The organism is Thiohalorhabdus denitrificans (genome assembly GCF_001399755.1).
Taxonomy (GTDB): domain Bacteria; phylum Pseudomonadota; class Gammaproteobacteria; order Thiohalorhabdales; family Thiohalorhabdaceae; genus Thiohalorhabdus; species Thiohalorhabdus denitrificans.
This window is the reverse complement of sequence record NZ_LJCP01000010.1, coordinates 343405-400553: the sequence shown is the minus strand read 5'-3', so window position 1 is coordinate 400553 and position 57149 is coordinate 343405. Positions and strand designations below refer to the sequence as shown.

Below are 57149 nucleotides of genomic sequence, written 5' to 3'. Positions count from 1 at the left end.
AGCCGAGGACGCAACCATCCGGCTGGAATACGACCAGTACGGCAATGTCATCAGGCGTACCGGGCCCGAGGGCGGGGTTCAAAAGTTCAGCCATAACGTGCTGGGACAGGTGACCAAGCGGGTGGATGCCCGGGGCGAGACCTGGACCAAGCGCTACGATGCTGCCGGTAATCTTATTGAGGAGGCCGATCCCCTAGGTAACGCAACCACCTACGAATACGACGCGGTGGGCAACCGAATCGCCTTAACCGATCCTCTAGGTAATTCTTTTTCTTTTGAGTACAACGCAGACGATCGTCGAGTGGCCATGACGGATCCACTGGGCGCCACCATTCGCTTGGCCTATGACCGGAGCGGTCGGCTAACTAATATTACGGATCCTTCCGGGGTGAGCCAGGACTTAAAGTATGATTCTTTGGGTCGGTTGACCAAAGTGATTGATGGTGCGGGAAATGCCACAACTTATGGTTACGATCAAACCCATACGGGCAATCCTCGGCTACGAAGCTCAACGAATTATCCAACCTATGCTGCTAAGTTCTCCTACGATTCCAGAGGACGGAGAACTCAGACTATCAAGGCGGAGGGCTCCACCCTGGAGCAGGTAATAAGGAAGAGCTTTGACGCTGGGGGGCGAGTTGTGGCCGAGACAGATCCCAAAGGCCGGACAACTCGGTTTGAATATGACCCCCTTGGCCGTCTGACCAAGAAGATCGATCCTGCTGGAGGTGTTACCAGGTTCGCTTACGACAGTCATGACAACCTACTTAAAGTAACGAATGCCCGTGGGGTTGCTATCCGCCGTTTTCAGTATGACTTAGCAGGGCGCCGCACTGCCATACTCTGGCCGGATGGGGACACTGTCCAATACCGATACGACAATGCTGGAAATCTGGTGGAGAAGATCAACGCCAGGGGCCAGGCCATTCGCCATACCTATGACGCTGCGGGTCGGCGGGTGAAGAGTACCTACCACACCGATCCATCCGCTAGCCCAGACCGCACCGTCGCCTTCACCTACGACGCCGACGGCCGGATGACTGGCTACAGCGGCAGTGTCACCACAGGAACCTACACCTACGACAGCGCCGGGCGGCGTATCGGCGCCACTGTCGATTACGGCGATTTCACCAAGAGTTACAGCTACACCTACTACGTTAACGGCAAGATAAAGTCCTTCACCGCACCCGACGGCACCACCTACAACTATCGCTATGACGACGCTAACCGCTTAAAAGGGATCATGATTCCCGGCCTCGGTGAGATTACTTACCACGATTACCAGTGGATGCGGCCTACTCGCATAATGCGGCCAGGCGGCGGGGTGGAGGAGCATTTCTTCGACCGCATGATGCGGCTGGGAAAAATCCGAGCTCTGGATCCCGCCGGCAATCCGCTATTGGACTTTGAGTATACCTACGATGCCGCCGGCAATCTTACCGAGAAGATTACGGAGCATGGCGACTACAACTATAGCTACAGTTCGTTAGATCAGCTCATTCAGGCCAAAACTCCCGATCCCTTACCAGACGAGGCCTATACCTATGATGCTGTGGGAAACCGCAAAACCTACAGCCATACAACCGGGGAATGGATATACAACGAGTCCGACCAATTGGTTGACTACGGAGAATTCGAACAGGAATTCGATGCCGACGGCAACTTGGTTCAAACAACTAATACCGAAACCGGGGAGGTGACTAAATACCAGTATAACGTGGCAGGCAGATTGGCAAGTGTGAAGAAAGATGGTGAAAAAATAGCTTCTTATTCCTATGACCCTTTTGGGCGACGTATCAAAAAGAAAACTGTAAATGGTTTGAAATTATATGTTTATTCCAAGAAAGGGCTTATAGCTGAAACTGATGGAGGCGGTGAGGTTCAAAAAAGCTATGGATATCAACCGGAAGGGGAGTGGACAACCAATCCTCAATTTATGAAAAAGTCCGGAAATTACTTTTTCTATATAAACGATCATTCGGGGGTTCCCCAGAAATTGGTGGATGTAAAAGGTGGAATTGTTTGGTCGGCAAAATATGGATCTTTTGGGGAAAGAGTTGCTTCAATAAATGAAATTTCCAACAACCTATCTTTTCCGGGACATTATAAAGATGATGAAACCGGGTTATATTATAACTTTCATCGTTTTTATAATTCTTCAACGGGACGATACTTGACCAGGGACCCTCTTCGGGCAGGAAGGAACTCTTACTCCTATGCAGAGGGTAATCCGGTTACTGGGGTTGATCCGCTTGGATTGGTAACCTGGAAAGGAAGCAGAGTACAGGTTAGCGTCTCTTGGCTTTATGCAGGAGCAACGGGCAGCATTTTCGATTTATGGGCTGCTGTTTGCAAAGACTGTGAAAAGAAAGCCGAGGCCACTGTCTTAGCGATCGGGGCGGGAATTAACTCATCAAGGAAGGTCGTTGAACTTTCTGGTTCAAATGGTGTTACTCTGCAAGACGGCCTTAAATGCCCAGATCCAGACGTCCTTTCTGGGGTCTATGCAGAACTGGCGGCCGGGGTATATGCGGGGAGAGCTAGTGCTGGAGCCTCCTATCTTAGACTTGGGGGGGCCTCAAAGGGAGTTAATTTCAGTATTAGTGATGGCAGTAATACTGAAAGCAAGTCCTATGATGAAAATGACGAATCAGGAAGTGTTGGCGCTTACGCGACCGGGTATATAGGGAAATCAACAATTGTCGATTCAAATATTGAAAGTTTAGATTGCTGTGATTAGGTATGCGTTAATTCCGGACGGGTGAATTGCGGGGGCACTTTACTTAAATCGCAATAGACGGGATTGGAGCTTGGCCCATGGCTAAATTGGCCCGCTTGGTTGCGGCGGGATTTCCGCACTACATAATCTAGCTGGGCAACTGTCGGCAAAAGATCTTTTTTGGCGATCAGGACTATCATGCCTATTTCGAGCTCCTGGTGACCTAGTGTACCTACTATGGGGTGGCGATCTGGACCTGCTGCCTGATGACGAATCACCTACATTTGATTGCCGTGCCGGAGCCGACGGAAGGGCTGGCCCCGGCGATGCATGAAGCGCACCGGCGCTACAGCCGCAACGTCAATTTCCGAGAAGTGTGGCGGGGCTATCTGTAGTAGGGCCGGCTTATCTCCTTTCCGATGAATGAGCCCTATTCGCTAGGCGGGGCCCAATAGGTGTAGCGCAACTGCTGGTTTCGTTTTTGAACGATTTGAATGGTCTGATCGGTTTTTAGCTTTTCGATCAATCTTTCCTGGGTAAGGGGGGATGATGTTTCCCAAAAAGGTGGTCATTTCGCTTGCCTGCTTCCTGGGCCTCCTCACCCAGGTTGGGCAGGCCCTTGCCCAGGAATCCCTTTGCGCCCAGGTCAAGCTCCAGATTGAGCAGGAACTCACTCTGGAGCGGCAGGCCTTTGAAGCGCACATGCGCATCAACAACGGGCTGGACACGGATCCACTGGAGAACGTTGCCGTTTCCGTCCAATTCACCGATAAGGATGGCAACCCCGTTGTAGCGTCCTCCGATCCGGACAGCGAAGACGCCACTTTCTTTATCCGCCAGGATTCCCTGGACGGCATCGACGCGGTGGACGGCACGGGCACGGTCATGCCGTCCACTTCCGCGGACATCCACTGGCAGATCATTCCCTCGCCCGGGGCGGCGGGGCAGGTCTCCGACGGCAAGCTCTTCTTCGTCGGGGCCACCCTGGAATACGACCTTGCCGGCGAGCATCACGAGACCGACGTCGCCCCCGATTCCATCACCGTCAAGCCGCTGCCCCTGCTGACTCTGGATTACTTCCTCAAGGAGCAGGTCTACGCCGACGATCCCTTCACCGAGGAGGAGGAGCCGGCCGAGCCCTTCACCCTGGGGGTGCGCATCCGCAACAACGGCAGCGGCCCCGCGGAGTCGGTTTCCATCGACTCCGCCCAGCCCGAGATCGTGGCCAACGAGCAGGGCCTGGACATCAGCTTCGAGATCCTGGAGAGCTACATCCAGAACGAGCCCGCCGAGCCGACCCTCCTGCTGGACTTCGGCCGCATCCCCGCCGGCGAGGCCATGGTGGGGCGCTGGCGCATGGTGACCGACCTCTCCGGGCGCTTCACCGATTTCGACGCCTCCTTCAGCCACTCTGACGAGCTGGGCGGCTCGCTGACCTCCGTCATCGACGCCGTCAACACCCATTTCCTGGTGCGCGATGTCCTGGTGGATCTGTCCGGGCGGGACGCCGTGCGGGACTTTCTGGCCCGGGACGGCGATTTCCTGACCGTGTACGAGTCCAACGGCACCGACAGCGAGGTGGCGGACCTCTCCGCCGACGCCGCCCTGGAGCGCACCAAGGAGGACGGCGACCGGGTCCATCACCGCTTCACCGTCCCCGAGCAGGACGGCTTCATCCACGCCCGGGTCCGGGACCCCTATCTGGGTCAGAAGGAGATCGAGGCGGTCTACCGCTCCGACGGTAAGGAGATCAACGCGCGCAACGCCTGGCTCGCCCGGGAGCGCAACGACGATCTGACCTGGGACTACGGCCTTCACCTCTTCGACGCCAACACCACCGGCTCCTACACGGTGGTGATGAAGGCCCCGGACATCGGGCCGGTGGCCCCGGAGATCGCCTACATCCCCCCTCAGGTGGTGGTGGAGACCGAAACGCTGGCCTTTGGCGTGGAGGCCGCCGACGCCAACGGCGACCCCATCACCCTGTCCGTGGACAATCTTCCCGAAGGGGCCGGATTCACCGACAACGGCGACGGCACCGGCACCTTCGAGTGGACTCCGGAGCTGGGCCAGCAGGGCACCTACAACGTTACCTTCCGCGCCTCCGACGGCGAGCTGGAAAGCACCCGGTCCGCCCCCATCGAGGTGCGCTGGATTCACGACCGCGACGGCGACGGCATGAAGGACGAGTGGGAGCTGGAGCACTTCGGCACCCTCGACCGGGACGGCACCGGCGACTACGACGGCGACGGCTACACCGACCTGGAGGAGTACGAGGAGGGCATGGATCCCACCCGGCCCCCCGGACCGGGTGAGCCCGAGCCCAAGGCCCCGGAGGCGGGCAGCGAGGTCACCACGCAGACCCCGGAGCTGACCCTGATCAACAGCGAGCACTCCGACCTGTTCGACGTCACCTACGAGTTCGAGGTGTACGCCGACGCCGAGATGTCCGAGCGCGTCGCCCATGTCCTCGACGTCCCCGAGGCCGAGGAAACCACTTCCTGGACGGTGTCCCCCGCGCTTACGGACAACCACTGGTTCCACTGGCGGGCGCGGGCCTTTGGCGCGGACATCCACAGCGAATGGGTGGGCGGCACCTTCTTCGTCAACACGGAGAACGACGCGCCCGGGGAGTTCGCCATCAGCGGCCCGGCGGACGGCACCTTCGTGGACACCTTTACCCCCGTGCTGGAGGTGACCAACAGCACCGACGTGGACGAGGACGCTCTCACCTACGACTTCGCCGTCTACGTCGACGAGGCGCTGACGCAGGAGGTCGCTGCCACCACCGGCGTGTCCGAGGGGGACGAGGGCACCACCGCCTGGACGGTGCCCGACGAGCTGACGGAGAACACCTGGTACCACTGGCGCGCCACCGCCGTGGACGAGCACGGCGCGGAGACCGCCGGCCCCGTGGGGGGTTTCTTCGTCAACACCCGCAACGACGCCCCCACGGCGCCCGCCATCGAGGCGCCTGTCGACGGCGTTGAGGTGACGACCCTGGATGTGGACCTGCTGGCGCGCGACGCTGAGGATCCGGAGATGGAGCCGGTGACGTACCACTTCCAGCTGGACCGGACGGCCACCTTTGACAGCGACGCCAAGCGGACCTCGGGCGGCATCCCCGAAGGGGACCGGGGCACGGCCGCCTGGCCGGTGTCCGGGCTGGCGGACAACACCGAGTATTTCTGGCGGGTCAAGGCCTCCGACGGCGAGGTCGACAGCCCCTGGACCGCCGGCAGCTTCTTCGTCAACCAGTTCAACGATCCGCCCACCGTGCCCACCCCGGCCAACCCGGGGCAGGGCGGCTGGGTGGGCACCCTCCAGCCCACCCTGCAGGTGAACCCCTCCAGGGACGTGGACCGGGACGAGCTGCACTACGAGTTCGAGCTCTACGCCCCGGCCAAGAAGGGCGGCCTGGGCGAGCGGCTGGCCGCCGGGGAATCCGGGGAGGAATCCTGGCGGATCGACAGCCCCGTCCCCGAGAGCGGCTGGTACTACTGGCGGGCCCGGGCCGTGGACGAGCACGGCCTGGCCTCGGACTGGATGGACTTCGTGGTGTTCTACGCCGACGCCGATGGGGTCAACGACGAGCCGGTCATGCGGCTGCACAAGGTGAAGTACGACCTGCCCGGGACCGTGGGCGGTGGCAACAACGGCAACGGCCAGCGTCCCGGGGACGGCCGGGGCAAGCAGCCCATGCCGGAGGAAGAACCCGAGGAGCCGGCCGAGCGGGAGGAGGACGAAGCCCCGACTAAGGAGCCCGGCGCGCCCGACAAGAACCACGCCCTGCTCCACTGGTACGACCGCGACCCGGACAGCAATGCCACCATCGACCACTACTACGATCGGGACGGAAACGGCGGCGGCCGCGGCGTGATCGTGGAGGGCCTGAAGGAGGATCCGGACGGGCGGGGCGACCGCTACCTGTGGGACCTCTCGGGCCTGGAGGACGGCGTCTACTTCCCCTACGCGGTGATCGACGACGGCAACACCCGCAAGGAGGTTCGCGCCCCCAACGAGGTGGTCATCGGCGACGGCGGCGGCCAGCCGTTCATCCGCCTGAAAGGCCCCAACGGCGCCCAGGAGAAGGAGCCCGGCGACCGCGTCCACATCCGCTGGAAGGATCTGGACGCCGACGACAACGCCCGGATCACCCTGAGCTACCGGCCGGTGGGCGGCGAGCCCGGGGAGGAAACGGTGATCGTCGGCGGCCTGGAGGAAGACCCCGACCGCCAGGGCGACAGCTACAAGTGGCGGTTGCCGGATCTCCCCGCCGGTAAGTACCGCATCGTCGCCCGCATCACCGACGGCAAGCGGGAGATGACCGATGCGTCCGACGGCTATGTGGAGGTTCCGGGCGCGGAGGAATAAACGGGCGGGGATGTCCGGTGTTCGGGTACAAGGGCCGGGGTTTCCCGGCCCTTGTCCTTTTCAGGGTCGCGGTCGAGGACCGCTCCCACAGGAAAATGTTCGGCCTTTGCTACGTTTCCGTCAGCAGCCGCTCCAGCACCCCTTCGTAGATCTCCGCCAACCGCTCCAGGTCCTCCATGGCCACCCGCTCGTCCACCTGGTGGATGGTGTCGTTGAGCGGACCGAACTCCGCCACCTGGACGCCGTGCGGGGCGATGAAGCGGCCGTCGCTGGTGCCGCCGGCGGTGGAGAGGTGGGTGTCGACCCCCGTGGCCGCGCGGATGCTCTCGGTGAGGGCGTTGACCAGCGGGCCGGGCTCGGTGAGGAAGGGGTCGCCGTTTTCGTGCCAGTGCAGGTCGTAGCGCAGGCCGTGGCGGTCCAGGATCTCGTGGACCTGGGCCTTGAGGTCGTCCTTGGTGCGCTCGGTGGAGTAGCGGAAGTTGAACTGGACGTCCAGCGTGCCAGGAATGACGTTGTGGGCGCCGGTGCCGGCGCGGACGTTGGGGATCTGGAAGCTGGTGGGCGGGAAGTAGGCGTTGCCCGCGTCCCATTCGGTCTCCACCAGCTCCTGCAGGGCGGGCAGGGCCCGGTGGACCGGGTTGTCCGCCTTGTGGGGGTAGGCCACGTGGCCCTGGGTGCCGAGGACCACCATCTCCCCGGTCAGCGACCCCCGCCGGCCGTTCTTCACCGTGTCCCCCAGCCGCTCGCTGCAGGAGGGCTCGCCCACCAGGCAGTAGTCGGGCATTTCGTCGCGCTCGGCGAGCCGGCGCACCATCACCGGCGTGCCGTGAACGGCGGGGCCCTCCTCGTCGCCGGTGATGAGGAGGGCGATGGAGCCTTGGGGCTCCGGGTGGCGGGCCAGGAACCGCTCCACCGCTACCGTGAAGGCGGCCAGGGAGCCCTTCATGTCCGCCGCGCCGCGCCCGTACAGGTAGGCCCCGGAGGCGGTGGGGGAGAAGGGCGGGTGGGTCCAGTCCTCCTCGGCGCCGGTGGGCACCACGTCCGTGTGGCCGGCGAAGGCCACTACCGGCCCCTGGTTCCCGTAGCGGGCGTAGAGGTTGGCCACGTTGCCCTCGCTCATGTCCTCCAGTTGGAACCCCAACGGGGCCAGCCGGTCGCGCAGGGGCGCCTGGCCGGCCCCGTCGTCCGGGGTCACCGAGGGGATGGCGATGAGTTCGCGGGTGAGCTGGGTAACGGCGTCCGTCAATTCAGGCGTCCCGCAGCAGCTCGTTGACGGAGGTCTTGGCCCGGGTGCCGGCGTCCACCTGCTTGACGATCACCGCGCAGTAGAGGCTGTGGGTGCCGTCGGAGGAGGGCATGGTGCCCGGGACCACCACGGAGTTGGCCGGTACGCGGCCCTTGAGGACCTCGCCGGTCTCGCGGTTGAGGATCCGGGTGGACTGGCCGAGGTAGACGCCCATGGACAGCACCGAGCCTTCCTCGACGATCACGCCCTCGGCCACCTCGGAGCGGGCGCCGATGAACACTTCGTCCTCGATGATCACGGGGTTGGCCTGCAGGGGCTCCAGAACGCCGCCGATGCCGGCGCCGCCGGAGATGTGCACGTTCTTGCCGATCTGCGCGCAGGAGCCGACGGTGGCCCAGGTATCCACCATGGTGCCCTCGTCCACGTAGGCGCCGATGTTGCAGTAGGAGGGCATGAGCACCGCCGAGGGGGCGATGAAGGTTCCGCGCCGCACGGTGGCGGGCGGCACCACGCGGGCGCCCTGGGCCTCGAAGTCGCTCTGGCCGTACTCGCCGTACTTCAGCGGCACCTTGTCGTAGTAGTGGGTCTCGCCGCCGCGCATGACGCGGTTGCCGTGGATGCGGAAGGACACCAGCACGGCCTTCTTCAGCCACTCGTTGACCACCCACTCGCCGCCCGATTTCTCGGCCACCCGGGCCTCGCCGCGGTCGAGCAGGCCGATGGCCTCCTCCACGGCCTTGAAGGTCTCGGGGTCCACGTTATCGGGGGTGATATCAGCACGGCGCTCGAAGGCCGCCTCGATGGTCTGCTTCAGATTGTCCATGTCCGGCTCCTAAATCCTGGAAAAATTGGGAAAATCTTTAGTGGGTCCGGTTGGCCCCAAAAAATGGATGAATGGTTTGCACAATTTTACAAATCGCTTGTGGGAGCGGTCCGTGACCGTGATGAAGGGCGATTGAACCGGTCGCGGTCACGGACCGCTCCCGCACAAGCCCCCATCCCATACCACACCAAGCCTACTGCGGGATGAACGGTTCTTACGGATTTGCCTGTGGCGTCATTGCAGGTCTTCGGCCACCCGTCGGATCCGCCAGGCGGCGTCCTCGCACCGCTCCACGTCGTCCACCAGGGCGATGCGTACATGCTCCGCCCCGGGGTTGCGGCCGTCCACCGCCCGGCCCAGGTAGGCACCGGGCAGGACCGTGATCCCCTCCCGGGCGTAGAGCTCCTTGGCGAAGCGCTCGCCGCCGCCGGGCACCCGGGGCCACAGGTAGAAGCCGCCGGCGGGGGCCTCCACGTCCAGCACCGGCCGCAGCACCTCCAGCACTCGGGCGAAGCGCTCGCGGTAGGCGTCCCGGTTCGCCCGCACGTGCTCCTCGTCGCCCCAGGCGGCGATGGCCGCCTCCTGGAGCGGCGGGGGCGTGGCGTTGCCGAGGTAGGTGCGCAGCTTGAGGAAGCCCTCCAGCACCTCGGCGTCCCCGGCCACGAAGCCCGAGCGTAGCCCCGGGAGGTTGGAGCGCTTGGACAGGCTGTGGAAGGCCAGGCAGCGCCGGTAGTCGGTGCGTCCCTCGGCGGCGGCCACCTCCAGCAGCCCCACCGGGGGGTTGTCCTCGTCGGGGTAGATCTCGGAGTAGCACTCGTCGGCTGCGATCACGAAGTCATGCCGGTCGGCCAGATCGAGCAGCTCCCGGTACTGCTCCCGGCCCACAACCGCGCCCGTGGGATTGGCGGGGGAGCAGACGTAGAGCAGCTCGGTGCGGGCCAGCACCTCTTCCGGCAGGGCGGCGAAGTCGGGCAGGCCCCCGGTCTCCCCGGCGGCCACGTAGACCGGCTCCGCGCCGGCGAACAGGGTTGCGCCCTCGTAGATCTGGTACAGGGGGTTGGGCATGGCCACCGCCGGGCGCTCCTTGGCGCCCACCACCGCCTGGGCGATGCCGAACAGGGCCTCCCGGGTACCGTTCACCGGGATCACGTTCCGGCCCGGCTCCAGGGAGCCCTGGGGCAGCCGGAAGCGCTCCGTGGCCCAGCGGGCGCAGGCCTGCTGCAGCGCCTGCGTGCCGCCGGTGGTGGGGTAGCGGGCGAAGCCCGCCTGCTCCCGCTCCACCACGTCCAGCACGAACTGCGGCGGGGCCTGCTTGGGCTCACCGATGCCGAGATTGATGGGCTCCCGGTCCGCGGGCGGCTGCACGTCCCGGAACAGCTCGCGCAGGCGCTCGAAGGGATAGGGGTTCAGGGCTTGCAGACGGGGATTCATGGGCTCAGGCGTCCCCGGGCTTGGTGGTGTGGCCCAGGTAGTTCACCGCCACGTCGCTGCCCAGGCGGAAGGAGTTGTCCAGGGGGTTGAAGATCATGCCCCGGATCTCCCGCGGCAGCAGGCCGGCGGCCCGCAGGTGGGCCTCCATCTCGGCGGGGCGGATGAACTTCTCCCAGTCGTGGGTGCCCTTGGGCAGCCAGCGCAGGATGTACTCGGCGCCGACGATGGCCATGAGGTAGGAGCGCACGGTGCGGTTCAGGGTGGCGAAGAACAGGGTACCGCCGGGCTTGAGCAGGCGGGCGCACTCGTCCACCAGCCGGGCCGGATCCGGGACGTGCTCCAGCACCTCCATGCAGGTGATCACGTCGAAGGATTCTGCCTCCTCCGGAAGCAGATCCGCCGCCTCGCCCTGGCGGTAGTCCACCGACAGCCCGCTCACCTTCAGATGGGCCCGGGCCGCGCCGACGGCGGCCTCGCCCGGCTCCACCCCGGTGACCTCGGCCCCCGCCGCGGCCATGCCCTCGGCCAGCAGGCCGCCCCCGCACCCCACGTCCAGGACGCGCTTACCGTCCAGGTCCACCACGCTGCGGATATAGTCCAGGCGCAGGGGCTGGATGCGGTGCAGGGGCTTGAACTCGCCCTCCGGGTCCCACCAGCGCTCGGCGAGCTGCTCGAATTTGTTGATTTCCGCCTCGTCGACGGCAGCCATCGCGTTCCTCCTGCAGGGGGGCGTGGAAAACCGGGGGCCTCGGGAGCGGCGCGGGCCCTAACATAGCCCGACGGCCCCCGATAGAAAAGCCCGGCCGGTCCTGGCGGGCCGGCCGGGCAGGGCGTCCGGAAGCGGGGGATTCAGGCCTGTTTCTTGGTGCCGCAGGTGTCGGTGCCCAGCAGGGCGTAGGCCGGGCAGCGGCGAAAGGCGCCGGTGGCCAGGGGGATCAGGCCGATCCAGCCCCACCAGTTGGCCACCGGTTCGGTTACGGCAAAGGCAAGCAAAACCGCCCCGACGACGATGCGCAGGACCATGTCGATTGTTCCCACGTTCTCCTTCATGGCCGCGTCTCCCATTGGGCTGCCAGTTCAGGATGGGATTTTACGCCCGATTCAACGGGTAGCAAAATATGGAGCGGCGGGGGGAAAGGTACCGGGCGGATGCCGGGGAAATTGGGAAAATGCCCCGCTGTTGGCCGGGGAACCGGGCGGAGGCGGAAAATCCCATAGCCCGGGTGCCGGTTTGACCCCGGGTTTTCCGGGGGTTATGCTTCATTCTTTCTTCATTCAGGAACGGGAGCTTGGGACCTCATGGCCGAATTCGCCAAGGAAATGATGCCCGTTAATCTCGAGGAGGAGATGCGCACGTCCTACCTCGATTATGCCATGAGCGTGATCGTGGGACGGGCGCTCCCCGACGTCCGGGACGGTCTCAAGCCGGTGCATCGGCGCGTGCTCTACGCCATGCACACCCTGAACAACGACTGGAACAAGCCCTACAAGAAGTCCGCCCGCGTGGTGGGCGACGTCATCGGTAAATACCATCCCCACGGCGACGCCGCCGTCTACGACACCATCGTGCGCCTGGCCCAGGACTTCACCATGCGCTACCCGCTGGTGGACGGGCAGGGCAACTTCGGCTCCATCGATGGCGACAACGCCGCGGCCATGCGCTACACCGAGGTGCGCATGGCCCGCTTGGCCCACGAGCTGCTCACGGACATCGACCGGGAGACGGTGGACTTCGTCCCCAACTACGACGGCGCGGAGACGGAGCCCGCCGTGCTGCCGTCGCGGGTGCCCAACCTGCTGGTGAATGGCGCCGCCGGCATCGCCGTGGGCATGGCCACCAACATCCCGCCGCACAACCTGCGCGAGGTGATCGACGGCTGCGTAGCGCTCATCGACGACCCCGAGCGCACCGTCGACGACCTGCTGGGCTTCATCACCGGCCCCGATTTCCCCACCGCCGGCATCATCAACGGCCGCGACGGCATCCTCTCCGCCTACCGCACCGGGCGCGGCTCCATCCGGGTCCGCGGCCGGGTGCGCACCGAGGAGGACAAGAAGGGGCGCCAGCGGCTGGTCATCCACGAGCTGCCCTATATGGTCAACAAGGCGCGGCTGGTGGAGAAGGTCGCCGACCTCGTCAAGGACAAGAAGATCGAGGGCATCAGCGACCTGCGCGATGAGTCCGACAAGGACGGCATCCGCGTGGTTATCGAGCTGAAGCGTGGCGAAGAGCCGGAGATCGTCCTCAACAACCTGTACAAGCAGACCCAGCTGGAGTCGGTGTTCGGCATCACCCTGCTGGCGCTCGACCAGGGCCAGCCGCGGACCCTCAACCTCAAGGAGGTGCTGGAGGCCTTTGTCCAGCACCGCCGCGAGGTGGTCACCCGGCGCACCCTCTACGACCTGCGCCAGGCCCGCAAGCGGGCCCACACCCTGGAAGGCCTGGCCGTGGCCCTGGCCAACCTGGACCCGGTGATCAACCTGATCCGCCAGTCGCCGGACCCGGCCACCGCCAAGCAGCGGCTCACCGCCGAGGTGTGGGAGCCCGGCGGCGTGGAGCACCTGGTGCAGCGGGCCGCCCAGTCGGGCGGCATCCGCAACGAGGAGGGCATCGGCCTGGTGGAGGGGGGCTACAAGCTCTCCCCCGAGCAGGCCCAGGCCATTCTCGACATGCGCCTGCACCGCCTCACCGGCCTGGAGCGCGACAAGGTGATCGGCGAGTTCGAGGAGATCCTCGACAAGATCGACGACCTCCTCGACATCCTGCGCTCCGAGGAGCGGCTGATGGGCGTGATCCGCGACGAGCTGGTGGACATCAAGGAGCGCTTCGGCGACGAGCGGCGTACCGAGATCCAGGAGGCCGCCTCCGAGCTGACCCTGGAGGACCTGGTGGCCGAGGAGGACATGGTGGTCACCATGACCCGGGCCGGCTACATCAAGCGCCAGCCCCTGTCGGGCTACCGCGCCCAGCGGCGCGGCGGCAAGGGCAAGGCCGCCGCCGCGACCCGCGACGCCGAGGACTTCGTGGAGCGGCTGTTCGTCGCCTCCACCCACCAGTACATCCTGTGCTTCTCCAACGCCGGCAAGGTCTACTGGCTGAAGGTGTACGAGCTGCCCGAGGCGGGCCGCACCGCCCGCGGCAAGGCCATCGTCAACCTCCTGCCGCTGGAGAAGGACGAGCGCATCACCACGGTGCTGCCCGTGGACGCCTTCGAGGAGGGCCGCTACGTGGTGATGGCCACCTCCAAGGGGGTGGTCAAGCGGGTGGACCTCATGGACTTCTCCCGCCCCCGCAAAGCCGGGATCATCGCCATCAAACTGGACCAGGGCGAGTCTTTGGTGGGGGCGCGGATCACCGGTGGCAACGACGAGATGCTCATGGCCACCAACCGGGGCAAGGCCATCCGCTTCCCCGAGCAGGAGGTGCGGATCATGGGCCGCAACGCCCACGGCGTGCGCGGCATCGAGATGGCCGAGGGCGACCGCCTGATCGGCCTGCAGGTGGTCCGGCCCGGCTGGGAAGTCCTGACGGTCACCGAGAACGGCTTCGGCAAGCGCACCCCCTTGGACGAATATCGCCTCCAGGGCCGGGGCGGGCAGGGGATCCTCACCATCAAGGTCTCCGAGCGCAACGGCGAGGTGGTGAGCGTGCGGCTGGTGCATCCCGACAACGAGGTGATGCTGGTGACCTCTCAGGGCACCCTCATCCGCACCCCGCTGGAGGGCATATCCCGCATGGGGCGGAATACCCAGGGCGTACGCCTCATCGATCTCGCCAAGGGCGAGCGCGTGGTGGGCGCGGAGCGGGTGGAGGAATCCGCCGAGCAGGTGAATGGCACGGAAGAACAAGGGGATGAGGAGTAGGCGGGGAGCCCCGATTTAAGGAATGGCGCCATTTGCGTTAAAATACGGGGCTTCATTCATTCCTTGGAGATGTCGATGAGCCGAGTATTCAATTTCAGCGCCGGACCCGCCGCCCTGCCCGAAGCGGTCCTGCGCAAAGCCGGCGAGGAGATTCTGGACTGGCACGGGTCGGGCATGTCGGTGATGGAGATGAGCCATCGCGGCAAGGAGTTCACCGCCATCATCGAGAAGGCGGAGGCCGACCTCCGCGAGCTCATGCAGATCCCCGACGACTACTCGGTTCTCTTTCTCCAGGGCGGCGCGAGCAGCCAGTTCGCCATGATCCCGCTCAACCTGCTGCGCGGCAAGGGTAAGGCGGACTACATCAACACCGGCAGCTGGTCCAAGAAGGCCATCTCCGAGGGCAAGCGCTACTGCGAGGCGAACGTGCCCGCCACCGCCGAGGCCGAGAACTTCACCTGGATCCCCAAGCAGGACCAGCTGGAGCTCGACCCCGCGGCCGCCTACTGCCACATGACAAGCAACAACACCATCTTCGGGACCGAGTTCCACTACACCCCCGATACCGGTGACGTGCCGCTGGTGGCCGACATGTCCTCGGACATCCTTTCCCGGCCCATCGATGTCAGCAAGTTCGGCATGATCTACGCCGGCGCCCAGAAGAACATCGGGCCCAGCGGGCTGACCATCGTTATCGTGCGCAACGACCTGGTGGGGCACGCCGTGGACTGGTGCCCGACCATGTTCGACTACAAGACCCACGTGGACGCCAAGTCCCTGTACAACACCCCGCCCACCTACGGCATCTACATCGCCGGCCTGGTGTTCGAGTGGCTCAAGGAGCAGGGCGGCCTGGAGGCCATGGCGGAGCTGAACCAGCGCAAGGCCAACAAGCTCTACGAGGCCATCGACGGCAGCGATTTCTACCATTCCCCCGTGGTCCCCGAGGACCGCAGCTACATGAACGTGCCCTTCACCCTGTCCAATCCGGATCTGGATGCCACCTTCCTGGAGGAGGCGGGCGAGAAGGGTCTGGTGGCGCTGAAGGGGCACCGTTCCGTGGGCGGTATGCGCGCCTCCATCTACAACGCCATGCCCGAGGCCGGAGTGGACGCGCTGATCGATTTCATGCGCGATTTCGAGAAGCGGAACGCGTAGCCGCCTCCTGAGGGGGTCGGTCAGGGACGCCGCTCCCGGAGCGGGAAGAACGGCGGCGTCCGCGGCCCCGTGGACGGCGCCATCGGGCGCGGGACCGGGCGCCACCAAGGCCCGTCCGCCAGGGGGAGGCCCTGCTGCAGGGGCCTCCCCGTCCCGTGGGGCGCCGCGTCGTCGGGGCTTCTTTCCGGCCTCCCCGCCGGCGGGCGCTCTCCCGATCCCCCGAACCAACCCGGATACGAGGTCTTATTTCAGATGCCGAAGGTACTGATCAGCGACAAGATGTCGCCGAAGGCGGAGGCCGTGTTCCAGGAGCACGGCATCGAGGTGGACGTGAAGACCGGGCTGTCGCCCGATGAGCTCAAGGAGATCATCAGCGAGTATGACGGCCTGGCCATCCGCTCCGCCTCCAAGGTGACCGAGGACATCATCAACGCCGCCACCAACCTGAAGGTGGTGGGGCGCGCCGGGATCGGCGTGGACAACGTCGACATCCCCACGGCGTCCCAGAAGGGCATCATCGTGATGAACACGCCCTTCGGCAACACGGTGACCACCGCCGAGCACGCCGTCTCCCTGATGGTCTCCGCGGCCCGCAACATCCCGCAGGCCTCCGCCGCCCTGAAACAGGGCCGGTGGGAGAAGACCAAGTGGGGGGGCGTCGAGCTCTACCAGAAGACCCTCGGCGTGATCGGTACCGGCAACATCGGCTCGCTGGTGATCGAGCGGGCCCACGGCCTGAAGATGCGGGTCATCGCCTACGACCCCTTCATCTCCCAGGAGCGCGCCGACGACCTGGGCGTGGAGCTGGTGGAGCTGGACGAGCTGTTCCGGCGCGCCGACTTCATGACCATCCATACCCCGCTCACCAACGCCACCAAGCACCTGGTGAACGATGACGCCTTCGACCAGATGAAGGATAACGCCATCCTCATTAACGCCGCGCGCGGCGGGGTGGTGGACGAGGCGGCCCTCGACCGGGCCCTGGAAGCCGGCAAGATCCGCGGCGCCGCCCTCGACGTGTTCGAGGAGGAGCCGGTGGGGGAGGACCATCCCCTGCTGCGCCACGACAATTTCATCTGCACGCCGCACCTCGGCGCCTCCACCGAGGAGGCCCAGGTGAACGTGGCCGTGCAGGTGGCCGAGCAGATCGCCGACTACCTGAATAAGGGCACCATCCAGAACGCGGTGAACATCCCCTCGGTGGCCGAGGAGGAGATGCCGCTGCTGCAGCCCTACCTGAACCTGGGCGAGCGGCTGGGCTCCATCCTCGGCCAGCTCGCCGCGGGCGGGCTGAAGAAGGTGGACATCGAGTACGCCGGCGAGGTCTCCGGGCTCAACCAGAAGCCCATCACCACCACCATCCTGAAGGGTGTGCTGGACCCCATCCTGCCGGACTCGGTGAACCTGGTGAACGCGCCCCTGCTCGCCGAGCAGCGTGACATCAAGGTGAGCGAGACCACCAGGAAGCAGGCCGAGGAGTTCACCAGCATGGTGCGGGTGACCCTGACCACCGAGAAGCGCGCCTGGACCATCGACGGCACCCTGGTGCACGGCACCCCGCGGGTGGTGGAGCTCAACGGCGTGGAGCTGGAGCTGGTGCCGGACGGGCGCCTGCTGTACATGGCCAACCGCGACGAGCCCGGCCTCATCGGCCGCATCGGCACCACCCTGGGCAACGCCGGCATCAACATCGCGGGCTTCATGCTGGGCCGGGAGGCCCCGCATCAGCAGGCGGTTTCCTTCATCAGCGTGGATCAGTCGGTGCCTGCGGACGTGCTCAAGCAGATCGCCTCCGAGGAGAACGTCCTGGAGGTCAAGGAGGTGAACCTGTAGCTACGGGTACCTCCGCCCCGACGTAACGGGTAGGATTGGCGGGCCGGACCGGTTGACGGGTCCGGCCCCGTTTTTGCCAGGCCGCGGAGCCCAACCTTCCAACAGGTGGAGAACGGAATCAGCCGTGAGCCAAGACGGTCCATCCCATAACGGCGAAAGCGATGGCCGCCAGGAGGAGCTGCGCCAGGAAATCGACCGCCTGGACGCGGAGGTCCAGCGGCTCATCAACCAGCGCGCCGCACGGGTCCTGGAGATCGCCCGCATCAAGGAGTCCAACGGCGGGCCTTTCTACCGGCCCGAGCGGGAGGCCCAGATCCTCGCCCGCGTCGCCGAGCGCAACGAGGGTCCGTTCCCCGACGAGGACATGGTCCGGATCTTCCGCGAGGTCATGTCCTCCTGCCTGGCCCTGGAGCGCCGGCTGCGCATCGCGTTCCTCGGGCCCGAGGCCTCCTTCACCCACACCGCCGTGCAGGTGCATTTCGGCCACGCGGTGGAGGAGCATCCGGTGGCCGCCATCGCCGAGGTGTTCCGCGAGGTGGAGGCGGGTACCGCCGATTACGGGGTGGTGCCGGTGGAGAACTCCACCGAGGGGGTTGTGAACGCCACCCTCGACCAGCTCATGCGCACCAGCCTTCAGATCTGCGGGGAGGTGGCGCTGCGGGTGGAGCACCACCTGATGAGCCACGCCGGAAGCATCGGGGCCATCCAGCGGCTCTACGTGCACCCGCAGACCCGGGCCCAATGCCGGGAATGGCTGCACGCCCATCTGGACGGGGTGGAGTGGGTGGAGGTGCCCAGCAACGCCGAAGCGGCGCGGCGGGCCAGCCAGGAGCCGGAAAGCGCGGCGGTGGCCGGCGCCGCGGCGGCGGAGCTGTACGAGCTCCCCATCCTGGCGGCCGGTATCGAGGACGAGCCGGACAACACCACGCGCTTCGTGGTGGTCGGCGAGGAGGGCGCCGGGGTCTCCGGCAACGACAAGACCTCCATCGTGATCTCGGCGCCCAATCGGCCCGGGAGCCTGTTTCAGGTGCTGCAGCCCTTCTCCCGGGCCGGGGTCAACCTGACCAAGATCGTCTCCCGCCCGGCGCGGTCCTCCCTGTGGGAATACGTCTTCTTCCTGGACCTGGAGGGTCACCGGGAGGAGCCCACCGTCCAGAAGGCCCTGGAAGGGGTGACCGAGGGCGGGGCCGCGGTCAAGGTCCTGGGCTCCTACCCCCGGGCCCGCTGACGGTTGGCCGGGGCCATGAGCGGGCAGGATGCTTTTCACCGCGTCACCGTCGTCGGCCTCGGGCTGATCGGCGGCTCCCTGGGGCTGGCCCTGCGCCGGTGCGGGGAGGTGGACGAGGTGGTGGGGGTGGACGCCTCCGCCGCCGTCGGCGAGCGCGCCCTCCAACGGGGGCTGGTGGACCGCGTCGAGGGGGATCCAGCCACAGGGGCCCAGGGGGCGGACGTGGTGGTGGTGGCGGTGCCGGTGGGCAGCTTCGGCGCGGTGCTGGAGGCCATCGCGCCGGGGCTCGGGGAGGACACGCTGGTCACCGACGTGGGCAGCGTGAAGGGCCGCGTGGCGGCGGAGGCGGAGGCCCGCCTCCAGGGCCGAGGCCGCTTCCTCGGGGGGCATCCGCTGGCCGGGACCGAGGACTCCGGGGTGGAGGCCGCCCTGGAGGACCTGTTCCAGGGGGCGCTGTGCATTCTGACCCCCACGGAGGAGACCCCCGCGCCGGCCCTGGAGCGGCTTTCGGCCCTGTGGCGCCTGGTGGGCAGCGAGGTGGTGACCATGGGGCCGGAGGAGCACGACCACGTCCTGGCCGCCACCAGCCACCTGCCCCACATGCTCGCCTTCAGCCTGATCCGGACCTTCGGGGGGCTCGACGAGCCCGAGCGCCTGGGGCGGTTCGCCGCCGGGGGCTTCCGCGATCTGACCCGGATCGCCGGCAGCGACCCGGTGATGTGGCGGGATATCGCCCTGGCCAACGCCGGGCCCCTGCTGGAGATGATCGACCGGTTCGAGGCCCGGCTGGACGACCTGCGCCGCGCCATCGCCGCCGGGGACGGCGACGCCCTGGAGGCCTTTTTCCGGGAGGCCCGCGCCCTGCGGCGCGGCCTGCCGCCCCGGGTCCATGCCGACGAGGAGCAAGATGACCAGCAGTGATCAGGAGGATCGGCTCGTCGCCCGGGGCGGGCGCATCGGCGGCACCGTGGCGGTGGCGGGCGACAAGTCCATCTCCCATCGCGCCGTAATGTTCGGGGCCCTGGCCGAGGGAGTGAGCCACGTGGAGGGCTTCCTGGCCGGGGAGGACTGCTTGGCCACGCTGGCCGCCTTCCGGGCCATGGGGGTGCGCATCGAGGGCCCCGAGGACGGGCGGCTGGTGATCCACGGCGTGGGTATGGACGGCCTGCGGGCCCCGGAGGCGCCGTTGGACATGGGCAACTCGGGGACCTCCATGCGCCTGCTGGCCGGGCTGCTCGCCGCCCAGCCCTTCGCCGCGGAGCTTACCGGCGACGCCAGCCTGTGCAACCGGCCCATGGGGCGGGTGGCGGAGCCGCTGGGAAGCATGGGCGCCCGGATCACCGCCCTGGAAGAGGGCGGCCGCCCGCCGCTGCGCGTCGCCCCCGCCGAAGGGCTGCGAGGCATTCGCTACGACCTTCCGGTGGCCTCCGCGCAGGTGAAATCGGCGGTGCTGCTGGCGGGGCTATACGCGGAGGGCGAGACCTGCGTCACCGAGCCCGCCCCCACCCGGGACCATACGGAGCGCATGCTCGCGGCCTTCGGCTACCCCCTGCGTCAGGAGGGGGCGACGGTCTGCCTGGAGGGGGGCGGGCGCCTGCGGGCCGCCGACCTCACCATTCCAGGGGATCTGTCGTCGGCGGCCTTCTTCCTGGTGGCCGCGGCCCTGCAGCCCGGCTCCGATCTTACCCTGGAGGGGGTGGGGATAAACCCCACCCGGCGGGGTGCGCTGGACATCCTGCTGGCCATGGGCGCGGGGATCGAGGTCCGCAACGAGCGCACCTACGGCGGGGAACCGGTGGCGGACCTGCGGGTCCGAGGTGGGGAGCTGGAGGGGATCGAGATCCCCGAGCACCTCGTGCCCCTCGCCATCGACGAATTTCCGGTTCTGTTCGTGGCCGCCGCCGCCGCGCGCGGGCGCACCGTCCTGCGGGGTGCCGCCGAGCTCCGGATCAAGGAGAGCGACCGCATCCAGGTCATGGCCGACGGGCTGCGGGCCCTGGGCATTGCCGCCGAGCCCCTGGAGGACGGCATCGTCATCGACGGCGGGCCCATCGGGGGCGGAACCGTGGACGCCCATGGCGACCACCGCGTGGCCATGGCCTTCGCCGTGGCCTCCGTGGCGGCCTCCGCACCCATAACCGTGACGGGGGCCGCGGCCATCCGGACCTCCTTCCCGGATTTCCTCGCGGTGGCCCGGTCGGCCGGCCTTGAGATCGAAGCGGACAAGGACTGAGGGGAGCATGGCAGGCAACGGGGAAGATTCCGCACCGGTAGTAACCATCGATGGCCCCAGCGGTACGGGCAAGGGGACCCTGGCGAACCTGCTGGCCCGGGAGCTGGGCTGGCATTATCTGGATAGCGGCGCCCTGTACCGCGCCGTGGGCTGGGCCGCGATCCAGGCCGGCATCCCCCTGGAAGCCGCGCACGCCGAGGAGCTCGGAACGTTGGCGCGGAACCTGGAGATCCGTTTCCAGCCGGAGGCCGAGGGACCGGTGCGGACCTTCATCGGCAAGCAGGAGGTGACCCAGGAGCTGCGCAGCGGGCCGGTAAGCGAGGCCGCCTCCATCGTTGCCTCCATGAAGCCGGTCCGGGACGGCCTGCTGGACCTGCAGCGGCGCTTCCGCGAGCCGCCCGGCCTGGTGGCCGACGGCCGGGACATGGGGACGGTGGTGTTCCCGGAGGCGCCGGCCAAGGTGTTCCTGACCGCGACCCCGGAGGAACGGGCCCGAAGGCGTTATGAACAGTTGAGGGGCCAGGGTTGTGATGTTAGTCTGGAACGAATAACGCAGGAGCTCCGTCAAAGGGACGAGCGGGATACCCATCGGAATGTGGCGCCCCTGCGCCCCTCCGAAGGGGCATATGTTATTGATACCACGGACATTTCCATAGAGGAGGTGGTGGCCGAGACCCTGCGCCGGGTACGCCAGAGCCTCCCCGAGAAGTTCGCGGACGGTTGAGGAGCCGGGACCCACGGGTCCCAGAAATTTTCACCAGGAGTGGCAACCTTTTATGCCTGAGACCAACACCCAAACCCCCACCCAAGCCCCCGGCGAGCCCGATTTCGCCACCCTTCTCGAGGAGAGCCTCAACGAGGAGGAGATCCAGTCCGGCGAGATCATCACCGGAGAAGTTGTGGGCATGGACGAAAAGGAAGTGATCGTCCATGCCGGCCTCAAGTCCGAAGGCCTCGTTTCTCTCCAGGAGTTCATGGACGAGAACGGCGAGATCGCCGTGGATGTGGGGGACCAGGTGGAGGTCTGCGTCGAGGCCGTGGACGACGGCTTCGGCGAGACCCGGCTCTCCCGGGCCAAGGCCCTGCGGGCCCGTGCCTGGAACGAGCTGGAGCAGGCCTACAACAACGACGAAGTGGTTCAGGGTGTGCTCACCGGCAAGGTCAAGGGCGGTTTCGTCGTCGACATCAACGGCATCCGCACCTTCCTGCCGGGCTCTCTGGTGGATGTGCGGCCCGTCCGCGACGCCACCTACCTCGAAGGCAAAAAGCTCGACTTCAAGGTCATCAAGCTGGACCGCCGGCGCAACAACGCCGTGGTGTCCCGCCGGGCCGTGGTGGAGGAGGAGCGCAGCGCCGAGCGCAAGGCGCTCATGGACCGCCTGGAAGAGGGTCAGACGGTCAAGGGCATCGTCAAGAACCTCACCGACTACGGCGCGTTCATCGACCTCGGCGGCCTCGACGGCCTGCTGCACATCACCGACATGGCCTGGAAGCGGGTCAACCATCCCTCCGAGATGGTCAACGTCGGCGACGAGATCGAGGTGAAGATCCTCAAGTTCGACAAGGAACGCGAGCGCATCAGTCTCGGCCTCAAGCAGCTCACCGAGGATCCCTGGGCCGACCTGCCGCGGCGCTACCCCGAGGGCAGCCGGGTCTGGGGCAAGGTCACCAACATCACGGACTACGGCGCCTTCGTGGAGCTGGAGGAGGGCGTCGAGGGTCTGGTGCACGTCTCCGAGATGGACTGGACCAACAAGAACGTCCATCCCTCCAAGGTGGTGCAGCCCGGCGACGAGGTGGAGGTGATGATCCTCGACATCGACGAGGAGCGCCGCCGCATCTCCCTGGGCATGAAGCAGTGCCAGTCCAACCCCTGGGAGGAGTTCGCCCAGACCCACGCCAAGGGCGACCGGGTGCAGGGTGTGGTCAAGAGCATCACCGATTTCGGCATCTTCGTGGGCCTTCCCGGCGGCATCGACGGCCTGGTGCACCTCTCCGACCTCTCCTGGAGCGAGGCCGGCGAAGAGGCCGTCCGCCAGTACCAGAAGGGCGAGGAGGTGGAGGCCGTGGTGCTCTCCGTGGATCCCGAGCGGGAGCGCATCAGCCTCGGCGTCAAGCAGCTCTCCGATGATCCCTTCAGCAACTGGGTGGCCGAGCACGACAAGGGCACCGTCATCGAGGGCGAGGTGATCGAGGTGGAGCCCAAGGGGGCCCGCGTCCACCTGGCCGACGATGTGGAGGGCTTCGTCCGGGTTGCGGATATCTCCCAGGACCACGTGGAGGACGCCCGCTCCGCCCTGGTCGCCGGCCAGAAGGTGGAGGCCCAGGTCACCGGCGTGGACCGGCGCAACCGCATGATCAACCTGTCCATCAAGGATAAGGATAAGGTTGAGGAGAAGGAGGCCGTGAAGGATTACCAATCCAAGGCGGCCGCCTCCGGGACCACCAGCCTGGGTGACCTCCTCAAAGAACAGATGATGAAGAAAGATGGAGAGGATGACGGCTGAACCGCGTTCCCGTCACCCTTCTCGCGACAGCAAGGCCGCCTGGTTGACAGGCGGCCTTCTGTTTCTTGTCGCCAGCGGCCTCCTGGGGATCTTCTCCGGGGGAGGGTCGGTCGCCACCCAGTCCCACATGGCCGAGGTGGAGATCCAGGGGCCGATCCTGAGCGCCGAGCCCACCCTCAGCCTGATCGAGGACGCCCGGGAGCGTCCCGAGGTGAAGGGGGTACTGCTCCGGGTCAACAGCCCCGGGGGTGGAGTGGGGGCCTCCGAGTCCCTGTACAAGGCCGTGGCCCGGCTGTCGGAGGAGAAGCCGGTGGCGGTCTCCCTGGGCGATATGGCCGCCTCCGGAGGATATATGGTGGCCCTGGGCGGCGACCGGATCTTTGCTCTGGATTCCACGCTCACGGGATCCATCGGCGTCATCATGATGAGCACCGGGGTCTATCCCCTGCTGGACAAGATTGGTGTGGTGCCGCGTATCATTAAATCAGGGAGATTCAAGGATGCCGGGTCTCCCCTGCGCGAGATGAGCGAGGAGGATCGCGATTACCTCCAGTCCATGGTGGACGAGCTGCACGGCCAGTTCGTGGCCATGGTGGCCGAGGAGCGCGGCATGGAGCCGGGGGAGGTTCGCCCCCTGGCCGATGGTCGGGTGTTCTCCGGAAGCCAGGCCCGGTCCTCCGGGTTGGTGGATGCGGTCGGGGGCCGGGAAACGGCCCTCCAATGGCTGCGCGAGGAGGCCCAGCTGGGTCCCGAAGCGCCCATCCGCACCCTGGAGGCCCCCGAGGGCTGGCTGCGGCAGGTCCTTCCTGCCGGACTTTTCAATTGGCTGCAGCTACGCTTTGCCCCCGAGCCCCGGTACCTGTACCAGGGGGGGTGAATCGCCAAAGCGTAACGGCGCATAGCAAGGTGGCGACCATGACCAAATCCGATTTGATCGACCGTGTGTGTGAGCGGCTGGATTACCTCACCCGCAAGGACGCCGAGGTAGCCGTTAATACCCTTTTTGACTATCTTAGTGAGCAGATCGCTGCCGATCGCCGGATCGAGCTGCGGGGCTTCGGCAGCTTCGGGACCAAGAGCCGGGCCGCCCGGCGGGGCCGGAACCCCAAGACCGGGGAGACCGTGGATGTGCCACCCAAGCGGGTTCCCTTCTTCCGAGCCGGGAAGAGCCTCCGGGAGGAGGTGGACCAGGGCTGAATCCCGCCTGGCCCGGGCGGTGGACGCCTCGGTAGTCGGTGGGTACCCTCTCGAACGGGGCTACGACCCCCGGTTGCCCGCCCATCCATGACCGGATCCCCCTTACTGGGTGAGGCCGGGGCGCCGGGTCTTGCCCCCGTATCCGGCGCCCCCGAGCGTCCCGCCTCTACTTGCCCTTGGATTGTCCTGGCTGCGGCCCGCGTTGGAACAGGAGGATTCGTGAAACGCACCCTGAGCGCCTTGCTTTTCCTGGTTGTCTTCCTGATCGGGGTGAGCTTTGCCCTGAAGAACCCGCAAGGGGTGGAGATCCATTACTACTTCGGGATCCACCTGGGGCCGTTTCCCGTCAGCCTGGTGATGATCGTTGTACTGCTGGTTGGGGTCCTTCTCGGGGGCCTGGTGGCGAGCTTCCCCTTGCTCAGTCGCCACCGCGAGGTCCGGCGGATCCGGCGCCGTATGGAAGACATGGAACAGGAGCTGGGGCGGCTGCGTAAGCTGCCGCTCAAGGACGAGCCCTGACATGCCGGAGCTCTGGACCGGCGGGCTGCTCCTGGCTCTGGCCGCCGGGGTCGGTTACTTCTGGGGCCGGTGGCGCTCGGTGGAGCCTCCCGCCGCGGCTCGCCAGGACGGAAGCTCCCCCTCCTATTTCCAGGGTCTGTACCACCTGCTCAACGAGCAGCCCGAGCAGGCCATCGAGGCCTTTCTCAACGTTGCCCGGGTGGAGCCCGAGACGGTGGATGCGCACCTGGCGCTGGGGAACCTGTTCCGGCGGCGGGGAGAGGTGGATCGGGCCCTGCGCATCCACCAGAACCTGATCGCGCGCCCCAATCTCGCCCGGGACCAGCGCGACCACGCCATGTACCAGCTGGGGCTGGACTACCAGAAGGCCGGGCTGCTTGACCGCGCCCGGCAGGTGTTCTCCGAGCTGGTGGAGCGGAACCGCCATTACACCCCGGCGGTGCAGGCACTGGTGGAGATCACCGAGCAGGAGCGCGAATGGCCGGAGGCCCTGGAGTGGCGCAAGCAACTGGCCCGTATCCGGGGCCACGGGGATCCGGTAGCCGAAAGCCTCATTCATTGCGAGATGGCGTCCGAGGCCCTGGCCCGGAACGATCTCTCCCGCGCCCAGCAGGCCATCCGCCGCGCCCATGCCGTTGATGCCGCCTGCGTTCGGGCGAGCATCCTGGCGGGACAGCTGCACAGCCTGAAGGGCAACGACCGCAAGGCCGTCCGCGAGTGGGAGCGCATCGTGCGGCAGCAGCCGCAGCACTTGGTGCTTGTCCTCGACGACCTGGTGGCGGCCTATCACCGGATGGGCGAGACCGAGGCGCTCCGGAAATTCCTGTCCGACACTCTGGAGTCCGCCGAGCACCCCTCGCTGTTTGCGGCCCTGACCGTCCACCTCGCCCGCGAGGTGGGGGCGGAGGAGGCCCTGCGGTACGTGGCCGAGGGCCTGGCCCGGCACCCGAACAGCGCGGAGCTGGTCAGCTCTTACGTGGGGATGTGGAAGGACCTGCAGGAGCGGGGCGAGGAATGCCGGGCGGTCCTGGAGGTTGTTGAACCCTACCTGGAGCGTGCCCGAGCCCGGCAATCGCGCTTCGTCTGCACCAATTGCGGCTTCAAGAGCGCCTACATGCAGTGGAAGTGCCCCCAGTGCCGCAACTGGGGCACCCTGGAGCTGCAGGCCGCCTGACCGCGCCTTCCGTTTTCCATTTCCGGACGGGCATTTGGGCCCCGGGAATCCGGGGCTCTGGAACCATTTCTTGGGGCAGGGGAGAGGACCGCCATGTGGAGCGACCGCGTCATCACGGCCCTGGATGCGCCGGATTGGGCTCAGGCCCGGGAGATGCTGGACCGCCTGCCGGAGGAGAACCGCCGGGTGAAGGTGGGCAAGCAGCTTTTCACCCGGTCCGGGCCCCGGGTGGTGGAGGAGCTGCGGGACCGCGGCCGTGAGGTCTTCCTCGACCTCAAATACCACGATATCCCCAATACGGTGGCAGGGGCCCTTCGGGCCGCGGCCGATATCGGCGCATGGATGGTCAATGTGCACGCCAGTGGCGGGCCGCGCATGCTGGAGGCCGCCCGTGAGGCCCTGGAGGGATCGGAGGCCCGGCCCTGGCTAATCGGGGTCACGGTCCTGACCAGCATGGATGCCAGAGAGCTGCGGGCCGTCGGGGTGGAAGGTGATCCCGAGAACCAGGTGCTCCGCCTGGCCCGCTTGGCCCGGGAGGCCGGACTGGACGGGGTGGTGGCCAGCCCCATGGAGGTCCCGATGCTGAGGGAGGAGCTCGGGCCGGACTTCCTCCTGGTCACCCCCGGGGTGCGTCCGGCCGGGGCGGGGGCGGACGACCAGCGCCGGGCCGCCACGCCGGGTCGGACGGTGGCCGACGGGGCCGATTACCTGGTGGTGGGCCGGCCGCTCACCCGGGCCGAGGACCCCGCCCGGGCCTGGAGCTCCCTGATCGCCGAGATGGACGCCGCCGCCGGCGGCACCTGATCCGACCAACCCAAAGGAGAACCTCGCACGCCATGGAAGCCCAATCCCCGGAAGCGCTCCTCGACCTCTACCGCGAGAGCGGAGCCCTGCTGGAGGGCCATTTCCAGCTCTCCTCCGGCCTCCACAGCAACCGTTACCTGCAGTCGGCCTTGGTGCTGCAGGATCCCCGCAAGGCGGAGACCTTGTGCCGGGCGCTGGCGGAGCGCCTGCCGGAGGGAATCCAGTACGTAGTGGGACCGGCCCTGGGCGGAGTGGTGGTGGCCTACGAGCTGGCCCGCGCCCTGGGTGCCTACGGCCAGTTCACGGAGCGCAAGGAGGGGGCCATGCAGCTCCGGCGTGGCTTCCAGCTACCGGCGGGGGCCCGGGTCTTCATCATGGACGACATCCTCACCACGGGTACCTCCATCCGGGAGTGCCACGAGGCGCTGAAGGAGAAGGACATCGAGATCGCCGGCTGCGGCTGCCTCGTGGACCGCTCCGACGGGCAGGCCGACCTGAACGGGCTGCCCCTGTACGCCCTGGTAGGGCTGGAGGTCCAGGCCTGGGAGCCCGCCGACTGCCCCCTGTGCGCCGAAGGCCTGCCCCTGGAGAAGCCGGGCAGCCGCGGGGCCTAGGCTCGGCTCAGGAGACGCGGGCCAGGGCGGCGACCACCTCCGTCCAGGCTTCGGCGAGGTTCTCGCGGTTGTATCCCCCTCCCCCCAGGGCCAGCAGGCCGCCGCGGCAGGAGGCGGTCCGTTCCTGCAGGCGGGCGGCGGCCCGGGCATGGGTGGCCGGCGAGAAGGCCAGGTCGGTGAGGGGATCCCCGGCCAGGCTGTCGGCCCCGCACTGAAGGATGATGAATTCGGGACGCGCCCGGTCCAGATGGGCCTCCACTTCCTCCCAGGCGGTACGGAAGTCCCCTTCGTCCGCTCCCGGTTGCTGGGGCAGGTTCAGCTTAGTGCCCTCCGCCGCCCCTTTCCCCCGCTCCTCCGCGTCCCCCGTGCCGGGAAACAGGGTGCGGCCGTCTTGGTGGATATCCGCGATCCACACGGCCGGATCCGCTTCGAATTCGTAGAACACCCCGTCGCCGTGGTGGGCGTCGATGTCCACGTAGGCGATCCGCTGCAGCCCGTGGTCCCGCTTCAGGGTTTCGATCACGACCCCGCAATCGTTGAACACGCAGAACCCTGAGGCGCGGTCCCGGCGGGCGTGGTGCAGTCCGGCGATGGGCACGAAGACCGCGGTGCAATCCCCACGTAACAGGCGTTCCGCGCCGTCCACCGCACTCCCCACCACGGTTGACCCCGCCTCGAAGATGCCCGGTTCCGCCGGGGTATCCCCCAGGTCCAGGTAACCTCCACCACGCTCCGCAAGGGTCCGGACCCGCTCCACGTATTCCGGGGCGTGGAAGCGCTCCAGAAGGTCCCGACCGGCGGTGACCGGGGAGCAGACCCGAACCAGCTCCTCCAGGCCTTTCTCCGCCGCGCGGCGCTGGAAGGCCTCCATCCGGTCCCGGCCGAAGGGATGGCCCCCGCCGAAGCCATAGGCCCCCAGGGTGGCTCCGAGGTACATGCAGGCTTGTCCGTTTTGGACCTCGCTCACTGTCCTGCCTCCGTCTTCTCTGGTGTTTCCGGCCTTTCATCCCACTGGATCCAGAAGCCCTGCCTACGCCGGCCATGGGGGAAAGTCCCAATACCCGGCAATAAAAATGTATGACAACCTTTTAATATTGGCGTCCCTTTAAATAATAAAAGGTTTTTTTGGTTTGACAGGATAAAGTATTGGTGGCGAACTGAAATTAAGAAAGGGCCTTGATTTGGATCAAGGCGCATTGGAAGGAGGGTGCTTTGAAGATCAAAGAGGTTCTCAGTGTTCCGGGGGTCCTGGGGGTGGTTATATTTTCCCCCAAGGGGGAGCTTAATGACTACAAGGGGGATATCTCAGAGGATCAGGCACGGATGGCCGCCCATATGTGCTACTCGAACTCCTCTCTCATGCAGATGCAGGGGCGGCTCTTTGCCGACTATTCGCGGCAGCCGGAATGGAAGAACTTCGAGGGCTGGGCCATGTTAGGGCCGGAGCTCGGGGTCTACGTCAAGGGCGACACCGCCTGCTTCCTGAACCGGGAGGAGGCGTCCCTCAATCAGGTCTCGGAGGCCGTGGACAGCGTCGCCCGGCCGTTGAAGCCCTGAGGGCCTCTTCCGAGAAATAAACCAGAAAGGGGAATCGCAATGACCAAACTGGACGAGTTGATGGAGCTTCCTGGGGCGGTTGCCGCCATCCAGTTCGACAGCCAGGGCGAGATCAAGGACTTCCGCGGCGACCTGACGGATGATCTGGCCTCCATGGCGGCCCAGATGTGCGCGGCCAATATGGGGATCTTCCGGATGCAGGCCGACGGCTGGGGGCGTCTCACCGGGCAAAAGGGCTTCTACCCCGAACGGGGCTTCGCCTTCATGGGCCTGGATTTCGCCGTGGCCTCCTACGGGGACCAGGCGGTTTTTCTGCGGAAAAGGGACGCCGATTATGACCGGGCCTTCCAGGTCATGGGTGGCTGACCCCCGAACGTACCGATCCGGAAGGAGGCCAGGCAATGGCGAACCTTGACGAGCTCATGCAGGTAAAGGGGACGATTGCGGCGGTCCGCTTCCGGGAGGATGGATCCCTGGCCCAGCAGGTTGGGGACATTTCCTCCGCGAATGCGGATCTCGCTTCGGACATGTGTAGCGCCACCAACCAACTTATGCAGCAGGAAGCGGATCTGTTCGCCGCGTATTCGGGGATGCGGGGATGGACGCCGCCGGAAGGCTGGGCCATGCACGGAGATGAATACAGCATCTGGGCCCTGGGCGAGTTCGCCTGCATCGTGCGGAATGCCGAGGTATCCTACAACGAGCTTTACCGGGTCCTGAACCACTTGGCCCACTACTGATCCGGAAGCCGCTTCCCCTGCCGGGGGGTTCGGGGCCAGCCCGACCCCCTGGCCGTTTCCTTCCCGACCACTTCGTTGCCCCATTCCCCCGACCAGCTTTTGGACGCCGTTCCCGGGACCGGCTCGGGAAGACCCCGCTAGGGCGAGGGCAGGGCGGCGGGGTCCGTTTGGCTCTTCCGGTAGCGCCCCTCGGAGAACAGGTCGGCCACCCAGCGCGCCGGCGGGTAGTTGTTCAGCTCGTACAGCGGGGTAGGGGTGTCGGTGTGGGCCTGTTCCACCGTTTCCGCCATACGCTCCAGCAAGACCTCCCCCTCGGGATCCAGCAAGCGGACATGGAGGCTCAGGGTCAGGTAGAAGCTTATGTCCGGTTCGGCCGAGCCCACGTCCCACTGATGGCTTTCCAGGCGGCAGCGGAGGATGGAAACCTCCAGGGTACCGCTGCCGGGGGCGCCCCCGGCCTCCGGAGGCACCAGCTCCACCGGACCCAGGCGATTACGGAGCAGGCCCACCAGGTGGTCCTGGAGCTGATCCGGGGCGCGGCCGCAGGTTTCCCGGGCGTGGTCCGCGGGAGGCGGGCCCTGGAGGGTCACCGGTTCGAGCTTTAGCCGCTCTATGGGCAGGGGCGCCCAGGTCTCTCCTTCCCGAAGGGGGCTGCAGGCCGACAGGACCAGGCATATTGCGGCTCCGAGAAGGACGGTCAGGCGCATGGGGGACCCTCCCGGTATAGGGCTCCTTTCCATCCACCCTAGCAAAGGAGCCCTTCCATGGGGGTGGGCCCGGGTCTGCCGCTCGTTGCGGTTACTGGGTCGGGCTCCCCGAGGCCACCAGGGCGGGATCCAGGCTGCAACCGTGCAGGTTGATGCGCCAGTCCAGGTGGGCCCCGGTGGCCCGGCCGGTGGCCCCCACCCGGGCGATGGGATCCCCCTTTCCGACCCGCTCGCCCTCCTTCACGAGGATCTCTCCGAGGTGCAGGTAGGAGGAGCTCAGCCCGTGGCCGTGGTCGAGGATCAGGGTTCCCCCGGAGAAAAACAGGCCCTTCTCGGCCAGACGCACCCGGCCCGGGGCCGGGGCACGGACCAGGGTGCCGGTGGGGGCGGCGATATCCACCCCCGTGTGCGGCTTGCGGGGCTTTCCATTGAGGATCCGCTGCGATCCGTAGACCGAGGAGATGGGCCCGTGCACGGGCCAGCGGAAGTCGGCATGGAAATGGGGATAGGGGGATTCCAGGCTCCGGGCCTTCTGGACCATGGCCCGGTCCAGAAGGATCCAGGGCAGGTGCTCGGCCAGAGGGGTGACCTTGTGCTCGGGAAGGCCTTCCAGGCGCTGGGTGGCGTATGCGCGCTGCCGTACGGGGATGGCCGCGGAATCCCGAGTGCCATCTGGGCTGATCAGGGTGAGCTGTGCCTTTCTGGGGGCGTCCCGGCCGAACCCCAGGAGGAAAGCCCCCTTCTCCGAGACCCGGATAGGCCGGCCGCGGAAACGGACCTCCGTCCCGGGCGTCGTCTTTCCCACGACCAAACCCCCTTGCTGAAAGGAGCCCTTGAGCTGCACGGGGGACGGGCTGCCGGCGGCCTGGGGAAACACCAGAAGGGCCGCCAGGCCGAATAGCCAGGATCGGGTTTGTGGGACCACCTTGCTCCTCCAACCGGATGTTTGCAGGGTGCCCGCGCCCGTCCGGGGGACGGGAGGCACCCTGGAATGATTTAGACCCCCGGAACGGGGGATCCGGTTCGGGGAGCGTGCTTCCCCAAATCCTGGTTCCCCCCCTTTTCCTTCCCCCCCGGGCCGATCCTTCCTCTGGTGCGGCGGCGTGCATCGGCCGATTGCGAGGGTAGCGGCAATATAAACCAAAAACGGTAGGTCCTGCCAAAAAGCCGCGCAAACCCTGCGGCGAATGCTCTTTCCCCCCGCTTCGTGCTTACTATGGTGGGAAGCGAAACCTCTTGCACCACGCAGGGAAGGGCCCCATGAAGACCGTCCACGACTTTCCCCGCCATGTTCAGGAGCTGGAGAACGTATGGATCCCTCTGTCCGACGGGACCCGGCTGGCCGCCCGGATCTGGCTCCCGGAGGACGCGGAGGAGCACCCGGTGCCGGCCATCCTGGAATACATCCCGTACCGGAAGCGCGATATGACCCGGGATCGGGACGACCAGAACCATCCCTATTTCGCCGGGCACGGGTACGCCGCGGTACGGGTGGACCTGCGGGGATCCGGGGATTCGGATGGGGTCCTGGAGGACGAGTACCTGCGGCAGGAGCTGGACGACGGCGTGGAGGTGATCCGGTGGCTGGCGGAGCAGCCCTGGTGCGACGGCAACGTGGGCATGATCGGGATCTCCTGGGGCGGCTTCAACGGGCTGCAGGTGGCCGCGCTCCAGCCCCCGGAGCTGAAGGCGATCATAACGGTCTGCTCCACCGATGACCGGTATGCGGACGATGTCCACCACATGGGCGGGTGCCTGCTCGGTGACAACCTATCCTGGGCCTCCGTGATGTTCGCCTACAACTCCTGTCCCCCCGATCCAGCCATCGTGGGGGAGCGTTGGCGGGACATGTGGTTTCAGCGCCTGGAAGGCTCCGGGCTGTGGCTCGAAAAATGGCTCCGGCACCAGAACCGGGACGCGTACTGGCTCCATGGGTCCATCTGCGAGGATTACACGAGGGTGCAATGCCCGGTCTACGCCGTGAGCGGCTGGGCGGACGGCTACACCAATGCGGTGTTCCGCATGCTGGCCAACCTCGGGGTGCCCCGAAAGGGCCTGATCGGGCCCTGGAGCCACAAATATCCCCACTTGGGCAAGCCCGGGCCGGCCATCGGGTTCCTCCAGGAGGCCCTGCGCTGGTGGGATTACTGGCTCAAGGGGGAGGACACGGGGATCATGGACGAGCCCATGCTACGGGTCTGGATGCAGGATTCCGTCCCCCCCACCACCATGTACAAGTTCCGTCCCGGCCGGTGGGTGGGGGAGGAGGCCTGGCCTTCCTCCAACATCGAGATGCGGCGGATGCCCCTTGCCCCCAGAAAGCTCGAGGAGCCGGGGACCTCCGTGGCGGATCAGCCCATGAGCATCCGATCGCCCCTTTCCGTGGGGCTTTTTGCCGGAAAATGGTGCTCCTACACCGCCCCGCCGGATCTGCCCCACGACCAGCGGGAAGAGGACGGGGGAGCCCTGGTCTTCGACTCCGACCCCCTCCCGGAGGACCTGGAGATCCTGGGGGCGCCGGTTGTCGAGCTGGACCTGGAGGCGGACCGGGCCGTGGGGATGGTTGCCGTCCGGCTGTCGGATGTTGCCCCGGACGGCAAGGCCACCCGCAACACCTACGGCCTGCTCAACCTCACCCATCGCGACAGCCACGAGCAGCCCACGCCGCTGGAACCGGGGAAGCGGTACCGGGCCCGCATCCAGCTCAACGACATCGCCCAATCCTACCCCGCAGGCCACAGACTGCGGGTCTCCATTTCCACCTCCTACTGGCCCCTGGCCTGGCCGCCGCCGGAGCCGGTGCAGCTGACCATCCGTTCGGGGACCTCCTTTTTCGAGGCTCCCGTGCGCCTGCCGCAGGAACTGGACGGGCGCCTGCGGGGGTTCGAGGAACCGGAGGCGGCCCCCTCCACCGAGATGACCCTCCTCGAGCCGGAAGAGCACCGCTGGACGGTGGTCCGAGACCTTGCCGGGGATGTCTCCACTCTGGAGGTCATCAACGACGAGGGCACCTACCGCCTGGAGCCCACCGGGACCGAGATCCAGAGGCGGACCAACGAGTGGTACACCTACGAGGACGACGATTTCGGCTCCCCTCGCGGCGAGACCTATTGCATACGGGGGTTCAGGCGGGGGGATTGGGCGGTCAAGACCCTTACCCGCACTGTCCTGACCTGTGACGAGGAGAACTTCTATATCCGCGCCGAGCTGGACGCCTACGAAGGGGACACCCGGGTCTTTTCGAAGAACTGGAATACTTCCATTCCCAGGAATCTTGTCTAACCCATTTACAGGAAGGAATAAGTATGTCCACTGTAAATAAAGACGACGTGGCCGGGACATCCGGGCCCCTGGGGGACAAAGTTATGAAGTATTTATTCGATAAGGAATCCGGTATGCGTAGGGAAACCGAGAACGAGTCCACCGGCGGAAGCGCTACCACCCAAGGCGGCGGACGAGGGCGTGGAAGGCGGGTCCAGCGGTGCACCTTCACCTTGCCCAACAGCGACGAGGCCCTCATCGCCGACATCCAGCAGCTGGCCGATCGCATGGGCCTGCGGACACCCACCCGCAGCGAGGTGGTGCGGGCCGCGCTCAAGAACCTGGGTTGGTCCAACGAGCGGAAATTCCGCGAGGCCTTCGAGAGCCTGGAGCGCGTGAAGACGGGTCGCCCGCCCCGGGAGCGGCAGAACTGAGGCGGCACGCTCGGTTCCGGCAAACCGTTTCCTGGTTCGAGCCTCTGTCCTCCCAGGCTAGGGGGCGCCGGGTTTTGTCCTTGGATCGATTCCCGGGGAGGGGGCCGGCTCCGCAAGGTTCGGTTTCGGAACGGCCGCGGCCGTTTTGACCTGTCTCCGGAGACCGAGCGGGAACCTCCCGGCCGCTAGAGGCACTAAGAGGGGATCGCGGATTCCGGCCGGATGGCGAAATGCCCCGCGGGCGGGCAGCCTCCCCGTTTGACACAGGGAGGGGGATTCGCTACATTTACGCATCTCGCTTCCCCGGTAGCTCAGTTGGTAGAGCAGGTGACTGTTAATCACCCTGTCGCTGGTTCGAGTCCGGCCCGGGGAGCCAGAGATTGAAAAAGGCCCCAGCGGAGCACTCCGCTGGGGCCTTTTTGCGTTCCGGGCGTGCCGGTCCGTGCAACACAAAAAAGCCCGGGCTTGGCCCGGGCTGGTTAGCGGATCCGGTCATGGCCGGTTAACGGGAATCCTCTCCACCGCCTTGGGACTCGGGCTCCCGCTGGCCGCCGCCCTGGGCGGATTCGGTCTCCTCGAAGAAGTCGGCCGTGTGCGCCGGGACCCGGATGCCCTCCGTTGAGGGCTTGGGCGGCGTGACCCGCTCGGAGGCCGGCCCCCCCCCGCCTTTGGGCTTCGGGGCCGTCTCGCCGCCGCCTTTCTTCCCTTGCTGGGCAGGCTTGCGCTGGGAGCCGCCCCGGCTTCCGCGGCCACCCCTGCCCTTGGCGGGCTCGCCGCCTTGCTTGCCGCCCTTTTCCGGGGCTTCCGCCTTGGGGGACTCGGCCTTGGCGGCCTCCTGCTTGGCAGCCTCCTGGGCCGGCTTCTTGCCGCCGTTACCGCCGGAAGGCTTGCGGTTCCGCTTGCGGCCGTTCCCGCCGGAGGCGGGCTTGCCGCCGGTGCCGCCCTGCTTGCCTCCTTCCTCGGCCTTGGCGGCCTCCGCGGGGGCCTTCTGGCCGTTGCCTCCCTTGCGGCCGCCGCCTTTCTGGCCGGAAGAGGCGGCTTTCCCTTCCTGGGCGCCTCCCTGGTCGCCACCCCGCGCCTTGGCGCCCGCGGCGCCTTTCTTGCCCTCGCTGGGAGCGGGCTTTTCCGTCGGCTCGGCCGGGGCCTTCTCCGCCTCGGGCTGCAGCCCCGAGGCCTCCTCACCGGCCTGCTCGCCGAACAGCGCCTGGATGATCCGCTTCAAGAAGCCCGGTTTGGCCTCGGTGGCCTGCGAGGCTTCCTCCGGCCCGGCCTCCGTCGGTTGCTTGCCTTCCTCGGCCGCGGGGGCGTGGGCCACCGCGGTGGGGGAGAGGGGCGCCTGCTCCTGGGGCGCGGCCGGCTCGGGCTCGCTGCGGGGGCTCTCCGCCGGCTCGGGCTGGGGGATGCGCTGGTAGCTTAGGGCCCGGCCGCCCTTGCCTTCGGCGTCCTTGGCCCGGCCCCGCTCCATGGAGTAATCGGGAGTCACCATGTTGGGGTCGGGGATGATGGTGATCCGGACCTGGTAGCGGTCCTCCAGCTGGGCCAGGATGCCCCGCTTCTCGTTGAGCAGGTAGGAGCCGACCTCCACCGGGACCCGGGTGTCGATGTAGGCCGTGTTCTCCTTCAGGGTCTCCTCTTCCAGCACCCGCAGGATGTGGAGGGCGGAGGACTCGGTGGTCCGGATACGGCCCTGTCCGCTGCAGCGAGGGCAGGCGGTGTGTGTGGCCTCTCCGAGGGACGGCCGCAGGCGCTGCCGGGACATCTCCAGCAGCCCGAAGCGGGAGATCTTGCCCACCTTGATGCGCGCGCGGTCCACCTTCACCGACTGGCGCAGCTTGTCCTCCACGGCCTGGATGTTGCGCTTGCGCTTCATGTCGATGAAGTCGATGACGATCAGCCCGCCCACGTCGCGCAGGCGCAGCTGGCGGGGGATCTCCTCGGCGGCCTCCAGGTTGGTCTGGAGGGCCGTCTCCTCCAGGTCCGCACCCTTCGTGGCCCGGGCCGAGTTGATGTCGATGGACACCAGGGCCTCGGTGGGGTCGATGACCAGCGAGCCGCCGCCGTCAAGCGGGACCTCGCGGCTGTAGGCGGTGTCGATCTGGTGCTCGATCTGGAACCGGGAGAACAGGGGGATGGAGTCCTTGTACGGCTTAACCCGGTTCACGCACTCGGGCATGATGGCCTGCATGAAGTCCCGGGCGGTCTGCACCACCTCCGGGTCGTCCACCAGGATCTCGCCGATGTCCTCCTCGAAGTTGTCCCGCAGGGCCCGGATGACGGTGTTGCCTTCCTGGTAGATCAGGACCGGGGCGGGGTGCTGCTCCGTCTGCTCCACGATGGATTGCCACAGCTGCAGCAGGTGGTTCAGGTCCCGCTGGAGCTGATCGGAGCTCTTGCCGATGCCCGCCGTACGGATTATGACCCCCATCCCGTCCGGGATCTCCAGCGTGTTGAGGGCCTCGCGCATCTCCTTGCGGTCCTCGCCCTCGATCCGCCGGCTGACCCCGCCGGCGCGGGGGTTGTTGGGCATGAGCACCAGGAAGCGTCCGGCCAGGCTGGGCAGGGTGGTGAGCGCGGCGCCCTTGGTGCCGCGCTCCTCCTTGTCCACCTGGACGATCAGCTCCTGACCCTCGGAGAGGACGTCCTGGATCCGGATCTTGCGGGGGGAGGGGGTTTTTCCCTGCTCGTCACGGGGATAATATTCCCGGGCCACCTCCTTGATGGGCAGGAAGCCCTGGCGGTCGCCGCCGTACTCCACAAAGGCGGCCTGCAGGCTGGCCTCGATCCGAGTGATGCGGCCCTTGTAGATATTCCCCTTTTTCTGCTGCTGGGCGGCGTTCTCGATATCCAGGTTGAGAAGCTTCTGGCCGTCCACCACCGCCACCCGGAGCTCCTCCGGGTTGGTGGCATTGATCAGCATCCGTTTCATTTTGGGTATTCGGCTCCTACACCCGTTGGGGTATATGGGATCGCGGCCGCCGAATGCGTCGGCGGCGCTGGAATTTGGTGAAGCGGACGGGGTGGTATTCCCTGCCCGCCGTCTTGCTGTTCGGCACGGGTTTCATCCTGCGCGGGGCCGGAGGGGGACTTGCTAAGATACTGGCAAGAGAAGATTTTCTGGGGGCTCCCCGGGCCTTAAAGGCCGATTCAATTCGGTATGCGCAGCGGGGCTAACACCCCGAAAAACCCGCAAAAATACTCCACGACTAGCGTAACCGAACGCTTGGTTTTTTTCAATTGGCGAGGATCCGGCCCGTCAGGGCGGGACAAAGGGACATTCCTCATTCCATGAGCAAGGACGCAGAAGGCGCCAAACGAAAAGAGGGCGCGGGAAACGGAGGGCCGCGCTGGGTCGATGTCGCGGAGGGCCAGGACGGGCAGCGGGTGGACAACTTCCTGCTGGGACGGCTGAAGGGTGTCCCCAAGACCCGCATCTACCGGATGCTTCGCAAGGGGGAAGTGCGGGTCAACGGCAAGCGCTGCCGCCCCTCGGCCCGGCTCCGGGTGGGCGATCGCGTGCGCATCCCGCCGGTGACGGAGCGCGAGGCTCCGCCGGCCGCCAGGGTCCCGGAGGGGGTCCGAAAGGCGGTGATCGAGGCCATCCTGTTCGAGGACGCCGAGCTCGCCGTGCTGAACAAGCCCCCGGGGCTGGCGGTCCACGCCGGAAGCGGCACCCCGTTCGGGATCGTCGAGGCTCTGGTTGCCGCCCGACCGGAGGTGGAATGGGGGTTGGCGCACCGGCTGGATCGGGGAACTTCCGGTGTTCTGGTGGTCGGAAAGAACGGCAAGGCCACGCGCCGTCTCCAGGCCGCCTTCCGCGAGAACCGGGCCAAAAAGGCCTACTTGGCCCTTTTGGTCGGGGGGGTGGTCGAGGGCGAGCACGTGGAGGAGGCGCCCCTGCGCAGGGGGCCGGAACGAGGCGGCCAGCGGCCCATGATCGTCGATACGGAGACCGGCCGCAGGGCGGCCACCCGGTTTCTGGTGCTCCGCGCCTTCCCGGGGTACACCCTGGTGCGGGCGGAGCCGGAGACGGGGCGTACCCACCAGATCCGGGCCCACGCCCGCCATTGGGGGCACCCCATTGCCGGCGACCCCCTCTACGGCGACCGCGAGGCCAACCGGGCATTGAAGGAGCTGGGGCTGGAGTCCATATTCCTGCACAGTGCGGAACTGGAGCTGCCTCATCCGGTGACCGGAGAAACCCAGCATTTCCGGGCCCCGCTGCCCGCCCCCCTGAAGGCGCTCCTGGACCGCCTTTCGGGCTGAGGCGCGAGCCCTGCCGATCATTCAAACCTGGCACAGGACATGACCCCAGAGCATCGCCTTGAAACCGTGTCCCTCCGCGACGCGGAGCTGATCATTTTCGACTGGGACGGGACCCTCGTGGACAGCCGCGGGGTGATCGTGGACACCCTGCGTGCCAGCCTGCGAGAGGTGGGCCTGCCGGAGCTGCCCGGCCGGGAGCTGCAGCAGGTGATCGGCCTGGGCCTGCAGGAGGCCATCGAGGCCCTTGTTCCCCACGCCGACACCCCAACCCGGGACCGCCTGCGGGAGGCCTATGGCCGACGCTTCCAGGCCTATCGGGCCACGGACATGCCTTTCTTCCCGGGGGCGGCGGAGGGGCTGGAGGCGCTGGCCGCGGAGGGCCGGACCCTGGCGGTGGCCACTGGCAAGTCCCGCCGCGGTCTGGACCGCATGCTCATGGAATGGGGCCTAGAGGAGCGCTTCCTGGCCACGCGCTGCGCCGATGAGACCTGCTCCAAGCCCGATCCCCGCATGGTCCGCGAGCTGCTGGAGGAGACCGAGGTGGCGCCGGAACGGGCCGTGTTGGTGGGGGACACCGCCTTCGACATGGAGATGGCCCACCGGGCCGGTCTCAACCGGATCGCGGTTACCTACGGGGTCCACGAACGGGAGCGTCTGGCGCCCTGGGAGCCCCACGCCTGGGCGGACAGCTTCCCCGGAGTGCTGGGGCACCTGGGTTGTGAGGGTTTGGAATCCGAACCGGCACAAGGATATAATTAGTCGCTTATGCGTGAACTTCGTGAATCCGTGATCCGGCTGGCGCAGGTGCCGCCCGAGGGGCTGCTCTTCCAGGGGCTCGTCCCCGTGAGTGCCCTGCCCAGGCTGGAAGAGGCCGTGGCCGGGATGGTGGGCGAGGGCGTGGAGGTGGACCTGCGCCTGGAGCCGAACAACGACGTGTACATCCTGCACGGCCGGGTGCAGGGGGCGGTGGAGCTGGAGTGCGAGTCCTGCCGGGCCCGATTCCGGTTCCCTCTGCAGGAGGCCCTGCAGCTGACCATCGACCCCAATCCCGAGAACGATCTGTACCGGGATCCGACCCAGAAGGGCGAGGTCTGGGTCATCGATCATTCCGATGAACAGATCGAGGCCCCGGAGGGGCGGTTCGAGCTCGTGGAGTCCCTGGAGGACGAATGGCTGCTCGAGCTTCCCATCAGCCCGCGGTGCGCCGAGGGCTGCAAGGGGATATGTCCGGTTTGCGGAACGGATCGGAACGAGGCAGAATGCGGCTGCTCTTCGTCCCCGCGCGAGAGCCCGTTCGATGTCCTGGCGCAGTTGAAGAGAGACGAATAACCGCCCACGCCGCCGTTCGGCGGTCCCTGTCCGCGGCCGGAAACGGACCGGGAACCAACGTTTGGGAGAGCAGAAATGGCCGTACCGAAGAAGAAGACCTCCAAGGCCCGCCGCGATCAACGGCGCGCCCATCACGCCGTCCGCCCCGCTAATATGAGCACCTGCCCGGAGTGCGGGGAGCGCAAGCGGCCGCACCACGTGTGCCAGAGCTGCGGTTCCTACCGCGACCGCCAGGTCATGGCCGTCGCGGAAGAGGACTGAAGCGGGCGTAACCGGCCCCTGAGAAGCCGATTCCAACGGAATCCGCCACGCCGACCTCGACCTGGGACGTCAATGCGCATAGCTCTGGATGCAATGGGGGGGGACTACGGCCCAGCCGTGGTGGTCCCGGCGGCGTCCGCCGCCCTGGGCCGCCATCCGGACCTGGAGCTGGTCCTGGTGGGTCTGGAGGACGCCATCCGGGAGTCGCTCGCCGACCATGGCCTGGAGGCCGAGGAACGCATCACGGTGCGTGCCGCCAGCCAGGTGGTGTCCTCCGAGGACGATGTCTCCCAGGCCCTGCGCAGCAAGCGGGACTCCTCCATTCACGTGGGGGCCACCCTGGTCAAGGAGGGCGAGGTGGACGGCTTCGTGAGCGCCGGGAACACCGGCGCCCTCATGGCCATCCCCCGTCTGATCCTCAAGACCCTGCCCGGCATCGATCGACCCGCCATCGCCACCTTCCTGCCCACCCGCGACAGCCGGGTGCTCATGCTGGACCTGGGCGCCAACGTGGATTGCAACTCGGACCACCTGTTCCAGTTCGCCGTCATGGGGGAGGTGGCCTCGCGGGCCGTGTACGGGGTGGAGGACCCCTCCATCGGGCTCCTCAACATCGGCGAGGAGAACATCAAGGGCAACGACGTGGTGAAGGTGGCCGGCCAGCTCCTGCGCGAGAGCGACATGAACTACGTCGGCAACGTGGAGGGGCGGGACATCTTCTCCGGGAAGGCGGACGTGGTGGTGGCGGACGGCTTCGTGGGCAATGTGGCGCTCAAGACCTCCGAGGGAACGGCGGAGCTCCTCGCCCATTTCCTGCGGCAGGCCTTCTCCGCCTCGTGGAGCTCCAAGCTGGCGGCCTTCCTCGCCCGCAAGGTGCTGAAGGACTTCAAGCGCCGCGCCGACCATCGGGAATACAACGGGGCCATGCTCCTGGGGCTCAACGGGATCGTGGTCAAGAGCCACGGGAGCGCGGACAGCTACGCCTTCTCCCGCGCCATCGAGGTGGCGGCCTCGGAGGCCCGGAACAACGTCAACCGGCGGATTACCCACGAGATCCAGCAGATGCTGGAAGTGGCCGAATAACAGGGGCGGGGGAGCGGACGCATGACGCGCGGGCGGATAACCGGCACGGGGAGCTACCTCCCCGAGAAGGTCCTGACCAACCAGGAACTGGAATCCCTGGTGGACACGAGCGACGAGTGGATCACCGCCCGTACGGGCATCAAGGAGCGGCGTATCGCCGCCCCCGACGAGTCCACCGTGGACCTGGCGGAACAGGCCGCCCGCCGCGCCCTGGAGGCCGCCGGCCGCGAGCCCGCCGAGGTGGACCTCATCATCGTCGCCACCACCACCCCCGATCAGGTCTTCCCCAGCACCGCCTGCCTGCTGCAGGGCCGCCTCGGCGTCGTCGGGCCCCCGGCCTTCGACGTCCAGGCCGTCTGCACCGGCTTCGTCTACGCCCTCGCCACCGCGGACAAGTTCCTGCGCTCCGGCGCGGCGCGCTGCGCCCTCGTGGTGGGGGCGGAGACCCTGTCCAGGATCGTGAACTGGGAGGACCGGGGCACGTGCGTGCTGTTCGGCGACGGCGCCGGGGCGGTGGTGCTGGAGGCGGACGACACCGATCAGCAGGGGATCCTCTCCACCCACCTCCACGCCGACGGCAGCCAGGAGGCCCTCCTGAATGTCCCCAAGGGCGTGGCCACCGGCTGGGACAGCGAGGACCCCGAGAGCACCATCCACATGAAGGGCAACGAGGTGTTCCGCGTGGCCGTGAACACCCTGGGCCAGGTGGTGGAGGAGACCCTGGCGGCCAACGGGCTGGACCAGGGGGAGGTGGACTGGCTGGTGCCGCATCAGGCCAACATCCGCATCATCCAGGCCACTGCCAAGAAACTGGCCCTGCCCATGGACCGGGTGGTCGTCACCGTGGACCGCCACGGCAATACCTCTGCGGCCTCCGTCCCGCTCGCCCTGGACGAAGGGGTGCGCCAGGACCGCATCCGCCCGGGGGACCTGGTCCTCCTCGAGGCCTTTGGCGGCGGGTTCACCTGGGGCTCCGCGCTGCTGCGCTGGTAGATCCGACCGCACACCAAGAGGGGGAACAGCCGAACCATGAGCGATTTCGCATTCGTCTTCCCGGGCCAGGGCTCGCAGAGCGTGGGCATGCTCGACGCCTATCCCGACCCGGATGGGGTGGTCAGCCGGACCCTGGAGGAGGCCTCCGAGGCCCTGGGTCTGGATCTGGGCGCGCTGGTGCGCGAAGGCCCGGAAGCGGAGCTGAACCGGACGGAGGTCACCCAGCCCGCCATGCTTACGGTCGGGGTGGCCGCGCACCGGCTGTGGTCGGCTCGGGGCGGCGCCGCGCCCCGTTTCATGGCCGGCCACAGCCTCGGCGAGTACACCGCCCTGGTGGCCGCCGGCAGCCTCGAATTCGCCGACGCGGTGCGGCTGGTGGCCGACCGGGCCCGGTTCATGCAGGAGGCCGTGCCCGCGGGCGAGGGCAAGATGGCCGCGCTCCTCGGCCTGGACGATCCCACGGTGGAGGAGCTGTGCACCGCCGAGGAGCGCCAGTCCGGCGAGATCGTCCGCGCCGTGAACTTCAACGCCCCCGGACAGGTTGTGGTGGCCGGGGCGGCCGGTGCGGTGGACCGCCTCATGGAGGAGGCGGGAAAAGCCGGCGCCAAGCGTGCCGTGGAACTGCCCGTCTCCATCCCTTCCCATTGCCCCCTGATGCAGCCCGCCGCGGAGCGGCTGGCCCAGCGTCTCCAAGAGGTGGAGCTGCGCGCCCCCGCGGTACCCGTGGTCAACAACGTGGACGTGGCCGCGCCCGAGGACCCGGAGGCCATCCGGGACGCTCTGGTCCGGCAGCTGGCCAACCCCGTGCGCTGGACCGCCACCATCGGCCACATGCGGGACAGCGGCGTGGCGCGGGTGATGGAGATGGGACCGGGCAAGGTGCTGTGCGGGCTCAACAAGCGCATCGACCGGCGCATGCCCTGCCTGCCCGTGACCGATGAGGAAAGCCTGAACCAGGCCCTGGAACAGGCCCAACAAGGGGACGCGTGATGCTGGACGGCCAGACCGCAATCGTGACCGGCGCCAGCCGGGGGATCGGCCGGGCCATTGCCCAACGGCTGGGCGAGCTCGGCGCCACCGTGGCTGCCACCGCCACCTCCGAGTCCGGCGCGCAGAAGGCGGAGCAGGCCCTCCGGGAGTCCGGGATCGAGGCCAAGGGCTACGCCCTGGACGTGACGGAGACCGAGTCCATCGAGCCCTTCATCAAGTCCGTGCAGGACGACCTGGGCAACCCGGGGATCCTGGTGAACAACGCCGGGATCACCCGCGACGGCCTGCTGATGCGCATGAAGGACGAGGACTGGGAGGACGTCATCGACACCAACCTGTCCTCGGTCTTCCGCCTGACCCGGGCGGTGGCCCGGCCCATGATGAAGGCCAAGGGCGGGCGGATCATCAACATCGCCTCCGTGGTGGCCGCCATGGGGAACGCCGGCCAGGTGAACTACTCCGCCGCCAAGGCCGGCATCCTGGGACTCACCAAGTCCTCGGCCCGGGAGCTCGGGCCGCGGGGCATCACCGTCAACGCGGTCGCCCCCGGCTTCATCGAGACCGACATGACCCGGGAGCTGCCCGAGGAGCAGCGCGAGGCCCTGCTGCAGCAGATCCCGCTGGCGCGCCTCGGCGATCCCGCCGAGGTGGCGGAGTGCGTGGCCTTCCTGGCGGGGCCGGGGGGCGGCTACGTCACCGGCTCCACGCTCCATGTGAACGGCGGCATGTACATGGGGTAACTCCCTCTGGGAGGGCGCTTTTTTCAACCGTTTGAGCCGCCCCGGCAAATGTGGTACCTAGTCGGGGCTTCGCGAAACCCTTGAAGGAGGAAAAGCTAACAATGAGCGATACCGACGCTCGCGTGAAGAAGATTGTTTCCGAGCAGCTGGGTCTCAGCGAGGAAGAGGTCTCCACCGAGGCATCCTTCGTCGACGATCTGGGCGCGGACTCCCTGGACACCGTGGAGCTGGTGATGGCCCTCGAGGAGGAGTTCGGCTGCGAGATTCCGGACGACGAGGCGGAGAAAATCACCACGGTCCAGGAAGCGATCAACTACATTAACAACAACGTCGGCTAGCGGCCGTCGGGGTTGCTGGACCTGGGCGGTGCCTCGATCAAAGGGGGTGCCGCTTTCTTATTCAGGGATAGGGGCGAATCTTGAAACGTCGCGTGGTCATAACCGGAGTGGGCATGGTGACCCCCGTAGGCGCCACCACCACGGAAAGCTGGGAGGCGATCGTCGCCGGGCGCAGCGGCATCGATGCCATCACTCGGTTCGATGCGTCGGACTTCCCCGTCCGCATCGCCGGAGAGGTGAACGGCTTCGAGCCCGGGGATTACATCCCCAAGAAGGAAGCCCGGAAGATGGACACCTTCATCCATTACGGGCTGGGAGCCGCCTCCATGGCCATGGATGACTCCGGCCTGGAGATCACCGAGGACAACGCCGAGCGCGTCGGCGTGGCCATCGGCTCCGGGATCGGCGGTCTGCCCTTCATCGAGAAGGCCCATGAGTCCTATATGAACGGCGGGCCGCGCAAGATCTCGCCCTTCTTCATCCCCGCTTCGATCATCAACATGGTATCGGGGCATTTCTCCATCATACATGGGACCAAGGGTCCCAACGTGGCGGCGGTGACCGCCTGCGCCACCGGCACCCACGCCATCGGCGACGCGGCCCGGCTGATTCAGTACGGTGACGCCGACGCCATGGTCGCCGGCGGCACGGAATCCTGCATCTCGCCGCTTGCGGTGGGCGGGTTCGCCGCAGCCAAGGCGCTGTCCACCAACAACGACGACCCCCGGGGCGCCAGCCGGCCCTTCGACGCCGAGCGCGACGGCTTCATCCTCGGCGAGGGCGCCGGGGTGGTGGTCCTCGAGGAGCGCGAAGCGGCCATCGCACGCGGGGCGCGGATCTACGCCGAGGTGGGGGGCTACGGCATGAGCGCCGATGCCTACCACATGACCGCCCCCAGCGAGGACGGCGAGGGCGCCTCCCGCTGCATGGAGCTGGCCCTGCGGGACGCCGAGCTCGCTCCGGAGGAGGTGGACTACGTCAACGCCCACGGGACCTCCACGCCCACCGGCGACCGGGTGGAGACCATGGCGGTCAAGCGCGTGTTCGGCGACCACGCAAGCAAGCTGGCCGTCAGCTCCACCAAGTCCATGGTGGGGCATATGTTGGGCGCCGCCGGCGGCGTGGAAAGCATCGTTGCCGCGCTGGCCGTCTACCACGGGGTCGCGCCGCCCACCATCAACCTCGAGAATCCGGACCCGGAATGCGACCTCGACTACGTTCCGGGGGAGGCCCGGGAGATGCCGGTGCGGGCGGCGGTCAACAACTCCTTCGGCTTCGGGGGCACCAACGCCACCCTGGTCCTCAAGCGGGCCTGACCGTCTGCCTGTCGCGGAAGGGGCCCTGGGGGCCCCGCGCGGCCTGCCTGGGAACGGGCCCGCCGGAGGGGCGCCGGAATCCGGGCGGCGGGGCCGCCGCTTCGGCGGCGGCCCTTGTGCTACCATGGGCCAGCCGGCACGGCGCCTTTCCCGGGAGCCCCTGACGATCTTGCACAGCCTTCCCCGAAGCTCCGCATGAGTCATCCCCCTGCCGCTCTGGTTAACGGGTATCCGTGCGAAATCGGGGACCCCGTCATCCCGGTTTCGGACCGGGGGTTCCAGTATGGCGACGGGGTCTTCGAGACGGTGGCCGCGCGGGACGGGCGCCTGCTCGACGGCGCCGCCCACCTGGAGCGCCTGCGGCAGGGGGCGGAGCTCCTGGGGATCCCGGCTCCTGATCCCGCGCGCCTGGCCGCTGAAGCGGAGGGCCTCGTGGCCCACCAGGGGGGCGGGGAGCGGAACGTGATCAAGATCCTGGTCTCGCGAGGGCCGGGCGGACGCGGCCTCGCGCCCCCGGCCCATCCGGAGCCCACCCGCGTGGTCATGCGCCTGCCGTGGCCGGAACATCCCCCGGAGTGGCAGCGTTCCGGTGTACGCACCGTCCTCTGCCGGACCCGCCAGGTGAGCGGGGACGCCCTGGACGGCCGGATCAAGAGCATGAACCAGCTCAATCACATCGTCGCCCGCATGGAATGGGCGGACCCCGACATCGCCGAAGGGCTCCTCCGGGACCACGAGGAGCGCTTGGTGGAAGGGACCGTGACCAACCTCTTCCTGGTCCGGGACGGCGTCCTGAAGACCCCCGACCTGAGTGGGGCGGGCCTGCCCGGAGTAACCCGGCGCCGGATCCTGGAGCACGCCCGGGCTGCCGGCCTGCCCACCGAAGAAGGAGAAGTCCGGGAAGTGGACCTAGAGCGCGCCGAGGAGGCATTCCTGACCAACTCCATCATCGGGATCTGGCCGATCCGGGAGCACGGCGGTCGGGGCCTGCCTTCGGCTCCCGGTCCCCAGACCGTCCGGCTTCGGCGGTCCCTGGAGGCGGCCTATGCGTAATCCGTTGCGCGGCTGGCGCCGCTGGCTTCTGGTATTGGTTCTGACGGGCGTCCTCGGTGCCGCCTGGGGCGCTTGGCATCTCCACCAGTTCGCCACCCGCCCGCTGGGTGCGGCGGCCGCACCCCTCCTGCAGGTGCCTCAGGGCTCCCCGTTCCGTGCGGTGGTCCAGCGCATGACGGATAAGGGATGGGTGGATCGGCCCCTGGAGATGCGTCTGCTCGGGCGGCTGTTCAATGTCGCCCCCCGGATCCATGCCGGCGAATACCGCCTCGCTCCCGACATGACCCCCCTGGACGTGCTGGAAGCCCTGATCAGCGGCGACGTGGTGCTCCATTCCGTGTCCTTCCCGGAAGGGCGGACGGTGCGGCAGTTCCTGGAGCGCCTGCGGGCCAAGGATCCCCTCGATGCCGCCGACCTGCCGGAGGGGCCGGAGGATTCGGAGCTGGTGGGGATGCTGAATCTCGACGAGCGCGGTTACGAGAGCGCCGAGGGCTGGCTGTTTCCGGAAACCTACCGCTTCGCGCGCGGCACGAGCGCGGCCAAGATCCTTCGCCGGAGCCACCAGCGCATGCGCCGGATCCTGGAGGAGGAGTGGGCGAACCGGGAGGAGGGCCTGCCCTACGAGGAGCCCTATGAGGCCCTGGTGCTCGCCTCCATCGTGGAGAAGGAGACCGCCGTTCCGGAGGAGCGCCCGGAGATCGCGGGGGTGTTCATCAATCGGCTCCGGAAGGGGATGCGCCTGCAGACCGACCCCACGGTGATCTACGGGTTGGGGGAGGAGTTCGACGGTAACCTGCGGTCCAGTCACCTGCGGGAGCGCACCCCCTACAACACCTACCGCATCGACGGCCTGCCGCCGACGCCCATCGCCAACCCCGGGCGCTCGGCCATCCGGGCGGTCTGCCAGCCCGAGGAAACCGACGCCCTGTACTTCGTTTCCCGCGGGGACGGTACCCACGTGTTCTCGGAAACCCTCCAGGAGCACAACCGGGCCGTGCGGCGCTACCAACTGGGGGGGCGGTAGGTTGCCGGCCCGTTCCGGACGGTTCATCACCCTGGAAGGGATCGACGGCGCGGGCAAGACCACAGCGGCGTCCTACCTGGCGGAGCGCCTGGGGGAGGAAGGGGTGGAGGTGGTCGCCACCCGTGAGCCCGGGGGGACCCCCCTGGCGGAATCCATCCGCAGCCTGCTCAAGGGCACGGAGGGGGAGGGGCCCACGACCGATACCGAGACCCTGCTCATGTTCGCCGCCCGCGCCCAGCACCTCGAACAAGTCATCCGGCCTGCGCTCCAGGCCGGCCAATGGGTGCTTTGCGACCGGTTCACCGACGCCACCTACGCCTACCAGGGCGGTGGCCGGGGCCTATCCGCCGAGCGCATCCGCGTTCTGGAGCACTGGGTCCATGGCGGCTTTCAGCCGGACCGGACCCTGCTCTTCGAGCTTTCGCCCCGGGAGGGGCTCCGCCGTCGTGCCGGGGAAGGAGGGCAGTCCGACCGCTTCGAGGAGGAGGGGACGGACTTCCTGCGGAGGGTCCAGGCCACTTACCGGCAGCGGGCCGAGGCGGAGCCGGAGCGCTTCCAGCCCATTGACGCCGGTGGGTCCTGGTCGGAAGTGGCCGGGGCCCTGGACGCGTGGCTGGCACGGGAGCTTGCGCAATGGCGCGCTGGGGCCTGATCGGCCAGGAAGCCCCCGTCGCCCGCCTGGAGGCCACCCTGCAGAGCGGCCAGGTTCCCCAAGGTCTCCTGCTGGCCGGTCCCCGGGGGACGGGGAAGGCCACCGCTGCGCGGTGGATGGCGGCCCGTCTGCTGTGTCGCCGGGGACCGGGACAGCCGCCCTGCGGCGAGTGTCCCCCCTGCCGCCATCGGTTGGCCGGTACGGCCCCCGACCTCATCGCCCTGCCGACGGAAGGGGAGGAGGAGATCCGGGTGGATCCCCTCCGGGAGATGGTGGCCCAGGTGCAGCTGACTCCCCAGGAAAGCCGCCTGCGGGTGGTGATCCTGGATCCCGCCGAGGCCATGGGGGCCCACGCGGCCAACGCACTCCTCAAGGTTCTGGAGGAGCCCCCCGGCGAGGTGGTATTCCTGCTGGTAAGCCATCGGTCCGACCAGCTGCTCCCCACCATCCGGAGCCGGTGCCAGCTGCTCCGGTTCGGGGCCGTGCCCGCGGAAGAGGTGGAGCAGTGGCTCGCCGAGACCCATGGCCTGAGCGGGGAGGACCCCCGGCTGGCCGCGCGCATGTCCGGGGGCGCCCCCGGTCGCGCCCTGGAGTGGGCCCGGCGGTCCCTGGTGGCGGAGCGGGACGCCGTTCTGGAGGGGCTTGAAGCGGCGCGCGCCCGGGGAGGAGAATCCCTCCTGGAGGTGGCAGAGCGCTGGGCCAAGGGGGAATCGGCCGCTTGGCTCCCCCACCTGCAAGCCTGGCTGCGGGATCTGACCCGTGTTACGGTCACCGCCGGCCAGGCCCCCCCGGAGCATCTGGTCAACGCCGACCGCCGGGAGCGGCTCGCCCAGGAGGCCCGGCGGTTGGGGCCGGCGGCCGCGGAGCGGCTCCTCCGCGCCGGGGAGGGGCTGGCGGAGGCCGAGGCCGGTCGGGCCAGCACGCGGCTGGCCCTCGAGGAGTTTCTTTTCTGGTGGCGGGATCCGGAGGCCATGCCGCGGATCCCGCCGTCAACGTCCTAGCAGGCCGGGTTTTCCCATGGCTAAGCAGATCGGCATCAAGAGTCAGTTCTCCGACGGGGTCTTCGTTCTCCCCGTGGACGACGAATCCATCTCACCCCGGGACCGGGTCCTGGTGGAGACCGACGACGGCACCGAGGTGGCCGATGTGGTTATCGGCCAGGTGGAGAATAGCCAACTGCCCTTTCCCGGGCGCCTCAAACGGGTCCTCCGGCGCTTGTCCAGCCGCGACGAGAGCTGGCTGGCCACCCTGGAGGAGCGCGAGCGGGAGGCCCTGCGCTACGCCCGCCGCAAGGCCCGGGCCCTGGAGCTGGAGATGAAGGTCTCCAAGGTGCGCATGGATTTCGACGGCGACCGGGGCACCTTCTATTTCACCGCCCCCCACCGCGTGGATTTCCGGGAACTGGTGCGAATCCTGGCCCGGAAGTTCCACATCCGCGTGGAGATGCGCCAGATCGGCGTGCGGGACGAGGCCGCCCTGGTGGGCGGGCTGGGACCCTGCGGCAAGACCCTCTGCTGCGCGGGGCACATGGACGGCTTCCCGCCCATCAACGTGAAAATGGCCCGGGAACAGGGCATCGAGCCCAATTCCAACAGCTCCACCGGGATGTGCGGCCGCCTCAAATGCTGCCTGCGCTTCGAGCACGAAGGCTACAGCGCGGAAGAGGGCAGTGGCGGTGGCTGCGGCGGTTGCGGCGCCAAGAAGGCCAAGAAGGAGGCGCGCGGCGACGAGCCGGACGGCCGGATCGTGCTTCGCGGCCCCGAGCGCCAGCCCGAATACCACCTCAACCCGGAATAAGGGCGCGACCCCATACCGCGCCGATTCCAACCCACCCTCTACAGCGGATCGTCCATGGCCGGAAGTGAAGCCGATTCAAGGTTTTATATCACCACGCCGATCTACTACGTGAACGATGTCCCCCACATCGGACACGCCTACACCACCGTGGCGGCGGACGTGGTGGCCCGGTACCAGCGCCTGCGGGGCCGGGACGTCTATTTCCTGACCGGGACCGACGAGCACGGCCTGAAGGTGGAGCGCTCCGCCCAGCGCCAGGGCATCGCACCGCAGGAGCTGGCGGATCAGGTGGTGGGCCGCTACCGCGAACTGTGGGAGCGCCTGGAGATCAGCCACGACGACTTCATCCGGACCACCGAGGACCGACACGCCGCCGGGGTCCGCAAGCTGTGGGGCCTGCTGGAGCAAAGCGGGGCCATCTACAAGGGGGTCTACGAGGGCTGGTACAACGTCTCCGACGAGGCCTACGTCCCCGACAGCCAGGTGGTGGACGGCTGCGACGCCGAGTCGGGCCAGCCCCTCGAGCGGGTGCAGGAGGAGAGCTATTTCTTCCGCCTGTCCGAGTACGGGGACGCCCTGGTGGAGCACATCCGGGCCCACCCCGAGTTCATCCAGCCGGACAACTTCCGCAACGAGATCCTCAGCTTCCTCGACCAGGGCCTGAAGGACCTGTCCATTAGCCGCACCACCTTCACCTGGGGGGTCTCGGTCCCCGACGATCCCGACCATGTCATCTACGTCTGGATCGACGCGCTCACGAACTACATCAGCGCACTCGGATACGGATCTGAAAATGAAGATCTTTACCAGCGCTTCTGGCCCGCGGACCTGCACCTGATCGGCAAGGACATCCTCCGCTTCCACGCGGTGTACTGGCCGGCCCTGCTCATGGCCGCGGGCCTGCCGCTACCCCGCCAGATCTTCGCCCACGGCTGGTGGACGAAGGAGGGGCAGAAGATGTCCAAGTCCAAGGGCAACGTCCTCGACCCCTTCGGGCTGACCGACTACTACGGCACCGACCAGGTGCGCTATTTCCTCCTTCGGGAGGTGCCCTTCGGCCAGGACGGCGACTTCTCCGACGCGGCCATGGTGCGCCGGGCCAACGAGGAGCTGGCCAACGACCTGGGCAACCTGCTGAACCGCACCCTATCCATGCAGCGCAAATACCTCGGGGAAGAGGTGGGCCTGCCCGCGGTGGAGACCGACGAGGACGCCGACCTCAAGGCCCACCTGGACGGGCTTCCCGCCGCCTTCGAGGAGCACATGGACCAGCTGCGCTTCCACCGGGCCCTGGAAGCGGTGTTCGAGGTGGTGCGCCGCGGCAACCTGTACGTGGACGAGACGGCCCCCTGGGTCCTGAACAAGGAGGGCAACCGGGAGCGCCTGGCCACGGTGCTGGCCAACCTGTTGGAAACCGTGCGGATCGTCGACCTGCACCTGTGGCCGGTGATGCCGGAGGCCTGTAACCGGATGTTCATGCAGATGGGCTACAGTCTGGAGGGGGTGGAGCTGGATCGGGACGCCCAATGGGGCGCCCGGCCCGCCACCCTGACCATCACCAAGCCCAAGCCCGTGTTCCAGAAGGTGCAGGAACCGGAAACGTAGGAACGAGCGTTCAAGCCATGATCGAGCTGGCCGACAGCCATTGCCATATGGACTTCCCCGACTACGAGGCCTCCCCGGCGGAGCTCATGGGCCACGCCCGGGAGCTGGGGGTCCGCTACCTGCTGAACATTTCCGTATGCCTGGAGGACTTCCCCCGGGTCCTGGAGGTGGCCGAGTCCGACCCGGAGGTGTACGCCACCGTGGGGGTCCATCCCAACTACGACGGGGTGGAGGAGCCCACCGCCAACCGCCTGGCAGAGCTGGCGGCGCACGAGAAGGTGGTGGGTATCGGCGAGACGGGGCTGGACTATTTCCGCCACCACGTGGAGCCGGCCGACCAGCAGGCGCGCTTCCGCGCCCACATCGAGGCCGGGCGCCGGATGGGGCTGCCCCTGATCATCCATTCCCGCGAGGCGCGGGAGGATACGGTTGCCATGGTGCGCGAAGCCGCCGACCAGGGGGTTAACGGGGTCATGCATTGCTTCGCCGAGGACTGGGACACCGCCCGTGCGGCCCTGGATGCCGGCTTCTACATCAGCTTTTCGGGCATCGTCACCTTCAAGAACGCCGCCGACCTGCGGGAGGTGGCCAAGAAGGTGCCGGCGGACCGGATCCTGGTGGAGACCGACGCCCCGTACCTGGCTCCCGAGCCCTACCGCGGCAAGACCAACCAGCCCGCCTACGTCCGCTACACCGCCGAGCGGGTTGCCGAGGAGCGGGGCGAGTCGCTGGAGGAGCTGGCGGCGGCCACCACCGAGAACTTCCTCCGCCTGTTCCGGCTCGGCTGAGGAGCTGGGCGTGGAGGCGGTAATCCTCGGCTCGGGATCCAGCGCCGGCACCCCGGTGATCGGCTGCCGTTGCCCGGTCTGCCGGTCGGAGGATCCCCGCAACCACCGCACCCGGGCCTCGATCTGGGTCCGCGGCGTTGACGGCGAATCCCTCCTGGTGGACACCTCCACGGACATGCGCCACCAGGCGCTGCGGGAGGGGATCGACCGGGTGGACGGGGTGTTCCTGACCCATACCCACGCCGACCACATCAACGGCATCGACGACATGCGGGCCTTCAACGGGCTCCAGGAGCAGGTAATCCCGATGTACGGGCGGCCGGCGACCCTGGAGGAGGCCCGGCAGCGGTTCCACTACTGCTTCGGCGACCCGCCACCACCCGAGCGGGGCTGGTACATCCCCGTTCTGGAGGCCCGGCCCCTGACCGAGTCCCTCCAGTGGGGTTCGGTGACCGTCACCCCCGTGCCGGTGGAGCACGGGCGCTGGCCCATCTACGGGTACCGGTTCAACGGGCTCGCCTACCTAACCGACGTCAAACGCATCCCCGAAGAGGGCCTAGCCCTGCTGGAGGGCCTGGAGGTCCTGATCCTGGACTGCCTGCGCTATCGGGAGCACCCCACCCACCTGCGCGTGGACGAGGCGGTGGCCCTGGCCGAGCGGATCGGCGCGAAGCGCACCGTGTTCACCCATTTCACCCACGACATCGACTTCGAACAGCTCGCCGGCGAGCTCCCGGAGGGCATGGAGCCCGCCTACGACGGGCTGCGCATCCCCATTTCCGGCGCGAGGGCGTAGGGAAGGGGGAGACCGGGCCGCCGTCTCAGGCGGCGCGGATGATCTCCAGCACCCGGTCCAGCTCGCTAAGGCGGTTGTAGAAGTGCGGGGCGAAGCGGACCCCGCCGGCCCGGGGGAGCACTTGGACCCCGGCGTCCCGCAAGGCCTGGTAGACGGTGTCGGTGCGGTCGCCGAAGCGGGCCGTGACGATGCCGGCGCGTCGGTCGGGGTCCACCGGGGAGATGAGCTCCACGCCGGGGAGGTCCTCCAGGCCGGCGATCAGGTGGTCCACCCGCTCCCGGATCCGCTCCCCGACCCGGTCGACGCCCACCTCCTGGAGCAGCGACAGGCTGGCCTCCAGGGCGTGGTTGGAGGGCGTGTTCGGGGTGCCCGGCTCGAAGCGCCGCGCGGTGGGGGCTGGTTCCCACTGCCGGGCGTCGAAGTCCCCGAAGGGCTCCGCCATGTGCCAGCCCCATTGGTGCAGCCGCAGACCCTCCAGCCATTCCGGCGCGCAGTAAAACACCCCCAGCCCCTCCGGCCCCAGCAGCCATTTGTGGCCGTCGGCTGCCACGAAGTCCGCGTGCACCGCGCGGGCATCGAAGGGGAAGGCGCCCAGGCTCTGGATGGCGTCCACGCAGAAGGCGGTGGGTGTCCCCGCCAGTTCCCGGCCGATGCGCTCCAGATCCAGGGCCCGCCCGGTGCCGAACTGCACGCTGCTTATGCTCACCACCCGGGTGCGTTCGTCCACCAGCCTCAGCACGTTGGCCTCGCAGTCCGCCTCGCCGGCGGGCGTGCATGCCGCCTCGCGCACCTCAACGCCCTGGTCGGCGAGGGCCTCCCAGGGCATGCGATTGCTGGGAAACTCGGAGTCGGTGATGACCACGTTGTCGCCGGGGCGCCAGTCCAGACCCGTGGCCACCAGGGACAGGCCGGCGGAGGTGTTGGGTACCAGGGCGACTGACTCCGGCCCGGGGGCATTGACCAAGTGGGCGAGGCGCTGCCGCAGCTGCCGCTCCTTGTCCTGCCATTCGGGGAAATGCAGGGAGCCGTCCCGCGTGATGCCGTCGGCGAAGTCCTGCAGCGCCCGCCGGGTGCGCTCCGGCCACGGGCTGATGGCCGCGTGGTTCAGGTAGATGTGCCGTTCGGCCACCGGGAATTCGGCGGCCACCAGCGGCTCGAGGGGGTCGTCGTGGTGGTTTTCGGTTGCCATGTCCGGAGTGTAACGCAGAGGGCCTCCGTCCGGGAGCCCGCGGAAGCCTGCCGGCAGCGCCAATGGCCGCTAGGCCTCAAGGTGGCGCCTTCTCCGGCCCACTGGATTGCGCATAATGTATATTATGTTAAATAGAATTCGGGGGCGCGTAAGCGGCCCCTTTCGCATGGGTCCCGGTTTGGTGCTCTTTCACTGCCGAGGCTGGGCGGTAGGCGCCTATGGGTTATTCGTGCCCGCCGGTCTTTGCCTTCCCGTGCCAAACCCTGCATTACGGCCCGGTGCGCTTGGCTGCAAGATGGAAAACTGGACCGCTAGAGACCTGGGCCGCTAACTTGGCCTGAGGAAGCCCGGATGTCCGGGCGAACTTCGCCGATTCCGAAGGCCAAAGGAAGCCCGATCATGGCGGTATCCTTGGAAGACGCTGCCCAGGCCATGCGTGAAGCCCTCCGGGAAACCGTCAGGCGGCATTGGCTCTGGCACTTGATTCAGGGCGGGTGCATGGGGGTTGCAGGACTCCTGGCCCTGGCCTATCCGCTGCTCTCTTCGGTGGCCATGGTGGCGATCCTCGGCTGGATCCTGATCATCAGCGGGCTGGTTCAGGCGATCAGCCTGATCGGGGCCAGGCATGTCCCCCACTTCTGGATCCAGCTCATTTCCGTGGTTCTTTCGGTACTGATTGGCTGGCTCTTCCTGCTGCAGCCGCGGGAGGGTCTGGCCACAATGAGCCTGTTGCTCGTGGTCTACCTAATGGTGGAAGGCATCTCCAAGGTGGTCTTCTCCCTGACCATTCGGCCGATCCCGAACTGGCAATGGGTGCTGGGCAGCGGGATCCTTGGGCTGGTCCTGGCCGCCTTCCTGTTGGGCAATTTGCCGGTTTCCGCTGGCTGGGTCCTCGGGGTTCTGCTCGGCCTCCACCTGCTTGCTGAAGGGTCGGCCATCGGTTATTTGGCCTGGAATAGCCGCGTCAGTGGCGCCTCCACCGAGCCCTCCCAATAACCGCGCCGTAGCAACCCTTTGGCGCGCTCTGCCGGTCGCTGCTCCGGGTCGGAACTGGTAAAGTATTCCCGCCCTTAGGGTCCGAAAGGTCCTTGGGCGCCATACTCCGGCCGGGTGGCGGAATTGGTAGACGCCGCGGACTTAAAATCCGCTGGAGGGTAACCTCCGTGAGGGTTCGAGTCCCTCCCCGGCCACCAGGCTACCCTGGGACCAGACACCGTCGGTCCCATGAAAAAAGGCCGCCCCTTCCGGGGCGGCCTTCCTCTTTGGTACCCGCAGCGGTTTCCGGCTAATGCGGGTGCGCCGTCATATACATAATCGTGGCCAGGATCAGCAGGGAAAGCACGGCCAGCACGTTGACGGCAAGTTCCATGGTTTTCCTCCCTTTGGAATCGCGCCCCATGGCGGGGCCCTGCTACCAGTGTTCCCATCGCTTCGGCCTTCCGGCAACCCCTTACAGCCCGTACCCTTTATGGCACCTTGTGGGAGGCCAACCGGTGGCATGCCGCCACCCCGGCGGTACGGCGTAGAGCCAATCCAATCATTCCAGCTAAGGAGGTCCCGTGGACGCCCCCATCATCGCTATCGCCGCACTGATCTTCGGCCTCATCCTCGAGGTCAGCGCCTATAACCTCCACCGCCAGCAGCGGCCTCGCGGCGAGATCCTGCCCCTGGCCCTGATCGGCGGGATCTTCCTGCTCGTAGGTCTGTTCCGGCTCCTCCTCTAGCCTGTCCCGCCAACGAGAACAAAATGAGAACGTAAAGACCCACCAACCCGGGAACCCCCGCGAGCCTGGGCTTCCGGGGGTCCCCTGTCCCGCGGATGGGACTTGCTCCCCGCTCGGCACGGGTTCGGGGTCCACGCGGGAAGCCGGTCTTTGGTAAGGGGCGAGGCCTCCCCCGGGGAGCAAAAAGGCGCGTCCCGGAGCTTTGCCATTCGGGCGCGGCCTTGGGGGGAAGCAGGGTATGCGATGCAAGGGGGATAGAAACGGAAAAGGCCGCCCTCGAGGGGCGGCCTTTTCCGGGAGGTGCGCTATATGGAGGCTGGGGCCGGAATCGAACCGACGTAGAACGGATTTGCAGTCCGTCGCATCGCCACTCTGCCACCCAGCCGGGAAACAAAAAGGGAAAGCCAAACAGCTTTCCCCTTCCAGGTGCGGAACCTGCTTGGTGTTTGGAGCGGAAGACGAGATTCGAACTCGCGACCCCAACCTTGGCAAGGTTGTGCTCTACCAGCTGAGCTACTTCCGCTCGGCAAGGCTTAATCTCGCAAAACGGCCCTTTCGTGTCAAGGCGCCGCCCCGTCCGTCGGCGGGTCAGGACCCCTCCGCGGGGCTCTCCTCCCCGGAGAGCAGGATGGGCAGCGCCGCCTTGAGATAGAGGATCATGGACCAGAGGGTCAGGATGGCCGCCAGGGTCAGCAGCCCCAAGCCCCAGAGATGGACGTTCACCCCCTGGATGGGCACGTGCAGGAGCAGCAGAACGATGGCCACCATCTGGGCGGCGGTCTTGA

At 67.2% G+C, this 57149-nt stretch carries 52 protein-coding genes and 4 tRNA genes (2 of these 56 only partly in view); 43 read left to right on the top strand and 13 right to left on the bottom strand.

What is annotated here, in order from left to right:
• Together AN478_RS13600 and AN478_RS08525 are read left to right on the top strand one after the other, a co-directional pair.
• On the top strand, positions 1-2740 hold the 3' portion of the coding sequence (locus AN478_RS13600) for an RHS repeat-associated core domain-containing protein (protein WP_074471327.1). Its footprint begins 1289 nt before the window's first position; the window shows 2740 of its 4029 coding nt (coding positions 1290-4029); its start codon lies beyond the left edge, outside the window; its stop codon occupies positions 2738-2740.
• A 528-nt stretch (positions 2741-3268) separates the two neighbouring features.
• Entirely contained in the window at positions 3269-7093 is a 3825-nt protein-coding gene (locus AN478_RS08525) for an Ig-like domain-containing protein (RefSeq protein WP_054966187.1), read from the top strand.
• Between the two features lie 109 nt (positions 7094-7202).
• On the opposite strand, the gene dapE is transcribed toward AN478_RS08525, so the two are convergent.
• From dapE to AN478_RS08500, 5 genes are all read right to left on the bottom strand, one after another.
• Positions 7203-8339 carry a succinyl-diaminopimelate desuccinylase gene (gene dapE / locus AN478_RS08520; protein WP_054966186.1) on the bottom strand — a complete coding sequence of 379 codons (1137 nt, stop codon included), beginning with the start codon at positions 8337-8339 and terminating at the stop codon, positions 7203-7205.
• A 1-nt stretch (position 8340) separates the two neighbouring features.
• Positions 8341-9162, bottom strand: coding sequence for a 2,3,4,5-tetrahydropyridine-2,6-dicarboxylate N-succinyltransferase (gene dapD / locus AN478_RS08515; RefSeq protein ID WP_054966185.1), 822 nt, complete (start codon positions 9160-9162; stop codon positions 8341-8343).
• 234 nt (positions 9163-9396) lie between these two features.
• Entirely contained in the window at positions 9397-10593 is a 1197-nt protein-coding gene (gene dapC, locus AN478_RS08510; protein ID WP_054966184.1) for a succinyldiaminopimelate transaminase, read from the bottom strand.
• A 4-nt stretch (positions 10594-10597) separates the two neighbouring features.
• Complete coding sequence (ubiG, locus tag AN478_RS08505) at positions 10598-11302, bottom strand: bifunctional 2-polyprenyl-6-hydroxyphenol methylase/3-demethylubiquinol 3-O-methyltransferase UbiG (RefSeq protein WP_054966183.1); 705 nt, start codon at positions 11300-11302, stop codon at positions 10598-10600.
• Positions 11303-11442: 140 nt separating this feature from the next.
• Positions 11443-11643: a YgaP family membrane protein gene (locus tag AN478_RS08500; protein ID WP_054966182.1), complete on the bottom strand. Its 201-nt coding sequence runs from the start codon at positions 11641-11643 to the stop codon at positions 11443-11445.
• 249 nt (positions 11644-11892) lie between these two features.
• Here AN478_RS08500 and gyrA point away from each other — a divergent pair, with 249 nt between their 5' ends.
• The 14 genes from gyrA to pyrE all read left to right on the top strand — a co-directional run bounded on the left by gyrA (position 11893) and on the right by pyrE (position 27724).
• The gene (gene gyrA / locus AN478_RS08495) at positions 11893-14457 is read left to right on the top strand and encodes a DNA gyrase subunit A (protein WP_054966181.1); all 2565 of its coding nucleotides are present in this window, start codon (positions 11893-11895) and stop codon (positions 14455-14457) included.
• A gap of 75 nt (positions 14458-14532) precedes the next feature.
• A complete protein-coding gene (gene serC, locus AN478_RS08490) occupies positions 14533-15615 on the top strand; it encodes a 3-phosphoserine/phosphohydroxythreonine transaminase (RefSeq protein WP_054966180.1) in 1083 nt (360 codons plus the stop codon).
• Positions 15616-15867: 252 nt separating this feature from the next.
• Complete coding sequence (serA, locus tag AN478_RS08485; RefSeq protein ID WP_054966179.1) at positions 15868-17448, top strand: phosphoglycerate dehydrogenase; 1581 nt, start codon at positions 15868-15870, stop codon at positions 17446-17448.
• Between the two features lie 124 nt (positions 17449-17572).
• A complete protein-coding gene (gene pheA, locus AN478_RS08480; RefSeq protein ID WP_054966178.1) occupies positions 17573-18676 on the top strand; it encodes a prephenate dehydratase in 1104 nt (367 codons plus the stop codon).
• Positions 18677-18691: 15 nt separating this feature from the next.
• Positions 18692-19597, top strand: coding sequence for a prephenate dehydrogenase (locus AN478_RS14450; protein ID WP_054966177.1), 906 nt, complete (start codon positions 18692-18694; stop codon positions 19595-19597).
• Positions 19584-20909, top strand: a complete 1326-nt coding sequence (gene aroA, locus AN478_RS14445; protein WP_231627364.1) for a 3-phosphoshikimate 1-carboxyvinyltransferase — start codon at positions 19584-19586, stop codon at positions 20907-20909. The genes AN478_RS14450 and aroA overlap by 14 nt, the downstream gene beginning before the upstream one ends.
• Before the next feature lie 7 nt (positions 20910-20916).
• The gene (gene cmk / locus AN478_RS08465) at positions 20917-21633 is read left to right on the top strand and encodes a (d)CMP kinase (RefSeq protein WP_054966175.1); all 717 of its coding nucleotides are present in this window, start codon (positions 20917-20919) and stop codon (positions 21631-21633) included.
• A 52-nt stretch (positions 21634-21685) separates the two neighbouring features.
• Entirely contained in the window at positions 21686-23416 is a 1731-nt protein-coding gene (gene rpsA / locus AN478_RS08460; protein WP_054966174.1) for a 30S ribosomal protein S1, read from the top strand.
• Positions 23406-24293, top strand: coding sequence for a signal peptide peptidase SppA (gene sppA, locus AN478_RS08455; protein WP_176758749.1), 888 nt, complete (start codon positions 23406-23408; stop codon positions 24291-24293). The genes rpsA and sppA overlap by 11 nt, the downstream gene beginning before the upstream one ends.
• A gap of 38 nt (positions 24294-24331) precedes the next feature.
• Positions 24332-24613 carry an integration host factor subunit beta gene (locus tag AN478_RS08450; RefSeq protein ID WP_054966172.1) on the top strand — a complete coding sequence of 94 codons (282 nt, stop codon included), beginning with the start codon at positions 24332-24334 and terminating at the stop codon, positions 24611-24613.
• A gap of 219 nt (positions 24614-24832) precedes the next feature.
• Positions 24833-25132 (top strand): lipopolysaccharide assembly protein LapA domain-containing protein, encoded by a 300-nt coding sequence (locus AN478_RS08445; protein WP_054966171.1) that lies wholly within the window; start codon positions 24833-24835, stop codon positions 25130-25132.
• 1 nt (position 25133) lies between these two features.
• Positions 25134-26306, top strand: coding sequence for a lipopolysaccharide assembly protein LapB (gene lapB / locus AN478_RS08440; RefSeq protein WP_054966170.1), 1173 nt, complete (start codon positions 25134-25136; stop codon positions 26304-26306).
• A gap of 93 nt (positions 26307-26399) precedes the next feature.
• On the top strand, positions 26400-27110 hold the full coding sequence (pyrF, locus tag AN478_RS08435; RefSeq protein ID WP_054966169.1) for an orotidine-5'-phosphate decarboxylase: 711 nt from the start codon (positions 26400-26402) through the stop codon (positions 27108-27110).
• Positions 27111-27142: 32 nt separating this feature from the next.
• The gene (pyrE, locus tag AN478_RS08430; protein WP_054966168.1) at positions 27143-27724 is read left to right on the top strand and encodes an orotate phosphoribosyltransferase; all 582 of its coding nucleotides are present in this window, start codon (positions 27143-27145) and stop codon (positions 27722-27724) included.
• A gap of 7 nt (positions 27725-27731) precedes the next feature.
• Here the strand turns inward: pyrE and AN478_RS08425 are convergent, their stop codons facing one another.
• Positions 27732-28691, bottom strand: coding sequence for an arginase family protein (locus tag AN478_RS08425; RefSeq protein ID WP_231627363.1), 960 nt, complete (start codon positions 28689-28691; stop codon positions 27732-27734).
• A gap of 245 nt (positions 28692-28936) precedes the next feature.
• Between AN478_RS08425 and AN478_RS08420 the strand changes: the two genes are divergently transcribed.
• Genes AN478_RS08420 through AN478_RS08410 form a run of 3 tightly spaced genes read left to right on the top strand, consistent with a single transcriptional unit; the run spans position 28937 to position 30021 of the window.
• Positions 28937-29281, top strand: a complete 345-nt coding sequence (locus AN478_RS08420) for a DUF2173 family protein (protein ID WP_054966166.1) — start codon at positions 28937-28939, stop codon at positions 29279-29281.
• A 39-nt stretch (positions 29282-29320) separates the two neighbouring features.
• A complete protein-coding gene (locus AN478_RS08415; protein WP_054966165.1) occupies positions 29321-29647 on the top strand; it encodes a DUF2173 family protein in 327 nt (108 codons plus the stop codon).
• A gap of 35 nt (positions 29648-29682) precedes the next feature.
• The gene (locus tag AN478_RS08410; RefSeq protein WP_054966164.1) at positions 29683-30021 is read left to right on the top strand and encodes a DUF2173 family protein; all 339 of its coding nucleotides are present in this window, start codon (positions 29683-29685) and stop codon (positions 30019-30021) included.
• A gap of 137 nt (positions 30022-30158) precedes the next feature.
• Here the strand turns inward: AN478_RS08410 and AN478_RS08405 are convergent, their stop codons facing one another.
• Together AN478_RS08405 and AN478_RS08400 are read right to left on the bottom strand one after the other, a co-directional pair.
• On the bottom strand, positions 30159-30728 hold the full coding sequence (locus tag AN478_RS08405; protein WP_054966163.1) for a hypothetical protein: 570 nt from the start codon (positions 30726-30728) through the stop codon (positions 30159-30161).
• Between the two features lie 91 nt (positions 30729-30819).
• Positions 30820-31533 carry a M23 family metallopeptidase gene (locus AN478_RS08400; RefSeq protein ID WP_231627362.1) on the bottom strand — a complete coding sequence of 238 codons (714 nt, stop codon included), beginning with the start codon at positions 31531-31533 and terminating at the stop codon, positions 30820-30822.
• A 455-nt stretch (positions 31534-31988) separates the two neighbouring features.
• On the opposite strand from AN478_RS08400, the gene AN478_RS08395 reads away from it, so the two are divergent.
• From AN478_RS08395 to AN478_RS08385, 3 genes are all read left to right on the top strand, one after another.
• Positions 31989-34010, top strand: coding sequence for a CocE/NonD family hydrolase (locus tag AN478_RS08395; protein ID WP_054966162.1), 2022 nt, complete (start codon positions 31989-31991; stop codon positions 34008-34010).
• A gap of 113 nt (positions 34011-34123) precedes the next feature.
• Positions 34124-34423, top strand: a complete 300-nt coding sequence (locus tag AN478_RS08390) for a hypothetical protein (protein WP_054966161.1) — start codon at positions 34124-34126, stop codon at positions 34421-34423.
• Between the two features lie 300 nt (positions 34424-34723).
• A tRNA-Asn gene (locus AN478_RS08385) sits at positions 34724-34799 on the top strand.
• A 126-nt stretch (positions 34800-34925) separates the two neighbouring features.
• Here AN478_RS08385 and AN478_RS08380 read toward each other — a convergent pair.
• Positions 34926-37349, bottom strand: coding sequence for an Rne/Rng family ribonuclease (locus AN478_RS08380; RefSeq protein ID WP_082432969.1), 2424 nt, complete (start codon positions 37347-37349; stop codon positions 34926-34928).
• A 359-nt stretch (positions 37350-37708) separates the two neighbouring features.
• Between AN478_RS08380 and AN478_RS08375 the strand changes: the two genes are divergently transcribed.
• The 18 genes from AN478_RS08375 (at position 37709) to AN478_RS08290 (ending at position 53451) form a co-directional block, all read left to right on the top strand.
• Positions 37709-38686 (top strand): RluA family pseudouridine synthase, encoded by a 978-nt coding sequence (locus AN478_RS08375; RefSeq protein WP_054966159.1) that lies wholly within the window; start codon positions 37709-37711, stop codon positions 38684-38686.
• A gap of 39 nt (positions 38687-38725) precedes the next feature.
• Positions 38726-39445 (top strand): HAD-IIIA family hydrolase, encoded by a 720-nt coding sequence (locus AN478_RS08370; protein WP_054966158.1) that lies wholly within the window; start codon positions 38726-38728, stop codon positions 39443-39445.
• Between the two features lie 6 nt (positions 39446-39451).
• Positions 39452-40015: a YceD family protein gene (locus AN478_RS08365; protein WP_054966157.1), complete on the top strand. Its 564-nt coding sequence runs from the start codon at positions 39452-39454 to the stop codon at positions 40013-40015.
• A gap of 75 nt (positions 40016-40090) precedes the next feature.
• On the top strand, positions 40091-40276 hold the full coding sequence (gene rpmF / locus AN478_RS08360) for a 50S ribosomal protein L32 (RefSeq protein ID WP_054966156.1): 186 nt from the start codon (positions 40091-40093) through the stop codon (positions 40274-40276).
• Positions 40277-40348: 72 nt separating this feature from the next.
• Complete coding sequence (plsX, locus tag AN478_RS08355) at positions 40349-41359, top strand: phosphate acyltransferase PlsX (RefSeq protein WP_054966155.1); 1011 nt, start codon at positions 40349-40351, stop codon at positions 41357-41359.
• 21 nt (positions 41360-41380) lie between these two features.
• On the top strand, positions 41381-42352 hold the full coding sequence (locus AN478_RS08350) for a beta-ketoacyl-ACP synthase III (protein ID WP_054966154.1): 972 nt from the start codon (positions 41381-41383) through the stop codon (positions 42350-42352).
• A 36-nt stretch (positions 42353-42388) separates the two neighbouring features.
• A complete protein-coding gene (gene fabD / locus AN478_RS08345) occupies positions 42389-43342 on the top strand; it encodes an ACP S-malonyltransferase (protein ID WP_054966153.1) in 954 nt (317 codons plus the stop codon).
• A complete protein-coding gene (gene fabG / locus AN478_RS08340) occupies positions 43342-44082 on the top strand; it encodes a 3-oxoacyl-ACP reductase FabG (RefSeq protein ID WP_054966152.1) in 741 nt (246 codons plus the stop codon). Before fabD ends, fabG begins: the two co-directional genes overlap by 1 nt.
• Positions 44083-44183: 101 nt before the next feature.
• Complete coding sequence (gene acpP, locus AN478_RS08335; RefSeq protein ID WP_054966151.1) at positions 44184-44420, top strand: acyl carrier protein; 237 nt, start codon at positions 44184-44186, stop codon at positions 44418-44420.
• 77 nt (positions 44421-44497) lie between these two features.
• The gene (fabF, locus tag AN478_RS08330; RefSeq protein ID WP_054966150.1) at positions 44498-45736 is read left to right on the top strand and encodes a beta-ketoacyl-ACP synthase II; all 1239 of its coding nucleotides are present in this window, start codon (positions 44498-44500) and stop codon (positions 45734-45736) included.
• Between the two features lie 195 nt (positions 45737-45931).
• Positions 45932-46789: an aminodeoxychorismate lyase gene (gene pabC, locus AN478_RS08325; protein ID WP_054966149.1), complete on the top strand. Its 858-nt coding sequence runs from the start codon at positions 45932-45934 to the stop codon at positions 46787-46789.
• Entirely contained in the window at positions 46782-47813 is a 1032-nt protein-coding gene (gene mltG, locus AN478_RS08320) for an endolytic transglycosylase MltG (RefSeq protein ID WP_054966148.1), read from the top strand. Before pabC ends, mltG begins: the two co-directional genes overlap by 8 nt.
• A 1-nt stretch (position 47814) precedes the next feature.
• Positions 47815-48465: a dTMP kinase gene (tmk, locus tag AN478_RS08315; RefSeq protein WP_054966147.1), complete on the top strand. Its 651-nt coding sequence runs from the start codon at positions 47815-47817 to the stop codon at positions 48463-48465.
• Complete coding sequence (gene holB, locus AN478_RS08310; RefSeq protein ID WP_054966146.1) at positions 48447-49466, top strand: DNA polymerase III subunit delta'; 1020 nt, start codon at positions 48447-48449, stop codon at positions 49464-49466. The genes tmk and holB overlap by 19 nt, the downstream gene beginning before the upstream one ends.
• Positions 49467-49482: 16 nt before the next feature.
• Positions 49483-50262: a PSP1 domain-containing protein gene (locus AN478_RS08305; protein WP_054966145.1), complete on the top strand. Its 780-nt coding sequence runs from the start codon at positions 49483-49485 to the stop codon at positions 50260-50262.
• Positions 50263-50316: 54 nt separating this feature from the next.
• Positions 50317-51867, top strand: coding sequence for a methionine--tRNA ligase (gene metG / locus AN478_RS08300; RefSeq protein ID WP_054966144.1), 1551 nt, complete (start codon positions 50317-50319; stop codon positions 51865-51867).
• A 17-nt stretch (positions 51868-51884) separates the two neighbouring features.
• The gene (locus AN478_RS08295; protein ID WP_054966143.1) at positions 51885-52655 is read left to right on the top strand and encodes a TatD family hydrolase; all 771 of its coding nucleotides are present in this window, start codon (positions 51885-51887) and stop codon (positions 52653-52655) included.
• A gap of 10 nt (positions 52656-52665) precedes the next feature.
• Complete coding sequence (locus AN478_RS08290; protein ID WP_054966142.1) at positions 52666-53451, top strand: MBL fold metallo-hydrolase; 786 nt, start codon at positions 52666-52668, stop codon at positions 53449-53451.
• 25 nt (positions 53452-53476) lie between these two features.
• Here the strand turns inward: AN478_RS08290 and AN478_RS08285 are convergent, their stop codons facing one another.
• On the bottom strand, positions 53477-54640 hold the full coding sequence (locus tag AN478_RS08285; RefSeq protein WP_082432968.1) for an aminotransferase class V-fold PLP-dependent enzyme: 1164 nt from the start codon (positions 54638-54640) through the stop codon (positions 53477-53479).
• Positions 54641-55039: 399 nt separating this feature from the next.
• Here AN478_RS08285 and AN478_RS08280 point away from each other — a divergent pair, with 399 nt between their 5' ends.
• From AN478_RS08280 to AN478_RS13960, 3 genes are all read left to right on the top strand, one after another.
• Positions 55040-55636, top strand: a complete 597-nt coding sequence (locus AN478_RS08280) for an HdeD family acid-resistance protein (protein ID WP_054966141.1) — start codon at positions 55040-55042, stop codon at positions 55634-55636.
• Between the two features lie 108 nt (positions 55637-55744).
• A tRNA-Leu gene (locus AN478_RS08275) sits at positions 55745-55833 on the top strand.
• 366 nt (positions 55834-56199) lie between these two features.
• The gene (locus tag AN478_RS13960) at positions 56200-56364 is read left to right on the top strand and encodes a hypothetical protein (protein WP_156344090.1); all 165 of its coding nucleotides are present in this window, start codon (positions 56200-56202) and stop codon (positions 56362-56364) included.
• Positions 56365-56674: 310 nt separating this feature from the next.
• Here the strand turns inward: AN478_RS13960 and AN478_RS08270 are convergent.
• From AN478_RS08270 to pgsA, 3 genes are all read right to left on the bottom strand, one after another.
• Positions 56675-56749 (bottom strand) — tRNA-Cys (locus AN478_RS08270).
• A 62-nt stretch (positions 56750-56811) separates the two neighbouring features.
• Positions 56812-56887 (bottom strand) — tRNA-Gly (locus AN478_RS08265).
• A 65-nt stretch (positions 56888-56952) separates the two neighbouring features.
• Positions 56953-57149, bottom strand: the 3' end of a protein-coding gene (gene pgsA / locus AN478_RS08260; RefSeq protein WP_074471325.1) for a CDP-diacylglycerol--glycerol-3-phosphate 3-phosphatidyltransferase. 379 nt of this gene lie beyond the right edge of the window; 197 of the gene's 576 nt are visible here — the last part of the coding sequence; its start codon lies off the right edge, out of view; the stop codon is at positions 56953-56955.

Bases quoted from the DNA above. Each gene is read 5' to 3' on its own strand.
- AN478_RS08525 (WP_054966187.1), top strand. From the start codon at position 3,269: ATGTTTCCCAAAAAGGTGGTCATTTCGCTTGCCTGCTTCCTGGGCCTC.
- dapD (WP_054966185.1), bottom strand. From the start codon at position 9,162: ATGGACAATCTGAAGCAGACCATCGAGGCGGCCTTCGAGCGCCGTGCT.
- dapC (WP_054966184.1), bottom strand. From the start codon at position 10,593: ATGAATCCCCGTCTGCAAGCCCTGAACCCCTATCCCTTCGAGCGCCTG.
- ubiG (WP_054966183.1), bottom strand. From the start codon at position 11,302: ATGGCTGCCGTCGACGAGGCGGAAATCAACAAATTCGAGCAGCTCGCC.
- AN478_RS08500 (WP_054966182.1), bottom strand. From the start codon at position 11,643: ATGAAGGAGAACGTGGGAACAATCGACATGGTCCTGCGCATCGTCGTC.
- gyrA (WP_054966181.1), top strand. From the start codon at position 11,893: ATGGCCGAATTCGCCAAGGAAATGATGCCCGTTAATCTCGAGGAGGAG.
- serC (WP_054966180.1), top strand. From the start codon at position 14,533: ATGAGCCGAGTATTCAATTTCAGCGCCGGACCCGCCGCCCTGCCCGAA.
- serA (WP_054966179.1), top strand. From the start codon at position 15,868: ATGCCGAAGGTACTGATCAGCGACAAGATGTCGCCGAAGGCGGAGGCC.
- AN478_RS14450 (WP_054966177.1), top strand. From the start codon at position 18,692: ATGAGCGGGCAGGATGCTTTTCACCGCGTCACCGTCGTCGGCCTCGGG.
- aroA (WP_231627364.1), top strand. From the start codon at position 19,584: ATGACCAGCAGTGATCAGGAGGATCGGCTCGTCGCCCGGGGCGGGCGC.
- cmk (WP_054966175.1), top strand. From the start codon at position 20,917: ATGGCAGGCAACGGGGAAGATTCCGCACCGGTAGTAACCATCGATGGC.
- rpsA (WP_054966174.1), top strand. From the start codon at position 21,686: ATGCCTGAGACCAACACCCAAACCCCCACCCAAGCCCCCGGCGAGCCC.
- sppA (WP_176758749.1), top strand. From the start codon at position 23,406: ATGACGGCTGAACCGCGTTCCCGTCACCCTTCTCGCGACAGCAAGGCC.
- AN478_RS08450 (WP_054966172.1), top strand. From the start codon at position 24,332: ATGACCAAATCCGATTTGATCGACCGTGTGTGTGAGCGGCTGGATTAC.
- lapB (WP_054966170.1), top strand. From the start codon at position 25,134: ATGCCGGAGCTCTGGACCGGCGGGCTGCTCCTGGCTCTGGCCGCCGGG.
- pyrF (WP_054966169.1), top strand. From the start codon at position 26,400: ATGTGGAGCGACCGCGTCATCACGGCCCTGGATGCGCCGGATTGGGCT.
- pyrE (WP_054966168.1), top strand. From the start codon at position 27,143: ATGGAAGCCCAATCCCCGGAAGCGCTCCTCGACCTCTACCGCGAGAGC.
- AN478_RS08415 (WP_054966165.1), top strand. From the start codon at position 29,321: ATGACCAAACTGGACGAGTTGATGGAGCTTCCTGGGGCGGTTGCCGCC.
- AN478_RS08410 (WP_054966164.1), top strand. From the start codon at position 29,683: ATGGCGAACCTTGACGAGCTCATGCAGGTAAAGGGGACGATTGCGGCG.
- AN478_RS08405 (WP_054966163.1), bottom strand. From the start codon at position 30,728: ATGCGCCTGACCGTCCTTCTCGGAGCCGCAATATGCCTGGTCCTGTCG.
- AN478_RS08395 (WP_054966162.1), top strand. From the start codon at position 31,989: ATGAAGACCGTCCACGACTTTCCCCGCCATGTTCAGGAGCTGGAGAAC.
- AN478_RS08390 (WP_054966161.1), top strand. From the start codon at position 34,124: ATGCGTAGGGAAACCGAGAACGAGTCCACCGGCGGAAGCGCTACCACC.
- AN478_RS08380 (WP_082432969.1), bottom strand. From the start codon at position 37,349: ATGAAACGGATGCTGATCAATGCCACCAACCCGGAGGAGCTCCGGGTG.
- AN478_RS08375 (WP_054966159.1), top strand. From the start codon at position 37,709: ATGAGCAAGGACGCAGAAGGCGCCAAACGAAAAGAGGGCGCGGGAAAC.
- AN478_RS08370 (WP_054966158.1), top strand. From the start codon at position 38,726: ATGACCCCAGAGCATCGCCTTGAAACCGTGTCCCTCCGCGACGCGGAG.
- AN478_RS08365 (WP_054966157.1), top strand. From the start codon at position 39,452: ATGCGTGAACTTCGTGAATCCGTGATCCGGCTGGCGCAGGTGCCGCCC.
- rpmF (WP_054966156.1), top strand. From the start codon at position 40,091: ATGGCCGTACCGAAGAAGAAGACCTCCAAGGCCCGCCGCGATCAACGG.
- plsX (WP_054966155.1), top strand. From the start codon at position 40,349: ATGCGCATAGCTCTGGATGCAATGGGGGGGGACTACGGCCCAGCCGTG.
- AN478_RS08350 (WP_054966154.1), top strand. From the start codon at position 41,381: ATGACGCGCGGGCGGATAACCGGCACGGGGAGCTACCTCCCCGAGAAG.
- fabD (WP_054966153.1), top strand. From the start codon at position 42,389: ATGAGCGATTTCGCATTCGTCTTCCCGGGCCAGGGCTCGCAGAGCGTG.
- fabG (WP_054966152.1), top strand. From the start codon at position 43,342: ATGCTGGACGGCCAGACCGCAATCGTGACCGGCGCCAGCCGGGGGATC.
- acpP (WP_054966151.1), top strand. From the start codon at position 44,184: ATGAGCGATACCGACGCTCGCGTGAAGAAGATTGTTTCCGAGCAGCTG.
- pabC (WP_054966149.1), top strand. From the start codon at position 45,932: ATGAGTCATCCCCCTGCCGCTCTGGTTAACGGGTATCCGTGCGAAATC.
- mltG (WP_054966148.1), top strand. From the start codon at position 46,782: ATGCGTAATCCGTTGCGCGGCTGGCGCCGCTGGCTTCTGGTATTGGTT.
- holB (WP_054966146.1), top strand. From the start codon at position 48,447: ATGGCGCGCTGGGGCCTGATCGGCCAGGAAGCCCCCGTCGCCCGCCTG.
- AN478_RS08305 (WP_054966145.1), top strand. From the start codon at position 49,483: ATGGCTAAGCAGATCGGCATCAAGAGTCAGTTCTCCGACGGGGTCTTC.
- metG (WP_054966144.1), top strand. From the start codon at position 50,317: ATGGCCGGAAGTGAAGCCGATTCAAGGTTTTATATCACCACGCCGATC.
- AN478_RS08295 (WP_054966143.1), top strand. From the start codon at position 51,885: ATGATCGAGCTGGCCGACAGCCATTGCCATATGGACTTCCCCGACTAC.
- AN478_RS08285 (WP_082432968.1), bottom strand. From the start codon at position 54,640: ATGGCAACCGAAAACCACCACGACGACCCCCTCGAGCCGCTGGTGGCC.
- AN478_RS08280 (WP_054966141.1), top strand. From the start codon at position 55,040: ATGGCGGTATCCTTGGAAGACGCTGCCCAGGCCATGCGTGAAGCCCTC.